At 68.1% G+C, this 55,836-nt stretch carries 54 protein-coding genes (1 of these 54 only partly in view); 27 read left to right on the plus strand and 27 right to left on the minus strand.

Going from position 1 to position 55,836, the window contains the following annotated elements:
- The 4 genes from AC099J_RS21715 to AC099J_RS21730 all read left to right on the plus strand — a co-directional run.
- The coding region (locus tag AC099J_RS21715) for an electron transfer flavoprotein subunit alpha/FixB family protein (RefSeq protein WP_479617373.1) at positions 1-296 on the plus strand (296 nt) is incomplete at its 5' end.
- 89 nt (positions 297-385) lie between these two features.
- Positions 386-2,173 (plus strand): acyl-CoA dehydrogenase, encoded by a 1,788-nt coding sequence (locus tag AC099J_RS21720; protein WP_479617374.1) that lies wholly within the window; start codon positions 386-388, stop codon positions 2,171-2,173.
- 25 nt (positions 2,174-2,198) lie between these two features.
- Positions 2,199-3,152: an NAD(P)H-dependent flavin oxidoreductase gene (locus tag AC099J_RS21725; RefSeq protein WP_479617375.1), complete on the plus strand. Its 954-nt coding sequence runs from the start codon at positions 2,199-2,201 to the stop codon at positions 3,150-3,152.
- Positions 3,153-3,157: 5 nt separating this feature from the next.
- Positions 3,158-4,225 (plus strand): acyltransferase family protein, encoded by a 1,068-nt coding sequence (locus AC099J_RS21730; RefSeq protein ID WP_479617376.1) that lies wholly within the window; start codon positions 3,158-3,160, stop codon positions 4,223-4,225.
- Between the two features lie 71 nt (positions 4,226-4,296).
- Here the strand turns inward: AC099J_RS21730 and AC099J_RS21735 are convergent, their stop codons facing one another.
- From AC099J_RS21735 to AC099J_RS21775, 9 genes are all read right to left on the minus strand, one after another.
- Positions 4,297-4,899, minus strand: coding sequence for a glutathione S-transferase (locus tag AC099J_RS21735; RefSeq protein ID WP_479617589.1), 603 nt, complete (start codon positions 4,897-4,899; stop codon positions 4,297-4,299).
- Positions 4,900-4,958: 59 nt separating this feature from the next.
- The gene (gene trhO / locus AC099J_RS21740; protein ID WP_479617377.1) at positions 4,959-5,996 is read right to left on the minus strand and encodes an oxygen-dependent tRNA uridine(34) hydroxylase TrhO; all 1,038 of its coding nucleotides are present in this window, start codon (positions 5,994-5,996) and stop codon (positions 4,959-4,961) included.
- Complete coding sequence (gene mnhG / locus AC099J_RS21745) at positions 5,993-6,355, minus strand: monovalent cation/H(+) antiporter subunit G (RefSeq protein WP_479617378.1); 363 nt, start codon at positions 6,353-6,355, stop codon at positions 5,993-5,995. Before mnhG ends, trhO begins: the two co-directional genes overlap by 4 nt.
- The gene (locus AC099J_RS21750) at positions 6,352-6,630 is read right to left on the minus strand and encodes a K+/H+ antiporter subunit F (RefSeq protein ID WP_479617379.1); all 279 of its coding nucleotides are present in this window, start codon (positions 6,628-6,630) and stop codon (positions 6,352-6,354) included. The genes mnhG and AC099J_RS21750 overlap by 4 nt, the downstream gene beginning before the upstream one ends.
- Positions 6,627-7,115, minus strand: a complete 489-nt coding sequence (locus AC099J_RS21755) for a Na+/H+ antiporter subunit E (protein WP_479617380.1) — start codon at positions 7,113-7,115, stop codon at positions 6,627-6,629. The genes AC099J_RS21750 and AC099J_RS21755 overlap by 4 nt, the downstream gene beginning before the upstream one ends.
- On the minus strand, positions 7,112-8,833 hold the full coding sequence (locus AC099J_RS21760) for a monovalent cation/H+ antiporter subunit D (RefSeq protein WP_479617590.1): 1,722 nt from the start codon (positions 8,831-8,833) through the stop codon (positions 7,112-7,114). The genes AC099J_RS21755 and AC099J_RS21760 overlap by 4 nt, the downstream gene beginning before the upstream one ends.
- A gap of 13 nt (positions 8,834-8,846) precedes the next feature.
- Positions 8,847-9,200, minus strand: a complete 354-nt coding sequence (locus tag AC099J_RS21765) for a Na+/H+ antiporter subunit C (protein ID WP_479617381.1) — start codon at positions 9,198-9,200, stop codon at positions 8,847-8,849.
- Positions 9,200-12,169, minus strand: a complete 2,970-nt coding sequence (locus tag AC099J_RS21770) for a monovalent cation/H+ antiporter subunit A (RefSeq protein WP_479617382.1) — start codon at positions 12,167-12,169, stop codon at positions 9,200-9,202. Before AC099J_RS21770 ends, AC099J_RS21765 begins: the two co-directional genes overlap by 1 nt.
- Positions 12,170-12,265: 96 nt before the next feature.
- On the minus strand, positions 12,266-12,703 hold the full coding sequence (locus AC099J_RS21775; RefSeq protein ID WP_479617383.1) for a VOC family protein: 438 nt from the start codon (positions 12,701-12,703) through the stop codon (positions 12,266-12,268).
- A 120-nt stretch (positions 12,704-12,823) separates the two neighbouring features.
- On the opposite strand from AC099J_RS21775, the gene AC099J_RS21780 reads away from it, so the two are divergent.
- Positions 12,824-13,915, plus strand: a complete 1,092-nt coding sequence (locus tag AC099J_RS21780; RefSeq protein ID WP_479617384.1) for a PA0069 family radical SAM protein — start codon at positions 12,824-12,826, stop codon at positions 13,913-13,915.
- Positions 13,916-13,989: 74 nt separating this feature from the next.
- Here the strand turns inward: AC099J_RS21780 and fghA are convergent, their stop codons facing one another.
- From fghA to AC099J_RS21825, 9 genes are all read right to left on the minus strand, one after another.
- The gene (gene fghA, locus AC099J_RS21785) at positions 13,990-14,847 is read right to left on the minus strand and encodes an S-formylglutathione hydrolase (RefSeq protein ID WP_479617385.1); all 858 of its coding nucleotides are present in this window, start codon (positions 14,845-14,847) and stop codon (positions 13,990-13,992) included.
- Positions 14,840-15,949 (minus strand): S-(hydroxymethyl)glutathione dehydrogenase/class III alcohol dehydrogenase, encoded by a 1,110-nt coding sequence (locus AC099J_RS21790; RefSeq protein WP_479617386.1) that lies wholly within the window; start codon positions 15,947-15,949, stop codon positions 14,840-14,842. Before AC099J_RS21790 ends, fghA begins: the two co-directional genes overlap by 8 nt.
- A gap of 4 nt (positions 15,950-15,953) precedes the next feature.
- Complete coding sequence (locus AC099J_RS21795; RefSeq protein WP_479617387.1) at positions 15,954-16,259, minus strand: YciI family protein; 306 nt, start codon at positions 16,257-16,259, stop codon at positions 15,954-15,956.
- Between the two features lie 141 nt (positions 16,260-16,400).
- The gene (gene dnaJ / locus AC099J_RS21800; protein WP_479617388.1) at positions 16,401-17,549 is read right to left on the minus strand and encodes a molecular chaperone DnaJ; all 1,149 of its coding nucleotides are present in this window, start codon (positions 17,547-17,549) and stop codon (positions 16,401-16,403) included.
- A gap of 86 nt (positions 17,550-17,635) precedes the next feature.
- Complete coding sequence (gene dnaK, locus AC099J_RS21805; protein ID WP_479617389.1) at positions 17,636-19,603, minus strand: molecular chaperone DnaK; 1,968 nt, start codon at positions 19,601-19,603, stop codon at positions 17,636-17,638.
- A gap of 123 nt (positions 19,604-19,726) precedes the next feature.
- The gene (gene grpE / locus AC099J_RS21810) at positions 19,727-20,299 is read right to left on the minus strand and encodes a nucleotide exchange factor GrpE (RefSeq protein WP_479617390.1); all 573 of its coding nucleotides are present in this window, start codon (positions 20,297-20,299) and stop codon (positions 19,727-19,729) included.
- Between the two features lie 120 nt (positions 20,300-20,419).
- Complete coding sequence (locus AC099J_RS21815; RefSeq protein WP_479617591.1) at positions 20,420-20,779, minus strand: FKBP-type peptidyl-prolyl cis-trans isomerase; 360 nt, start codon at positions 20,777-20,779, stop codon at positions 20,420-20,422.
- 77 nt (positions 20,780-20,856) lie between these two features.
- A complete protein-coding gene (locus tag AC099J_RS21820; protein ID WP_479617391.1) occupies positions 20,857-22,032 on the minus strand; it encodes a fumarylacetoacetate hydrolase family protein in 1,176 nt (391 codons plus the stop codon).
- Complete coding sequence (locus AC099J_RS21825; protein ID WP_479617392.1) at positions 22,010-22,369, minus strand: winged helix-turn-helix transcriptional regulator; 360 nt, start codon at positions 22,367-22,369, stop codon at positions 22,010-22,012. The genes AC099J_RS21820 and AC099J_RS21825 overlap by 23 nt, the downstream gene beginning before the upstream one ends.
- 191 nt (positions 22,370-22,560) lie before the next feature.
- Between AC099J_RS21825 and AC099J_RS21830 the strand changes: the two genes are divergently transcribed.
- The 6 genes from AC099J_RS21830 to AC099J_RS21855 all read left to right on the plus strand — a co-directional run bounded on the left by AC099J_RS21830 (position 22,561) and on the right by AC099J_RS21855 (position 32,208).
- Complete coding sequence (locus tag AC099J_RS21830) at positions 22,561-24,471, plus strand: propionate--CoA ligase (protein WP_479617393.1); 1,911 nt, start codon at positions 22,561-22,563, stop codon at positions 24,469-24,471.
- A 220-nt stretch (positions 24,472-24,691) separates the two neighbouring features.
- On the plus strand, positions 24,692-27,571 hold the full coding sequence (locus AC099J_RS21835; RefSeq protein WP_479617394.1) for a 2-oxoglutarate dehydrogenase E1 component: 2,880 nt from the start codon (positions 24,692-24,694) through the stop codon (positions 27,569-27,571).
- Positions 27,572-27,606: 35 nt separating this feature from the next.
- Entirely contained in the window at positions 27,607-28,869 is a 1,263-nt protein-coding gene (gene odhB, locus AC099J_RS21840) for a 2-oxoglutarate dehydrogenase complex dihydrolipoyllysine-residue succinyltransferase (RefSeq protein ID WP_479617395.1), read from the plus strand.
- Positions 28,870-28,932: 63 nt separating this feature from the next.
- Positions 28,933-30,372, plus strand: a complete 1,440-nt coding sequence (lpdA, locus tag AC099J_RS21845; protein WP_479617396.1) for a dihydrolipoyl dehydrogenase — start codon at positions 28,933-28,935, stop codon at positions 30,370-30,372.
- A gap of 13 nt (positions 30,373-30,385) precedes the next feature.
- Positions 30,386-31,495: a cell division protein ZapE gene (gene zapE / locus AC099J_RS21850; protein WP_479617397.1), complete on the plus strand. Its 1,110-nt coding sequence runs from the start codon at positions 30,386-30,388 to the stop codon at positions 31,493-31,495.
- Positions 31,492-32,208 carry a hypothetical protein gene (locus AC099J_RS21855; RefSeq protein ID WP_479617398.1) on the plus strand — a complete coding sequence of 239 codons (717 nt, stop codon included), beginning with the start codon at positions 31,492-31,494 and terminating at the stop codon, positions 32,206-32,208. The genes zapE and AC099J_RS21855 overlap by 4 nt, the downstream gene beginning before the upstream one ends.
- A gap of 16 nt (positions 32,209-32,224) precedes the next feature.
- Here the strand turns inward: AC099J_RS21855 and AC099J_RS21860 are convergent, their stop codons facing one another.
- From AC099J_RS21860 to AC099J_RS21870, 3 genes are all read right to left on the minus strand, one after another.
- Entirely contained in the window at positions 32,225-32,629 is a 405-nt protein-coding gene (locus AC099J_RS21860; RefSeq protein ID WP_479617399.1) for an RNA-binding protein, read from the minus strand.
- A gap of 106 nt (positions 32,630-32,735) precedes the next feature.
- Positions 32,736-34,601, minus strand: coding sequence for a M14 family metallopeptidase (locus AC099J_RS21865; protein WP_479617400.1), 1,866 nt, complete (start codon positions 34,599-34,601; stop codon positions 32,736-32,738).
- Positions 34,602-34,663: 62 nt separating this feature from the next.
- Positions 34,664-34,903 carry a hypothetical protein gene (locus AC099J_RS21870; protein WP_479617401.1) on the minus strand — a complete coding sequence of 80 codons (240 nt, stop codon included), beginning with the start codon at positions 34,901-34,903 and terminating at the stop codon, positions 34,664-34,666.
- A gap of 145 nt (positions 34,904-35,048) precedes the next feature.
- Here AC099J_RS21870 and AC099J_RS21875 point away from each other — a divergent pair, with 145 nt between their 5' ends.
- The 4 genes from AC099J_RS21875 (at position 35,049) to flhC (ending at position 37,640) form a co-directional block, all read left to right on the plus strand.
- Entirely contained in the window at positions 35,049-35,777 is a 729-nt protein-coding gene (locus AC099J_RS21875) for a hypothetical protein (protein WP_479617402.1), read from the plus strand.
- A 118-nt stretch (positions 35,778-35,895) separates the two neighbouring features.
- Complete coding sequence (locus tag AC099J_RS21880) at positions 35,896-36,504, plus strand: DUF2242 domain-containing protein (protein WP_479617403.1); 609 nt, start codon at positions 35,896-35,898, stop codon at positions 36,502-36,504.
- A gap of 195 nt (positions 36,505-36,699) precedes the next feature.
- Complete coding sequence (gene flhD / locus AC099J_RS21885; RefSeq protein ID WP_479617404.1) at positions 36,700-37,026, plus strand: flagellar transcriptional regulator FlhD; 327 nt, start codon at positions 36,700-36,702, stop codon at positions 37,024-37,026.
- 68 nt (positions 37,027-37,094) lie between these two features.
- Positions 37,095-37,640, plus strand: a complete 546-nt coding sequence (gene flhC / locus AC099J_RS21890; protein WP_479617405.1) for a flagellar transcriptional regulator FlhC — start codon at positions 37,095-37,097, stop codon at positions 37,638-37,640.
- A gap of 1,036 nt (positions 37,641-38,676) precedes the next feature.
- Here flhC and AC099J_RS21895 read toward each other — a convergent pair.
- Positions 38,677-39,372 (minus strand): CBS domain-containing protein, encoded by a 696-nt coding sequence (locus tag AC099J_RS21895; protein ID WP_479617406.1) that lies wholly within the window; start codon positions 39,370-39,372, stop codon positions 38,677-38,679.
- 87 nt (positions 39,373-39,459) lie between these two features.
- On the opposite strand from AC099J_RS21895, the gene AC099J_RS21900 reads away from it, so the two are divergent.
- The gene (locus AC099J_RS21900) at positions 39,460-41,853 is read left to right on the plus strand and encodes a UvrD-helicase domain-containing protein (RefSeq protein WP_479617407.1); all 2,394 of its coding nucleotides are present in this window, start codon (positions 39,460-39,462) and stop codon (positions 41,851-41,853) included.
- 58 nt (positions 41,854-41,911) lie between these two features.
- Here AC099J_RS21900 and AC099J_RS21905 read toward each other — a convergent pair whose 3' ends face one another.
- Positions 41,912-42,724, minus strand: coding sequence for a DNA-binding transcriptional regulator (locus AC099J_RS21905; protein WP_479617408.1), 813 nt, complete (start codon positions 42,722-42,724; stop codon positions 41,912-41,914).
- A gap of 135 nt (positions 42,725-42,859) precedes the next feature.
- On the opposite strand from AC099J_RS21905, the gene mhpA reads away from it, so the two are divergent.
- The 7 genes from mhpA to AC099J_RS21940 all read left to right on the plus strand — a co-directional run bounded on the left by mhpA (position 42,860) and on the right by AC099J_RS21940 (position 50,497).
- The gene (gene mhpA, locus AC099J_RS21910; RefSeq protein WP_479617409.1) at positions 42,860-44,617 is read left to right on the plus strand and encodes a bifunctional 3-(3-hydroxy-phenyl)propionate/3-hydroxycinnamic acid hydroxylase MhpA; all 1,758 of its coding nucleotides are present in this window, start codon (positions 42,860-42,862) and stop codon (positions 44,615-44,617) included.
- Positions 44,618-44,651: 34 nt separating this feature from the next.
- Positions 44,652-45,572: a 3-carboxyethylcatechol 2,3-dioxygenase gene (locus AC099J_RS21915; RefSeq protein WP_479617410.1), complete on the plus strand. Its 921-nt coding sequence runs from the start codon at positions 44,652-44,654 to the stop codon at positions 45,570-45,572.
- A gap of 12 nt (positions 45,573-45,584) precedes the next feature.
- Positions 45,585-46,367: a 2-keto-4-pentenoate hydratase gene (gene mhpD, locus AC099J_RS21920; protein WP_479617411.1), complete on the plus strand. Its 783-nt coding sequence runs from the start codon at positions 45,585-45,587 to the stop codon at positions 46,365-46,367.
- Positions 46,368-46,426: 59 nt separating this feature from the next.
- A complete protein-coding gene (locus AC099J_RS21925) occupies positions 46,427-47,422 on the plus strand; it encodes a Bug family tripartite tricarboxylate transporter substrate binding protein (protein WP_479617412.1) in 996 nt (331 codons plus the stop codon).
- A 23-nt stretch (positions 47,423-47,445) separates the two neighbouring features.
- Positions 47,446-48,399, plus strand: coding sequence for an acetaldehyde dehydrogenase (acetylating) (locus AC099J_RS21930; protein WP_479617413.1), 954 nt, complete (start codon positions 47,446-47,448; stop codon positions 48,397-48,399).
- 13 nt (positions 48,400-48,412) lie between these two features.
- Positions 48,413-49,471, plus strand: coding sequence for a 4-hydroxy-2-oxovalerate aldolase (dmpG, locus tag AC099J_RS21935; RefSeq protein WP_479617414.1), 1,059 nt, complete (start codon positions 48,413-48,415; stop codon positions 49,469-49,471).
- A gap of 156 nt (positions 49,472-49,627) precedes the next feature.
- Positions 49,628-50,497, plus strand: a complete 870-nt coding sequence (locus AC099J_RS21940; protein ID WP_479617415.1) for an alpha/beta fold hydrolase — start codon at positions 49,628-49,630, stop codon at positions 50,495-50,497.
- A gap of 57 nt (positions 50,498-50,554) precedes the next feature.
- Here the strand turns inward: AC099J_RS21940 and AC099J_RS21945 are convergent, their stop codons facing one another.
- Positions 50,555-51,277, minus strand: a complete 723-nt coding sequence (locus tag AC099J_RS21945) for a hypothetical protein (protein ID WP_479617416.1) — start codon at positions 51,275-51,277, stop codon at positions 50,555-50,557.
- Positions 51,278-51,484: 207 nt separating this feature from the next.
- Here AC099J_RS21945 and AC099J_RS21950 point away from each other — a divergent pair, with 207 nt between their 5' ends.
- From AC099J_RS21950 to AC099J_RS21965, 4 genes are all read left to right on the plus strand, one after another.
- Positions 51,485-51,829 (plus strand): ElaB/YgaM/YqjD family protein, encoded by a 345-nt coding sequence (locus tag AC099J_RS21950; protein ID WP_479617417.1) that lies wholly within the window; start codon positions 51,485-51,487, stop codon positions 51,827-51,829.
- A gap of 79 nt (positions 51,830-51,908) precedes the next feature.
- The gene (locus AC099J_RS21955) at positions 51,909-52,256 is read left to right on the plus strand and encodes a winged helix-turn-helix domain-containing protein (RefSeq protein WP_479617418.1); all 348 of its coding nucleotides are present in this window, start codon (positions 51,909-51,911) and stop codon (positions 52,254-52,256) included.
- Positions 52,257-52,316: 60 nt separating this feature from the next.
- Positions 52,317-53,000 (plus strand): molybdate ABC transporter permease subunit, encoded by a 684-nt coding sequence (modB, locus tag AC099J_RS21960; protein WP_479617419.1) that lies wholly within the window; start codon positions 52,317-52,319, stop codon positions 52,998-53,000.
- Between the two features lie 37 nt (positions 53,001-53,037).
- A complete protein-coding gene (locus AC099J_RS21965) occupies positions 53,038-53,832 on the plus strand; it encodes an ABC transporter ATP-binding protein (protein ID WP_479617420.1) in 795 nt (264 codons plus the stop codon).
- A gap of 122 nt (positions 53,833-53,954) precedes the next feature.
- On the opposite strand, the gene AC099J_RS21970 is transcribed toward AC099J_RS21965, so the two are convergent.
- The 3 genes in view from AC099J_RS21970 to AC099J_RS21980 are tightly spaced (at most 37 nt apart) and all read right to left on the minus strand, a layout consistent with a single transcriptional unit that may run on beyond the window.
- Entirely contained in the window at positions 53,955-54,731 is a 777-nt protein-coding gene (locus AC099J_RS21970) for a BPSS1780 family membrane protein (RefSeq protein WP_479617421.1), read from the minus strand.
- A gap of 37 nt (positions 54,732-54,768) precedes the next feature.
- Positions 54,769-55,740, minus strand: a complete 972-nt coding sequence (locus AC099J_RS21975; RefSeq protein ID WP_479617422.1) for a homoserine kinase — start codon at positions 55,738-55,740, stop codon at positions 54,769-54,771.
- 4 nt (positions 55,741-55,744) lie between these two features.
- Positions 55,745-55,836 carry the 3' end of a hypothetical protein gene (locus AC099J_RS21980; protein ID WP_479617423.1) on the minus strand. Its footprint extends 235 nt past the window's final position, so only the last 92 of its 327 coding nucleotides appear in the window; its start codon lies beyond the right edge, outside the window; its stop codon occupies positions 55,745-55,747.

The following is a 55,836-nucleotide window of genomic DNA, read 5'->3' on the forward strand; positions in this document are numbered from 1 at the left end:
TCATCACCCCGCTGGCCGACAAGCTGGGCGCGGCGATTGGCGCCAGCCGTGCGGCGGTCGATGCCGGCTACGCGCCCAATGATCTGCAGGTCGGCCAGACCGGCAAGATCGTGGCGCCGCAGCTCTACATCGCCGCCGGCATCTCGGGGGCGATCCAGCACCTGGCCGGCATGAAGGACAGCAAGGTCATCGTGGCGATCAACAAAGACCCGGAAGCGCCGATCTTCTCGGTGGCCGACTACGGCCTGGAGGCCGACCTGTTCGCTGCCGTGCCGGAGCTGGTCAAGGCGCTGTGAGGCCCTGAGCCCCGCTTCAGCGCACAAGGGCATCGCCATTCGCGATGCCCTTTTTTTCTGGGAACCAAGAATAGAACGAGGAGATTCGGATGGCTTACGTTGCCCCACTGAAAGACATGATGTTCAACATCCGCCATCTGGCGCGCATCGACGAGATCGCGCAGATGCCGGGCTTCGAGGATGCCGGCCTGGAGACGGCGCAAGCCGTGCTCGAAGAGTCCGCGCGGTTCAACCAGGACGTGGTGGCACCTCTGAACGAGGCGGGTGACCGCAACCCGTCGTCGTGGAAGGACGGCGTGGTCACCACCACGCCCGGCTTCAAGGACGCCTTTCGCCAGCTGGCCGCCGGCGGCTGGCAAGGCCTGCAGCACCCGACCGATTTCGGTGGCCAGGGTCTGCCCAAGACGATCGGCGCGGCCTGCATCGAGATGCTGAACTCGGCCAACGTCAGCTTTGCGCTGTGCCCGCTGCTGACCGACGGCGCCATCGAGGCACTGCTCACGGCCGGCAGCGATGCACTGAAAACGACCTACCTGGACAAGCTGGTCAGCGGCGAGTGGACCGGCACCATGAACCTGACCGAGCCCCAGGCCGGCAGCGACCTGGCCATGGTGCGCACACGCGCAGAGCCGCTGCCCGATGGGCGCTACAAAGTCTTCGGCACCAAGATCTTCATCACCTACGGTGAGCACGACATGGCGGACAACATCGTCCACCTGGTGCTGGCCCGTGTGCAGGGCGCGCCCGAGGGCGTCAAGGGCATCAGCCTGTTCGTCTGCCCCAAGTTCGTGGTCAATGCGGATGGCAGCCTGGGCGCGCGCAACGATGTGCGCTGCGTCAGCATCGAGCACAAGCTGGGCATCAAGGCCAGCCCCACCGCCGTGCTGCAGTTCGGTGACGCGGGCGAGGGCGCCATCGGCGAGCTGGTCGGGCAGGAAAACCGCGGCCTGGAATACATGTTCATCATGATGAACGCCGCCCGCTATGCGGTGGGCGTGCAAGGCATCGCCGTGGCCGAGGCCGCCTACCAGAAGGCCGCAGCGTTCGCCAAGGACCGCGTGCAGAGCCGCCCCGTGGACGGCAGCGTGGCCGCCAGTGCGCCCATCGTGCACCACCCCGACGTGCGCCGCATGTTGATGACCATGCGCGCATTGACCGAAGGTTGCCGGGCCATGGCCAGTGTGGCGGCTGCGGCCTATGACGCCGCGCACCACCACCCCGATCCCGAGACGCGCAAGCAGAACCAGGCCTTCTACGAATTCATGGTGCCTCTGGTCAAGGGTTACAGCACCGAGATGAGCCTGGAGGTCACATCGCTTGGCGTCCAGGTGCACGGGGGCATGGGCTTCATCGAGGAGACGGGCGCCGCGCAGTTCTACCGCGATGCGCGCATCCTGCCGATCTACGAAGGCACCACCGCCATCCAGGCCAACGACCTGGTGGGCCGCAAGACGGCCCGCGACGGTGGCCGTGGCGCCATGGCGATTGCCGCGCAGATCGAGCGCACCGAGGCAGCGCTGGCCAGCAGCGGAAGCGCCGATGCACAGGCCGTGGGGCGCCGTCTGAAGGCTGCGCGCCAGGCGTTCGTCGATGTGGTCGAGTTCATTGCCGGCTCCAGCAAGAGCGATCCGAACGCCGCGTACGCCGGCTCCGTGCCCTATCTGCTGCTGGCCGGCAACCTGGTGGCCGGCTGGCAGCTGGCCCGCGCGCTGCTGGCCGCGGAGCAGCACCGCGCCGAAGACCCGGGCTTCATGCAGGCCAAGACCATCACGGCGCGCTTCTATGCCGACCACATCCTGACGCGCATTGCCGGCCAGCGCGACGCCATCGTCGATGGCGCCGCCAGCGTGACAGCGCTGCCCATCGAAGCCTTCTGACAACCACAACATTCCGAGAAGACCTATGTCCAAACTTCCCCCACCACTGGACCGCCTGCCGCTGCCCATCATTGGCTCGCCGCTGTTCATCATCAGCAACCCCAAGCTGGTCATTGCCCAATGCACGGCCGGCGTGGTCGGCTCCATGCCCTCCCTGAACGCGCGGCCCGCCGAGATGCTGGAGGAGTGGCTGATCGAGATCACCGAAGGCCTGGCCGCCTGGAACCGTGACCACCCGGACCAACCCGCCGCGCCGTTTGCCATCAACCAGATCGTGCACAAGTCCAACGACCGGCTGGAGCACGACATGGCGCTGTGCGTGAAGTACAAGGTGCCCATCATCATCACGTCGCTGGGCGCGCGCGAGGACATCAACGCCGCAGCGCACAGCTACGGCGGCGTGGTGCTGCACGACATCATCAACGACCGTTTCGCGCGCAAGGCCATCGAGAAGGGCGCTGACGGCCTGGTCGCCGTGGCCGCCGGTGCCGGTGGCCATGCCGGCGTGAAGAGCCCTTTCGCGCTGGTGCAGGAGCTGCGCCGCTGGTTCGACGGGCCGATTGCGCTGTCGGGCAGCATCGCGACGGGCGGCGCCGTGCTGGCGGCCCAGGCCATGGGCGCTGATTTCGCCTACATCGGCTCGGCATTCATCGCCACCGAAGAGGCACGCGCCAGCGACGGCTACAAGCAGGCCATCGTGGACGGCACATCCGACGACATCGTCTACAGCAACCTGTTCACGGGCGTGCACGGCAACTACCTGGCGCCCTCCATCCGTGCGGCCGGCCTCGACCCGGACAACCTGCCCGAGAGCGACCCCAGCAAGATGAGCTTCGGCGGCGGCGAGAGCAAGAAGGCCTGGAAGGACATCTGGGGCTGCGGCCAGGGCATCGGCGCGGTCGACAAGGTGCGCCCGGCGGCCGAGTTCATCGCGCAGCTCAAGCGCGAGTACGCCGAGGCCCGCAGCCGGCTGATCTGACATCCGTGTCGGCTAGCCGGATGGGCGCACTGGACGCGCTCAAAGGTTTGGCGTGCGTGCTGATCGTGTGGCACCACCTGGCCTTCTACGGGCCGATGTCGGACGTGGCGAGGTCGCTGGCGCCCGCGCTGATCGACTGGCTGATCGTGCAGGGCCGCATGGCGGTGCAGGTGTTTCTGGTGGTGTCGGGGTTTCTGCTGGCCCGCGGCATGGGGCCGGGCGAGGCGCCGGCCGTGCCCTGGTTCGCGCTGGTCGGGCGGCGGTATGCGCGCCTGCTCGTGCCCTATGCAGCAGCGCTGGTGCTGACCATCCTGGTGGCCGAGGCCGTGCGCGCCAGCGGCGGCCATCCCGCTGCACCCGAAGATCCAACCTGGACGCAACTGCTCGCGCACCTGCTCATGCTGCAGGATCTGGTGGGCGAAGAGGCGCTGTCCGCGGGCGTCTGGTACGTGGCCATCGACCTGCAGCTGTTCGCATTGGCCACGGGCCTGTGTGCCTTGGCGGGCGGGCGCCGCCCCCGTCTGCTGGTGGCGGCCGTCGCGGTGTTGACCGGTGCCTCGTTGCTGGTCTGCAACCGCGATACACGGCTGGACGTGACGGCGCTGTACTTCTTCGGCGCCTATGGCATGGGCATGCTGGCAGCCTGGGCCGCGCGCAGCGAACGGCCCTGGCCGTGGCTGACCGCCGTTGCGGTGCTGGGGCTGGTGGCATTGGCGGTCGATTGGCGCGGCCGCATCGCCGTCGCCTGGGTAACCGCCCTGGGTCTTGGCGTCCTGCAGGTGACCGGCGCCATCGCCTGGCAGCCACCGCGCTGGCTGACCTGGTTGGCGCGCATCTCCTACCCGGTGTTCCTGGTGCATTTTTGCGTGCTGCTGGCGGTGGGCGCGCTGTGGGCGCGCTGGTTCCCTGCCGGGCCTTGGGCCAACGTGCTGGGCATGGTGCTGGCGTTTGGCCTGTCGCTGTGGTTTGGCGCGGCGTTGCACCGGCTGGAGCAGCGCGCCGTGCGGCTGCGCGACACGCTGGGATGGCAGGTGGCGGTCCTGGCGGCAGGGCTGGTGGCGATCGGCCTCTGAGGCCTGTTGCCGACGATCGGTCGCGAGCACCCCCTCACGGGCTATCGGTCGCGCGCGGGCGCTGCCAACACTCAACCGCCCCACGTCGGGCCGGGCGCGTCTGGCCGCCACGGCGGGATTTTCCGCATTGCCTGCGCCATCAGCGCAGTGGCCTCCCACGCATGCAGCCAGCCTCGCAGAGCGCGCCAGGGCGCCCCATCGAACCATGCCGGATCGACCCCGGCAAACTGCCGCACGAAGGGCGCGATCGCCATATCGGCCAGCGTGGCATGGCTGCCGAACAGGTGCGGTGCGGCGGTGAGTCGCTGCTGCAGGGAGTCGAGAAACGGACCTGCCGCGTTGCGCGCCGCCATGCCATCCCTTTGGCCGGAACGTTGCGGGTACTTGTAGCCGTCCAGCAGGGGCTTGAAGTGCTCGTCACACCGCCGGACCAGTGCCAGCATGGCCGCCAGGTCACCGTGCGACGGCGTGAGCCAGTGCGCCGGATCGTGCCGGTGCAGCGCCCACAACATGATGTCCAGACTCTCGTCGATGACCTGGCCATCGGCCAACACCAGCACCGGCACCGTGGCTTTGGACGAGGCATCGCGCAGCGCCTGCGGCTTGTCGCGCAGCACCACCTCGCGCAGTTCGACGCGCAGCCCGCTGGCCAGCAGCGCCAGACGGGCGCGCATGGCGTAGGGACAGCGGCGGAACGAGTACAGCACCGGCAGCGCTGGTGCGCCGTCGGTCTTCACGGGTCACTGTGCGGCAGCTGCGGGCTGCCGATATGCGTGTGCCCACGCTCTGCCGCCAACGCCATCTGCCGCTGCCGTTCGCGGTAGCCCGCCTGCTGGGCCGCGCCGCGCTCGTCGGCGCAGTGGGCGCACTGCACGCCGTCGACGAACAGCGGCGACGCCACATCCGCCGCATTCAGCGGACGGCGGCACGAGCGGCACAGCACATGGTGGCCCGGCGCCAGGCCGTGGCCCACGGCCACACGTTCGTCGAACACGAAGCACTCACCGCGCCACAGGCTCTGCTGCGGCGGTGTCTGCTCCAGATAGGCCAGGATGCCACCGTGCAGGTGGTGCACCTGCGCAAAGCCCTGTGCGCGCAGCAGCGCCGAGGCTTTCTCGCAGCGGATGCCGCCCGTGCAGAACATCGCCACCTCGGGCCGGCCGGCCAGCACGCCGCCCGGCGCCGACTGGGCCTCGACCCAGGCTGGCCATTCGGTGAACGAGCGCGTGCCGGGGTCGATGGCGCCGGCGAAGCTGCCAATGCCGACCTCGTAACCGTTGCGCACATCCAGCAGCACCACGCCGGGCCGGCGGACCAGGGCGTTCCAGTCATGCGGGTCGACGTGCTGGCCGGCCTGGCGTGCGGCGTCGATGCCGGGCACCCCCAGCGTCACGATCTCGGCCTTGCGGCGCACCTTGAGCCGGTGGAAGGGCATGGCTGGGGCGGGCGCCAGGCGCACCGCGAGGCGGGCCAGCAGCGGGTCGGCGCGCAGACTGTGCAGTACCGCGTGCACGGCCTCGGGCCTGCCGGCGATGCTGCCGTTGATGCCCTCGGTGGCCACCAGCACGTTGCCGCGCACGCCGTGCGCCGTGCACGTCGCGTGCAGCAACGCCACGCGGGCGTCGCAATCGGCCAGGTCGGCGAAGCAGTAAAACGACGCGGTGAGCCAGGGCGTCGCCACAGGTGCGGCCGCGACGCCGGCTGCGGCCTCGACTCCGCTTTCGGCTGGCGCCGCCATGTGCACCGCTGCGGGCGGCCGTGCGTGGCTCACGGCACGTCGCCGGTGTCAAACGATGGGGGTGGCGCGTGCGGCCCGGTCATCCCGCGCTGGCGGTCACGGAACAGCGCGGCCCGCATCAGGAAGATGGTGGTCACCGGCGCCGTCAACCCGACGAACAGCGCGATCAGCACGGCATGCAGGAAGAGGTTGCTGCCCTGCACCGAGAAATAGATGACGGTGGCGAACATCACGCACCAGGCGCCGGCCGTGGCGCCCAGCGTAGGCGCGTGGATGCGGTGGTAGAAGCTGGGCAGGCGCACCAGGCCGAACGAGCCGATGGCGGCCAGCGCCGCGCCCAGCACGGCGAAGACGGCGGTCACGATCTCCACCCACAGCGGCAGCGCGGTCATTCGATCACCTCGCCGCGCAGCAGAAACTTGGCGACGGCTGTCGAGCCGACGAAGCCGAACAGCGCAATCAGCATGGCGGCCTCGAAGTACACGTTGCTGGCGTAGACGATGCCCAGCACCAGCATCGTCAGCATGCCGTTGATGTAGAGGCAGTCCAGCGCCATCACGCGGTCCTGCGCCGCCGGGCCGACCAGCAGGCGAAACAGCGCACACAGCATGGCCACGGCCAGCAGGAACAGCGCAATCTTCAGGCCCCAGAACAGGATCGGTGTCATTCGAAGATCTCCAGCAGGGGGCGTTCGTAGCGCAGCTTCACGCGGGCCACGAAGTCGGCCTCGTCGATGAGGTCGAACACATGGATCAGCAGGGTCGAGCGGTCGAGCGACAGTTCGCCCCACGCTGTGCCGGGTGTCAGGCACATGATCATGGCCAGCACGGCCAGCGCGTTGGGGTCGCGCAGCTCCAGCGGCACCTGCACGAAGTAGCCGTTCAGATTCGTGTTGCGCCGCGCCAGCACGATGTGCGCGACGTGCACCGCAGACACCAGCATGTCGTAGATGGCGTGGCCGGTCAGCCGCAGCGCCACCATGGGTTTGCGCATCCGCACGGTGGCCGGGCGCAGGCCCTGGGTCAGCAGTGGCACGACGATGGCGAGCACCGCGCCCGACAGCAGCGTGGTCGCCTCCAGCGACTGGTGCAGCAGCAACCACACCACGAACAGCGTGGCCGACAGCGGCGGTGAGGGCACCAGGCGTTTCATGGGGCAGTGCCCGTCGTGGCGGGCATGGGCGTGGGTGTGGGTGTGGGCGAAGGCACCTGGCGCGCGCCAGCGACGGCGCGGCGGTAGGCCTGTGCGGTGCTGAGGCTATCGGCCGTGGCGCGGGCATGCTGCATCACCGGCCCGGCGCCCACGGTCAACGCCACACTGGCCAGCAGGAGGGCAGCAACGGGCAGCACCTCCAGCGCGGGCAGGGCGGGCAGATGGGCATGGGGCTGGTTCCAGAAATGCCGGATGCCGGTGCGGCATAGCGCCACCAGTGTCAGGAAGCCGGCCACGATCAGCAGTGCCATGAACAGCGTGGCGGCGGTGCCGGGCGTGGCCCCCTGCAGCAGGCCCGAGAGCATGGCGAACTTGCCGACGAAGCCCGACAGCGGTGGCAGCCCGGCCAGCAGCAGCGTGCAGACGATGAAGCCGATGCCCAGGAAGGCGACGCCGGCCGGGATGGCGCGGCCATACAGCGCCTGGGCGTCGTCGTCCAGATTGACGTCGGAGATCAGGCGCAGGTCTTCGCTGAGGAAAGGCGCATTGCCGGCGGCCTCGTGCGGCGCCACGCTCATGCCGGCGTTGCGCCAGCGCTCGATCATGTCGATCAGCAGGAACAGCGCCGCCACCGCCAGCGTGGAGCTGAGCAGGTAGTACAGCGCCCCGGCCCACACCACGCTCTGCCCCAGGCCGATGGCCGACAGCAGGGTGCCCGCCGAGATGAGCACGCTGTAGCCGGCCAGGTTGGACAGCCGCTGCGTGCCGACGATGCCCAGCGCGCCCACGAGCAGCGTGGCCAGCCCGATGCCCATCAGCGCCGACTGGCCGAACGCGGCCGAGGCCCCGGTGTCCGGCGCGAACAGCACCGTCCACAGCCGCAGCAGTGTGTAGACGCCCAGCTTGGTCAGCAGCGCGAACACGGCACCCACGGGCGCCACGGCCGCGCTGTAGGCCGGCACCAGCCAGAAGTTCAGCGGCCAGGCGCCGGCCTTGGCAAAGAAGGCTGTCGCGAGGATGGCGGCGGCCGCGTGCACCAGGCCGCGGTCGGCGTTGTCCAGTGCGGCGATGCGCTGGCCGAGGTCGGCCATGTTCAGCGTGCCGGTCACGCCATACAGCAGCGCAGCGCCGATCAGGAACAGAAACGACGCCGCCAGATTGATGGCGATGTAGCGCAGCCCGGCCTGCACCCGCAGCCGGCCCGAGCCGTGCAGCAGCAGGCCGTAGGACGCGGCCAGCATCACCTCGAAGAACACGAACAGGTTGAACAGGTCGCCCGTCAGGAAGGCGCCGTTCAGCCCCATCAGCTGCAGCTGCAGCATGGGGTGAAAGTGCACACCCGCCCGGTCCCAGCGCGAGGTGGAGTAGATGGACGCGGCGAACGCGATGACGCCGGTCAGCGCCACCATCATGGTGGACAGACGGTCGGCCACCAGCACGATGCCGAAGGGCGCGACCCAGTTGCCCGGCAGGTAGACGCCGATGGAGCCCGGGCCGTCGCCGGTCTGCGGCGCGTTGACCCAGCGCAGCAGCGCCAGCGCCACCAGCAGGCCGATGAGCCCGGAGATCACCGTCAGCGTGGCCTTGGTGCGACGCTGCCCCTCGTTGAGCATCAGCATCAGCGCCGCCGTCAGCATCGGCACCAGGACGGGGGCCGCCACCAGGTGCGGCATGCTGAGTTCGAGCAGCCGGTCGAGCAGGCGGATCAGGTCGTTCATGAGGTCGGCCACGCTATTCCCCTGCCTCCTGGCGCTCGGCGCCGTCCACGTGGTCGGTGCCGGTAAGGCCGCGCGAGGCCAGCAGCACCACCAGGAACAGCGCGGTCATGGCAAAGCCGATGACGATGGCGGTCAGCACGAGGGCCTGGGGCATGGGGTCTGCGGTGTTGGCCAGCGTGGCGACTACGCCGGGCAGCAGCACCGGTTCGCTGTCGACCTTGAGCCGGCCCATGCTGAAGATGAACAGGTTGACCGCGTAGGAGATCAGCGTCAGCCCCATGATGACCTGGAAGGTGCGTGGGCGCAGCAGCAGGTAGACCCCCGAGCCGGTCAACACGCCGATGGCGATGGCGAGCACGGCTTCCATCAGGCGGGCTGCGGCACGTTGGCGGCCGCGCTGGCGGCGTGGGCTTCAGCGGCGCGGGCCTCGGCCGCGCGCTCGGCCTGTTCCTCGGACCAGCGGTGGCTGCGCACCGATTGGTGGGCCAGGCCGGTCAGGATCAGCATGGTGGAGCCCAGGACCAGCGCGAACACGCCCATGTCGAAGAACAGTGCGCTGGGCACATGCAGCTCGCCCAACACCGGCACGAGGATGTGGGCGGTGTGCGTGGTCATGAACGGGTAGCCCAGCACCACGGCACCACCACCGGTGGCCAGCGCCAGCAGCAGGCCGGTGCCGATCCAGCGGCGCGGGTAGATGCGCAAGTGCTCTTCCACCCACTCGGTGCCCGAGACGATGTACTGCAGCAGCAGCGCCACCGACATCACCAGCCCGGCGACGAAGCCGCCACCCGGTGCGTTGTGCCCGCGCATGAAGAAGTAGACCGCCACCAGCACGGCCAGCGGCAGCAGCAGGCGCACCAGCACGGCGGGCACCATCAGGTAGCCGACGGCAGTGTCTTTGGCCAGGCGCGGGTTGAACACGTCGCTGCTGCCATCGTCGGATTGGGCGCGTTGTTGCGGCGGCAGTGCCATCGATTCAGGCGCCGGCCGAAAGCGCCGCAGCAGCGCGTAGACCGTCAGCGCGACGACGCCAAGCACGGTGATTTCACCGAAGGTGTCGAAGCTGCGGAAATCCACCAGCATCACGTTGACCACATTGGTGCCGCCGCCCTCAGTCAGCGCGCGTTCCAGGAAGAAGGGCGAAATGCTCTGCGGGAAGCGCCGCGTCATGACCAGCCAGGCCAGCGCCGCCATGCCGCAGCCGGCGGCGCTGGCCACCAGCAGGTCGCGCCCGCGCCGGCCCCAGGGCAGGATGCGGTCGCGCGCTGACTGCACGACGAACTTGCTGCGCATCGGCAGCCAGCGCAGGCCCAGCAGGATCAGCACGGTGGTGACGACCTCCACCACCAGCTGCGTCAGTGCCAGGTCGGGCGCGGAGAACCAGATGAAGGTCACGCAACAGATCAGGCCGGCGCCAGCCGACAGCATCAGCGAGGCCAGGCGGTGGAACTTGGCCTGCCAGGCGGCACCCACTGCGCAGATGCAGCCGATGACCCAGGTCATCGCGAACATCGGCGAGAACGACAGCGGCGGCCGTTCGCCCGGCGCGGCGGGCTCGAACCAGAGCGCCGTGCCGGCCCCGGCCACAGCCACGCAGACCAGCGCCAGCAGCTGTGTCTGCAGCCGGCGCGTGGACAGCACGCGCCGGCTGCGCCGGCCCAGCTCGCTCAGGCGCGCAAGCAGATTCTCAAAAATGCGCTGGCCGTTGAGGTGGTGCAGCAGCGGCGTTCTGTCCAGGCCACCGGTGGTGCGCTGGCGACGCTGCACCAGGTACAGCGCCGCGCCGCCGGCCAGGGCCACCAGGCTCATCATCAGCGGCAGGTTGAAGCCGTGCCACACCGCCAGGCTGTACGCGGGCAGCACGCCGCCGACCACCGGCACGGCGGCGGCGGCCAGCAGCGGGCCGACCGACCACTCCGGCGCCACGCCCACCACCAGGCAGGCCAGCACCAGCAGCTCGACCGGCACACGCATCCAGTGCGGCGGCTCGTGCGGCGGCTTGGGCACGGCGCCGATGCACGAGGGGCCGAAGAACACATCGAACACGAAGCGGGCCGAGTAGGCCACGCTGAACAGGCCAGCCACTGTGGCGAGCACGGGCAGGCCGACGTCGACCCACGACGAGGATGCCAGGAACACGGTTTCGGCGAAGAACATCTCCTTGGACAAGAAGCCGTTGACCAGCGGCACCCCAGCCATGGCCGCGCTGGCAATGATGGCCAGGAGCCCGGTGATGGGCATCAGCTTGAGCAAGCCGGACAGCTTGCGGATGTCGCGCGTGCCCGATTCGTGGTCGATGATGCCAGCCGCCATGAACAGCGACGCCTTGAAGGTCGCGTGGTTCATGATGTGGAAGACGGCCGCGACTGCGGCCATCGGGCTGTTCAGGCCCAGCAGCAGCGTGATGAGACCCAGGTGCGAGATCGTGGAGTAGGCCAGCAGCGCCTTCAGGTCGCGCTGGAACATGGCCACATAGGCGCCCATCAGCAGCGTGATGGCGCCGGCCCCGCCCACCAGCCAGAACCACTGCTCGGTGCCGGACAGCGTGGGCCACAGGCGGGCCAGCAGGAACACGCCGAGCTTGACCATGGTGGCGGAGTGCAGGTAGGCCGAGATCGGCGTGGGCGCGGCCATGGCGCGCGGCAGCCAGAAGTGGAACGGGAACTGCGCGCTTTTGGTGAAGGCGCCCAGCAGCACCAGCACCAGCGCCGTGGCGTACATCGGGTGCGCCTTCACGACAGGGCCTGAGGCCAGCACCACGTCCAGGTCGTAGCTGCCGGCCATGCGGCCGATCAACAGCACACCGGCGAACAGGCACAGCCCGCCGGCGCCAGTCACCGTCAGCGCCATGCGGGCGCCGCGCCGGGCGTCCTGCCGGTGGTGCCAGTAGCCGATCAAGAGGAACGAGAACAGACTGGTCAGTTCCCAGAACAGCACCATCTGCACGAGGTTGCCTGACAACGCCACACCCATCATCGCGCCCATGAAGGCGAGGAAGAAGGCGAAGAAGCGGGGCGCCGGGTCGGAGCTTGAGAGGTAGTAGCGCGCATACAGCACGACGAGCGCACCGATGCCGCTGACCAGCATGCAGAACAGCCAGGCGAACCCGTCCAGGCGGAACACCAGGTTCACGCCGAGCGAGGGCAGCCAGATGAATGCCTCGCGCAACACCTGGCCGCCGCTGATCTGGGGGAACAGAAACGCCGTCTGCAGCGCGCAGCCCAGCGCAATCAGACCTGCCAGCAGCGCCTCCCGGTTCCGGGCATTGGACGGCATGAACATCGCGAGGACGCTGCCGACGAAGGGGGCGATGACAAGCAGGACCAGGGACATTGCGATCAATTTTATCGATCGATCCGGGTAACCCCTTTGAGGTGTCCCGGATGGGGCGGGTCTATTGACCGCGCGTGGCGTACCGCAAGCGGCCGATCAGGCTTTCGCGGAGCAGTTGACCATCCAGCAGGTGCCGAACCGGTCGCACAGGCTGCCGAAATAGTCGCCCCAGAACATGTCCTGCAAGGGCATTTCGACCTTGCCGCCGGCGGCCAATGCGTTGAAAAGCCGGTCAGCCTCTGCGCGCGTGTCCGGGTGCAGGCTGACGTAGACGTTGTTGCCCTGGTTCAGCTTGAAGCCCATGGATTCGGGCGCGTCCGTGCCCATGAGCACGTGGCCACCGAGGATCGGCAGGGCCACGTGCATGACGAGTTGCCTGTCGGCATCGGCCAATGGGGGCTGGCCGGGCATGGCAGGCGCGTCGCCCATGCGGTGGATGCCGCCTTCGAAGCTGCCGCCGAAGACCGATCGGTAGAACTCGAACGCCTCTTCGGTAGTGCGGTTGAAGTTGAGGTAGGTGCTGACGCTGGCCATGGTGGGCTCCTGGTGGTGGGGATGAGCGGTCGACGAAGCAGCGGGCCGGACTTCGACAGCCCGCGGTTGCCGCCGGCCCGGGTCGCCAATATACTGATTTAATAAACAGTATTCAAGACCATGCCCACCGAGACATCCATCCCGCTTGCGGCACTCAAGGGCCGTGGCGCCGCCACGCGCATGGCGCACCGGTTTGCCAAAGACGCGCGCAATGCGTTCGACGACGGCTGGGGCACGTTGGAGGAGGGTGCGGCGCAGGCGGGCGCGCCGGTGCCGACCGAGATCATCTGGGAAGACGCACGCAGCGTGATCAGCCGCAACCAGTCGCCCGACATTCCTTTCGACCAGTCGATCAACCCCTACCGCGGGTGCGAGCATGGCTGCATCTACTGCTTTGCGCGGCCCACGCACAGCTACCTGAACCTGTCGCCCGGGCTGGATTTCGAGACCAAGATCATCGCCAAGCGCAACGTTGCCGCGGTGCTGCGCGCCGAGATCGGCCGGCGCGCATACGTGCCGGCACCGCTGGTGATCGGCACCGCGACCGACTGCTACCAGCCGGTGGAGCGCGAGCTGCGCTTGACGCGCGCCGTGATTGAGACGCTGGCCGAGGCACGGCACCCGCTGTCGCTGATCACCAAGTCCAGCGGCGTCGAACGCGACCTCGACCTGCTCGCGCCACTGGCCGCGCAGCGCCTGGCCGCCGTCTACGTCACCGTGACCACGCTGGACGGCCACCTGTCCCGCACGCTGGAGCCGCGGGCCGCCGCCCCGCAACGCCGGCTGCGCACCATCCGCGCGCTGGCCGAGGCCGGCATTCCCGTCGGCGTGAGCGTGGCGCCGCAGATCCCGTTCCTCAACGAAGACATGGAGCAGGTGCTGGCCGCCGCCTGGGAGGCCGGCGCGCGCAGCGCCTTCTACACCGTGTTGCGCCTGCCCTGGGAGGTGGCGCCGCTGTTTCGCGACTGGCTGGCGCTGCATGTGCCTGAGCGGGCCGAACGCATCATGGCGCGGGTGCAGGACATGCGGGGCGGGCGCGACTACGACAGTGATTTCTCCACGCGCATGAAGGGCAGCGGCATCTGGGCCGAGTTGATCCGCCAACGCTTCGAGAAGGCCTGCGCGCGGCTGGGGTTCAACCGCGAGCGGCACCCGCTGGATGCGTCGCAGTTCCGTCGGCCGGCGCTGGACGGGCAGGGCGCGTTGTTCTGAGCGTTGCGCGGTCAATGGGCGCCAGGTCGATCGGCGCCAGGTCGATGGCCGCCTGGTCGACCGGCTCAGAGGCGCTACAACTGCGCCGCGTGGTGGCGCAGGTGATCGGCCACGAAGCTTTGGATGAAGTAGTAGCCATGGTCGTAGCCGGCGTGCCGGCGCAACGTCAACGGCTGGCCCACAGCCCGGCACGCGGCTTCGAGCAGATGCGGGTGCAACTGCTCGGCCAGGAATTTGTCGGACAGGCCCTGGTCGACCAGCATGCCGGCCGGGTAGGGCGCGCCGCCCTGCGCCTGCATCAGCGCGCTGGCATCGTGCGCCGCCCAGGCCGCGCGGTCCGCGCCAAGGTATCCGCTGAACGCTTTCTCGCCCCAGGGGCACTGCGTGGGCGCGCAGATCGGCGCGAAGGCCGACAGTGATTTGAAGCGGCCTGGGTATTTGAGTGCCAACGTCAGCGCGCCATGCCCGCCCATCGAATGGCCGAACAGGCCCATGCGCTCGCCATCGATTGCGAAGTGCTGCGCCACCTGCGGCAGCAGTTCGCGCAGAAGCCAGCTTTCGGTGCGCCAGTGCTTGGCCCAGGGCGATGCGGTCGCGTCGAGATAAAAGCCGGCACCGACGCCGAAGTCCCAGCTGTCCGATTCACCCGGCACCTGGGCGCCGCGCGGGCTGGTGTCAGGCGTGATGATCGAAAGACCCAGCTCGGCGGCCAGCCGCTGTGCACCGGCCTTGACCGCAAACGTCTCTTCGTTGCAGGTCAGGCCCGCCAGGTAGAGCAGGGCCGGCACGGGGCCCTGTGCGGCCTGCGGCGGCAGGTAGACGCCGAAGCGCATCGGCAGGCCGATCTCATGCGAAGCGTGTTCGTAGAAGCCTTGCACGCCGCCGAAGGCGCGGTGCTCGGACAGGGTCTTCACGGCAGAGGCTTCAGTCATACAGCACCACGCCGCGAATCGACTCGCCGCGCTTCATGAGGTCGAAGCCCTTGTTGATGTCGGCCAAAGGCATGGTGTGCGTGATCAGGTCGTCGATGTTGATCTTGCCATCCATGTACCAGTCGACGATCTTCGGCACGTCGGTGCGGCCGCGTGCGCCGCCAAACGCCGAGCCTTCCCACTTGCGACCGGTCACCAACTGGAACGGGCGGGTCGAGATCTCGGCGCCCGCCTCGGCCACGCCGATGATGATGCTGCGGCCCCAGCCCTTGTGTGTGCACTCCAGCGCGTCGCGCATGACCTTGGTGTTGCCGATGCACTCGAAGCTGTAGTCGGCGCCGCCGTCGGTCAGCTGCACGATGGCATCCACCACGTTGGCGTGTTCCTTGGGGTTGATGAAGTGCGTCATGCCGAACTGGCGCGCCATGGCTTCGCGCGCGGGGTTCAGGTCCACGCCGATGATCTTGTCGGCGCCCACCATCCTGGCTCCCTGGATCACGTTCAGCCCGATGCCGCCCAGGCCGAACACCACCACGTTGGCGCCGGCCTCCACCTTGGCCGTGAAGATCACCGCGCCGATGCCGGTGGTCACGCCGCAGCCGATGTAGCAGACCTTGTCGAACGGCGCGTCCTTGCGGATTTTGGCCAGCGAGATCTCTGGCGCCACCGTGTAGTTGCTGAACGTGCTGGTGCCCATGTAGTGGAAGATGGGTTGGCCGTCCAGGCTGAAGCGGCTGGTGGCGTCGGGCATCAGGCCCTTGCCCTGGGTGCCGCGGATCAGCTGGCACAGGTTGGTCTTGCGCGACAGGCAGAACTTGCACTGGCGGCATTCCGGCGTGTACAGCGGAATGACGTGGTCACCCTTTTGCAAGGTGGTCACGCCAGGGCCGACGTCGACCACGATGCCTGCGCCTTCATGGCCCAGGATCGCCGGGAAGATGCCTTCCGGGTCGGCGCCCGAGAGCGTGTAGTAGTCGGTGTGGCAGATGCCCGTGGCCTTGATCTCCACCAGCACCTCGCCGAATTTGGGGCCTTCCAGATCGACCGTCTCGATGGTCAGCGGGGCACCGGCTTTCCAGGCGACTGCAGCTTTGGTTTTCATGGTGTCAGACGAAGGATTTGCCGTCGACGAAGGCCTTGCGCCAGCGCGTCACAGTGATGGACTGGAACAGGCCGGCCTTGGCGTACGGGTCGTCGTTGGCAAAGCGCTCGGCATCGGCCCGGTCGGCCGCCTCGATCAGCAGAATGCCGCCGCCGGCGGTCGATGCGCCGTCGTCTTCCAGCAGAGCGCCCGCTGCCACCAGGCGGTGCATGTGCGCTTTCAGGTAGACAAGGTGTTCGGCGCGCACGTCGGCACGCGTCTGTGTGTGGCCGGGCTTGTCGAGGGTCTGGATCGCGAAGTAGGTGGACATGACATCTCCTGAAATGGACCCGCGACTCTAACCGCGACATGGAGCGCACGACGCGGGCCACTGGCCCGCGCCATGGTCACTGGGGTGCCTGCGCGCTGCGCACTGCGGAGCGAGCTTGCTTGGGGCGGCCCGGCGCTGCGCTCACGCGCTGAAGAACTTCTTCAGGCGATCCGTCCAGCTGTCGCCGCTGGGCGAGTGCTTGCCACCGCCCTTTTTCAGCGACTCTTCCAACTCGCGCATCAGCTTGCGCTGGTGCTCGGTCAGCTTGACGGGCGTCTCCACCGTGATGTGGCAGTACAGGTCGCCCGGGTAGCTGTCGCGCACGCCCTTGATGCCCTTGCCGCGCAGGCGGAACTGCTTGCCGGCCTGCGTGCCTTCGGGGATGTCGATGGCGGCCTTGCCGGCCAGTGTCGGCACCTCGATCTCGCCACCCAGCGCCGCCGTGATGAAGCTCACCGGCACCGAGCAATGCAGGTCGCCGCCATCGCGCTCGAAGATGTCGTGCTTCTTGATCCGCATCTCGATGTACAGATCGCCCGGGGGCCCACCGTTGGAACCCGGCTCGCCATTGCCCACGCTGCGGATGCGCATGCCATCGTCGATGCCGGCGGGGATCTTCACCTCCAACGTCTTCTGCTTCTTCAGCTTGCCCTGACCCTGGCAGGCCGTGCACGGCTCCGGAATGATCTTGCCCGTGCCGCGGCAGGTGGGGCAGGTCTGTTGCACGCTGAAGAAGCCCTGACGCATTTGCACGGCGCCCTGGCCGTTGCAGGTGGTGCAGGTCTTGGGCTGGGTGCCCGGCTTGGCCCCGTTGCCGTGGCAGGTCTCGCAGGCTTCCCAGCTGGGAATGCGGATCTGCGCGTCCTTGCCGCGGGCCGCCTCTTCCAGCGTGATCTCCATGGCATAGGACAGGTCGCTGCCGCGAAACACCTGGCGACCACCGCCGGCACCGGGGCGGCCGCGCTGCTGGCCGAACATGTCGCCGAAGATGTCGCCGAAGGCCTCGGCAAAGCCGCCAAACCCCTCGGTGCCAGGCCCGCCGGGGCCGCGCATGTTGGGGTCGACGCCGGCATGGCCGTACTGGTCGTAGGCCGCGCGCTTTTGCGCGTCCGACAGCATCTCGTAGGCCTCTTTGGCCTCCTTGAATTTCTCTTCCGCAGTCTTGGCGGCATCCCCCTGGTTGCGATCCGGGTGGTACTTCATCGCCAGCTTGCGGTAGGCCTTCTTGACCTCTTCCTCGGAGGCGTTCTTGGGCACTCCGAGGGTTTCGTAATAGTCGCGTTTGGACATGGTGGAACTGCGGCTGGATGGAACACGAACGCCGCGTCGGCCCGGGTTGGGGGCGACGCGGCGCGCTGCGGATCAGGCCGGCAGGATCAGCCTTTCTTCACTTCCTTGACTTCGGCGTCGACCACGTTGTCGTCGGCGGCCGGCTTGGCCGATGCGGACTCCGCGCCCTGCGCGGCCTCGGGGCCGGCCCCTGCCGCACCCATGCCCGCGCCTTCTGCGGCTTGCTTGGCCTGCATGTCGGCGTAGACCTTCTCGCCGAGCTTGGCGGACGCCGTCATCAGCGCTGCGGTCTTCTCGTCGATGGCAGCCTTGTCTTCACCCTTGAGCGCTTCGTCCAGCGACTTGAGGGCCGCTTCGATGGCATCCTTCTCGCTGGCTTCCAGCTTGTCGCCGTGTTCGGCCAGGCTCTTCTTCACGCTGTGCGCGGAAGCCTCGCCCTGGTTGCGGGCCTGGATCAGCTCGAGCTTCTTCTTGTCGTCGGCCGCGTTCAGCTCGGCGTCTTTCACCATCTGCTGGATCTCGGCTTCCGTCAGGCCCGAGTTCGCCTTGATGGTGATCTTGTTTTCCTTGCCCGTGCCCTTGTCCTTGGCGCCCACGTGCAGGATGCCGTTGGCGTCGATGTCGAACGACACTTCGATCTGCGGCGTGCCACGTGCGGCTGGGGGGATGCCTTCGAGGTTGAACTCGCCGAGCAGCTTGTTGCCGGTGGCCATCTCACGCTCGCCCTGGAACACCTTGATCGTCACGGCCGGCTGGTTGTCGTCGGCGGTCGAGAAGGTCTGCGCGAACTTGGTCGGAATCGTCGTGTTCTTGGTGATCATCTTGGTCATCACGCCACCCAGCGTCTCGATGCCCAGCGACAACGGCGTCACGTCCAGCAGCAGCACGTCCTTGCGATCGCCACTCAACACCTGGCCCTGGATGGCAGCGCCCACGGCGACAGCTTCATCGGGGTTCACGTCCTTGCGCGGCTCGCGGCCGAAGAACTCCTTGACCTTCTCCTGCACCTTGGGCATGCGGGTCATGCCGCCGACCAGGATCACGTCATGGATGTCGGCCACTGACACGCCGGCGTCCTTGATGGCGGTGCGGCAGGGCGCAATGGTGCGCTCGACCAGCTCTTCCACCAGGGCTTCGAGCTTGGCGCGCGACAGCTTGATGTTCAGGTGCTTGGGGCCCGAAGCGTCGGCTGTCACGTAGGGCAGGTTGATGTCGGTCGCGGCCCCATTGGACAGTTCGATCTTGGCCTTCTCGGCGGCTTCCTTCAGGCGCTGCAGGGCCAGCACGTCCTTGGACAGATCGACGCCCTGGTCCTTTTTGAACTCGGCGATGATGTAGTCGATGATGCGCTGGTCGAAGTCTTCGCCGCCCAGGAAGGTGTCGCCGTTGGTCGACAGCACTTCGAACTGCTTCTCGCCATCGACGTCGGCGATCTCGATGATGGACACGTCGAACGTGCCGCCACCCAGGTCATACACGGCGATCTTGCGGTCGCCCTTGTCCTGCTTGTCCAGGCCGAAGGCCAGGGCCGCAGCGGTGGGCTCGTTGATGATGCGCTTGACGTCCAGTCCAGCGATGCGACCGGCGTCCTTGGTGGCCTGGCGCTGGGCGTCGTTGAAGTAGGCCGGCACCGTGATGACCGCTTCGGTCACGGTCTCGCCCAGGTAGTCCTCGGCGGTCTTCTTCATCTTGCGCAGGATGTCTGCGGAGACCTGCTGCGCCGAGATCTTGTTGCCGCGCACTTCGACCCAGGCGTCGCCGTTGTCGGCCGCCACGATCTTGTAGGGCATCAGGTCGATGTCCTTCTGCACTTCCTTCTCGGCGAACTTGCGTCCGATCAGGCGTTTGACCGCGTACAGCGTGTTGCGCGGGTTGGTCACAGCCTGGCGCTTGGCCGAGGCGCCGACCAGCACTTCACCGTCTTCCTGGTAGGCCACGATGGACGGCGTGGTGCGCGCGCCTTCCGAGTTTTCGATGACCTTGGGCGTGTTGCCCTCCATCACGGAGACGCAGCTGTTGGTGGTGCCCAGATCGATGCCGATGATTCTTGCCATGTTTGATTTCTCCTGCGATGTCTAAAGGGGGTTGGTGCCGGTTGGCGCCATCTGTTGCTAACTTGTGGATAACCCTGTGGGATTCAAGGGGTCAAGCCGTGAATAGGATCTGGCCCGCAGCCCTCACTGCGGCGCGGCCACAGTGACCAGTGCGGGGCGCAGCACGCGCTCGGCAATCAGGTAACCCTTCTGCAGCACGCTGACGACGCTGTTGGGTTCTTGCTGCACACCGGGCGCCAGCGGCACGACGCTGATGGCCTGGTGCTGGTGCGGATCGAACTTGGCGCCGGGCGCCGGGTCGATGGCGATCACCTTGTTGCGCTCCAGCGCCGATTTGAGCTGGCGCAGCGTGGCCTCGGCGCCTTCTCGCACCTGCGCGATGGTGGCGTCCTTCAAGGCCAGCCCGGTCTCCAGGCTGTCGACCACCGGCAGCAGGCTTTCGGCAAAGCCTTCGACCGCGAACCTGCGCGACTTGGAGATTTCCTCTTCGGCGCGGCGGCGGGCGTTTTCCGATTCGGCCTTGGCGCGCAGAAACTGGTCGGCCAGCTCGGCGCTCTTGGCCTTCAGCGTGGCCAGCTCGGCCTGCGCCTGGGCCAGCGCGTCGGCTTCATTGGCGAACATGGCGGCCTCGCGTTCCTCGGGGCTGGGCGCCGCCTCGAAGGCGGGCTTGTCTTGGGGTGGGGTCGGTTCGGTCATGCGGTTGGAGATCAATAAATGGTCACGACTGGCGCTAGCTTGGGATTGACCCTGCCGAATCAAGGGTCGATGCGCGAAAAAAAGCCGGCGGCTGCCGGCTTGGTGGAGTTCGGGTGGAGATCAGGCCGAGACGCCCAACAACTCCACGTCGAACTTCAGCGTCGCATTCGGCGGAATCACACCGCCGGCGCCGCGTGCGCCATAGCCCAGCTCGGCTGGGATGATCAGCGTGCGCGCACCGCCCACCTTCATGCCGGCCACGCCTTCGTCCCAACCGCGGATCACCATGCCAGCGCCCAGCGAGAACACGAAGGGGTCGTTGCGATCTTTGCTGGAATCGAACTTGGCGCCTTGCTGGCCGTCGTTGTAGAGCCAGCCGGTGTAGTGCACGGTGACGCTCTTGCCTTTGACGGCCAGTGCGCCGTCGCCCACGGTGGTGTCTTCGTACTGCAGGCCGGAAGGGGTGGTGGTCATGCGGATTCCTTGGGTTGGTCGCTACCAAACTTGTAGCTAACTGAGCGCGCCCCGTATGGGATGTGCGCGCGCGGAGCCGGCGATTATGCCAGCAGGCCCCGCCGCCCCAGGTCGCGCATGAGTGCAGTCACGCCGTAGGTCCAGGGCGCGACCTTGTCGCTGTGGTTCACACGGTTGGCCAGCCGGCCCAGGCGTGGCGTGGCCACGGTGACCACGTCGCCCACCACGTGCGTGAAGCCCTGGCCTGGGCCCAGGCGGTCCTGCGTGGGCGCGAACATCGTGCCCAGGAACAGCACCAGCCCATCGGGGTACTGGTGGTTCTTGCCGATCGCCTGGCCGGTGAGGTCCAGTGGGTCGCGGCTGATCTTGGAAAGGCTGCTGGCGCCTTCCATCGTGAAGCCTTCCGCGCCCGTCACGCGCATGGACAGGTCGCACTGGCGCACGTCGTCGATGCCGAATTTGTCGTCGAACAGGCGGATGAACGGGCCGATCGCGCAGGAGGCGTTGTTGTCCTTGGCCTTGCCCAGCAGCAGTGCGCTGCGGCCCTCGAAATCGCGCAGGTTGACGTCGTTGCCCAGCGCCGCGCCCTTGACGCGGCCGCTGCTGTCGATGGCCAGCACGACCTCGGGCTCGGGGTTGTTCCACGCGCTGCCCGGGTGGATGCCGACCTCGGCGCCCGTGCCGACCGCGCTCAGCGGTTGCGACTTGGTGAAGATCTCGGCGTCCGGCCCGATGCCCACTTCCAGGTACTGCGACCAGGCGCCCTGTGCGATCAGCACCTCTTTGAGCCGGTCGGCCTCGGCCGAGCCGGGGCGGATGCTGGCCAGGTTGTCGCCGATCACGCCGACCACGGCTGCGCGCACCGCCTCGGCCCGCGCCGCATCGCCGCGCGCCTGCTCTTCGATCACGCGCTCCAGCATCGAGGCGACGAAGGTCACACCGGCCGCCTTGATGGCCTGCAGATCACAGGGCGCCAGCAACCAGGGCAGGGCAGGGTCGCGGGCATCCCAGGCCGAGTTGGCCAGCACAGCGGCGGTGTCGGCAATGCGTTGGCCCACATGCGCGCGCACGGCGGCGGCCGGGTCATCGTGCTCCAGCAGCTCGCTGCAGGTCGCGTCCAGCCGCGACAGGTCGTACACGCCATCGGCGCGCACCTGCACCAGCACGGCGCCCAGGCCCTCTTGCCACACGCGGCCGATCAGCACGGCGTCGGCGTGGTCCTGGGGCAGCAAGGCGTCAGCCTGCAGGTGTTCTTGCATGGGGTTCTCCGGGAGGGTGCGGTTCGGGGTGGGTCTTCTTTGCCTGGCCGGCAGCCCACTTGTGGGCAAAGGCCGGCAACTCGTTCAGTCGCTTGACCAGGTCGGCACCGGCGGCGGTGATCACGTAGCCGTCCGAGCCATGGGTCATGAGTTCAGCGGCGCGCAGTTCCTTGATGCGGGTGTTCAAGGTGTTCGGCGTGACGCCGCCAACGCTGTCCTGCAGCAGGCGAAACGTCTGGGCGTGCCCGTCGCGCAAGGCCCACAGCACACGCATGGCATAGCGGGCTTCGAGCAGCGCCAGCAACTGGTAGACGGCCAGCCTGTCGCGCGCAGTCACAGCGAATGGCCTCGAGGGCGGCGGGCTGCGGGCGACGTGGCGGCGGCGGGCATTCGAGGAATTGTGCCAGTGGTGTGTCGGACTTTGCCAGCGTTGTATCCGAGTGCAACACCTACTTGCAGCCGGTGCAGAGGGGCGGGCATGCTGCGCCGGCTTGCATGTGCGCCACCCTGCCAACAGAAGGAAAACCGATGTCCGACTACGCCCAATTCCACCGCCGCTCCATCGAGGACCGCGACGCCTTCTGGGCCGAGCAAGCCGGCTGGATCGACTGGCAGACGCAGCCCACCACGATCTGCGACAACAGCAACCCGCCATTTACACGCTGGTTCGCCGGCGGCACCACGAACCTGTGCCACAACGCGGTGGACCGCCACCTGGCCGCGCGCGCTGACCAGGCCGCGCTGGTGTTCGTGTCGACCGAGGTCGGCATCGAGACCACCTACAGCTTTGCCGAGCTGCATGCCGAGGTGCAGCGCATGGCCGCCATCCTGCAGTCGCTGGGCGTGGCCAAGGGCGACCGCGTGCAGATCTACATGCCCATGGTGCCGCAGGCCGTGTTCGCCATGCTGGCCTGCACGCGCATCGGCGCCATTCATTCCGTGGTGTTCGGTGGCTTCGCTTCGGGCTCGCTGGCCTCGCGCATCGAAGACGCCGAGCCCAAGGTGATCGTCAGCGCCGACGCCGGCTCGCGCGGCGGCAAGGTCATCCCCTACAAGCCGCTGCTGGACGAGGCGATCCGCCTCTCAAGCCACAAGCCTGCCGCCGTGCTGATGGTGGACCGGGGCCTCGCGCCCATGGTGCTGGTGGAAGGGCGCGACCACGACTACGCCGCGCTGCGCACGCAGCACCTGGGCACTGTCGTGCCCTGCGAATGGGTCGACGCCACACACACCAGCTACACGCTGTACACCAGCGGCACCACCGGCAAGCCCAAGGGCGTGCAGCGCGACACCGGCGGCTATGCAGTGGCGCTGGCGGCCAGCCTGCCGCACATCTTCATGGGCAAGCCCGGCGAGACCTTCTTTTGCACCAGCGACATCGGCTGGGTCGTGGGCCACAGCTACATCGTCTACGGCCCCCTGATCGGCGGCATGGCGACCATCCTGTATGAGGGCCTGCCCACTCGCGGGCTGGACGGCGAGGCCAACCCGGCGATCTGGTGGTCGTTGGTGGAGAAGTACAAGGTCTCGGTGATGTTCAGCGCGCCCACCGCCGTGCGCGTGCTCAAGAAGCAGGACCCGGCCGCGCTCAAGCAGCACGATGTCTCCAGCCTCAAGGCCTTGTTCCTGGCCGGCGAGCCGCTGGACGAGCCCACGGGCCGCTGGATCAGCGATGCGCTGGGCGTGCCCATCATCGACAACTACTGGCAGACCGAGACCGGCTGGCCGCTCATGACGGTGGCCAATGGCGTGGAGAAGAAGGCCAGCAAGTTCGGCAGCCCCGGCGTGCCCATGTACGGCTTCGACGTGCGGCTGCTCGACGAGGCCACGGGCCAGGAGCTGACCGAGCCCGGCCAGAAGGGCGTGGTCGTGGTGCAGGGGCCCACGCCGCCCGGCTTCATGCAGACCGTGTGGCGCGACGATGCGCGCTTCGTCAAGACCTACTGGCAGAGCATCCCCGGCCGCGAGGTCTACAGCACCTTCGACTGGGGCGTGCGCGATGCCGACGGCTACTTCTTCATCCTGGGGCGCACCGACGACGTGATCAACGTGGCCGGCCACCGGCTGGGCACGCGCGAGATCGAAGAGAGTATCTCCAGCCACCCCAACGTGGCCGAAGTCGCCGTGGTCGGCGTGGCCGATCAGCTCAAGGGCCAGGTCGCCATGGCCTTCGTGGTCGCCAAGGACACGAGCGGCCTGGCCGACGACGCGGCGCGGCTGCGTTTCGAGGGCGAGGTCATGAAGGTGGTCGACGGCCAGCTCGGCGCGCTGGCACGGCCCGCGCGGGTGCTGGTGGTCAATACGCTGCCCAAGACGCGCAGCGGCAAGCTGCTGCGCCGCGCGATCCAGGCTGTCTGCGAGCAGCGCGACACGGGCGACCTCACCACCATGGAAGACCCCGCCGCACTGCAGCAGATCCGTGAGCTGATGGCGCGCTGAACCGCCAGCGGTGAGATGCAGTCCGAGTCAACGCTCGGCACTGCGCCGCCAAATAACCCACACTTGCGCGGGTTTTCGATGTGATAATCCGCGCCGAACTCGGCCCTTCCCCAGCCACAGTCGCATCCGCCAACCGGTTCAGCCGTGTCGCGGAAGGTTAATCAAAACACCAGCCTTAACCAGCTAATGTTCCCTGCAGGGGAACGGAGGTCAGCGGAATATGAGTGACTCGACGTCGTCGGTCTACAGCGCCTATCTGGGCAACACTTATCTCTTCGGGGGCAACGCTCCCTATGTCGAAGAGCTCTACGAAAACTACCTGAGCAATCCGGGCAGCGTGCCCGACAACTGGCGCGAGTACTTCGACGCGCTGCAGCATGTGCCTGCCGTAGACGGCACCAACATGCGCGACGTGCCCCACCTGCCGGTGGTCAACGCCTTCGCCGAGCGCGCCAAGCAGGGCCAGACCAAGGTCGTGGTGGCCAGCGCCGATTCCGAGATGGGCCGCAAGCGCACGGCCGTGCAGCAGCTGATCGCCGCCTACCGCAATGTGGGCGCACGCTGGGCCGACCTGGACCCGCTCAAGCGCGACGTGCGCGACGACATCCCCGAGCTGGAACTGTCCTTCTACGGCTTCAGCGATTCGGACCAGGAAACCATCTTCAACACCAGCAACACGTTCTTCGGCAAGAACACCATGTCGCTGCGTGACCTGACCAACGCACTGCGCGAGACCTACTGCGGCACCATCGGCGCCGAGTACATGTACGCGACCGACCAGACCGAGAAGCGTTGGTGGCAGCAGCGTCTGGAGACCATCCGCAGCAAGCCGAATTTCGACGCACAGAAGAAGAAGGACATCCTCGACCGCCTGACCGCTGCCGAGGGCCTGGAGCGCTTCCTGCACACCAAGTACGTGGGCCAGAAGCGCTTCTCGCTGGAAGGCGGCGAAAGCTTCATCGCCTCCATGGACGAGCTGGTGCAACTGGCCGGCACGCGCGGCGTGCAAGAGGTCGTGATCGGCATGGCCCACCGCGGCCGCCTGAACGTGCTGGTCAACATCCTGGGCAAGATGCCCGCCGACCTGTTCGCCGAGTTCGACCACACCGCCCCCGAAGAGCTGACCTCTGGCGACGTGAAGTACCACCAGGGCTTCTCCAGTGACGTGGCGACCCCCGGCGGCCCGGTGCACCTGTCGCTGGCGTTCAACCCCTCGCACCTGGAGATCGTGAACCCGGTGGTCGAAGGCTCCGTCAAGGCCCGCCTGGACCGCCGTGGCGATACCGATGGCGACAGCGTGTTGCCCGTGCTGGTGCACGGTGACGCGGCCTTTGCCGGCCAGGGCGTCATCATGGAGACGCTGGCGCTGGCGCAAACGCGCGGCTACTACACCGGCGGCACGGTGCACATCGTCATCAACAACCAGATCGGCTTTACCACCAGCGACCCGCGCGACAGCCGCTCGACGCTGTACTGCACCGACGTCGTCAAGATGATCGAAGCGCCGGTGCTGCACGTGAACGGCGACGACCCGGAGGCCGTGGTGCTGTGCACGCAGCTGGCACTCGACTACCGCCAGGAGTTCAACAAGGACGTGGTGGTCGACATCGTCTGCTTCCGCAAGCTCGGCCACAACGAGCAGGACACGCCCAGCCTGACGCAGCCGCTCATGTACAAGAAGATCGCCCAGCACCCCGGCACGCGCAAGCTGTACGCCGACAAGCTGGCGACGCAGGGCTTGGGTGACACGCTGGGCGACGACATGGCCCGGGCCTTCCGCGCCGCCATGGACGCCGGCAAGCACACCGAAGAGATCACGATCAGCAACTTCAAGAGCAAGTACGCGGTCGATTGGGCGCCCTACCTGAACAAGCGCTGGACGGACGCAGCCGACACCGCGATTCCGCTGACCGAGTGGAAGCGTCTGTCCGAGCGCATCACCACGATCCCGGCCAGCGTCACCCCGCACCCGCTGGTCAAGAAGGTCTACGACGACCGCGCCGCCATGGGCCGTGGCGAGGTCAATGTCGATTGGGGCATGGGCGAGCACATGGCCTTCGCCTCGCTGGTGGCCAGCGGCTACCCGGTGCGTCTGTCCGGTGAAGATTGCGGCCGTGGCACGTTCAGCCACCGCCATTCGGTGATCCATGACCAGAACCGCGAGAAGTGGGACACCGGCACCTACACGCCGCTGCACCACGCGGCCGATGGCCAGGCACCCTTTGTCGTGATCGACTCCATCCTGTCCGAAGAGGCGGTGCTGGGTTTCGAATACGGCTACGCCTCCAACGACCCCAACACGCTGGTGATCTGGGAAGCCCAGTTCGGCGATTTCGTGAACGGCGCGCAGGTCGTGATCGACCAGTTCATCGCCTCGGGCGAAGTGAAATGGGGCCGCGTCAACGGCATCACGTTGATGCTGCCGCACGGCTACGAAGGCCAGGGCCCCGAGCACAGTTCGGCACGCCTGGAGCGCTTCATGCAGTTGTCGGCCGACACCAACATGCAGGTGGTGCAGCCCACCACGGCCAGCCAGATCTTCCACGTGCTGCGGCGCCAGCAGGTCCGCAACCTGCGCAAGCCGTTGATCATCATGACGCCGAAGTCGCTGCTGCGGAACAAGGACGCGACCTCGCCGCTGACCGAGTTCACCAAGGGCACGTTCCAGACGGTGATCCCGGACCAGAGCGAAGCGATCGCCAAGAACGCGGCCAAGGTGAAGCGCGTGATCGCCTGCTCCGGCAAGGTCTACTACGACCTGGCCAAGAAGCGCGAGGAGCGCGGCACGGACGACGTGGCCATCATCCGCGTCGAGCAGCTCTACCCGTTCCCGCACAAGGCGTTTGCCGCCGAGCTCAAGAAGTACCCGAGCCTGGTGGATGTGGTGTGGTGCCAAGACGAGCCGCAGAACCAGGGCGCCTGGTTCTTCGTGCAGCACTACATCCACGAGAACATGAGCGAAGGCCAGAAGCTGGGCTATTCCGGCCGCGCCGCTTCGGCCTCGCCAGCGGTGGGCTACGCCCATCTGCACCAGGAGCAGCAGAAGGCGCTGGTGGACGGCGCGTTCGCCAAGCTCAAGGGCTTCGTGCTGACCAAGTAATTCGTTGACTGAACAAAAAAACCGGAAGCAGAAAAATGGCGATCGTTGAAGTGAAGGTTCCGCAGCTGTCGGAATCGGTGGCAGAAGCCACCATGTTGCAGTGGAAGAAGAAGGCTGGTGATTCCGTGGCCATCGATGAGATCCTCATCGAGATCGAGACCGACAAGGTCGTGCTGGAAGTGCCGGCGCCCGCCGCCGGTGTGCTGGCCGAGATCGTGCAGGGCGACGGTGCCACCGTGATCGCCGAGCAGTTGATCGCCCGGATCGACACCGAAGGCAAGGCCGGTGCGGCAGCGCCTGCCGCTGCTCCGGCGGCCGCTGCCCCGGCACCGGCTGCCAGTGCACCGGCTCCCGCAGCCGGCGGCAGCAAGGGCGACGTGGCCATGCCGGCCGCGGCCAAGCTGCTGGCCGAGAACAACCTGACGGCCAGCGCCGTCGCCGGCACCGGCAAGGACGGTCGCGTGACCAAGGGCGACGCCCTGTCGGCAGTGGCGGCAGGCGCAGCCAAGCCCGCGCCCGCGCCCGTCGCCATACCGACCGGCGCACCCAAGAGCCTGCTGCCGCAGGTGGCCGCTCCCATGGCCCCCGATCTGGGCGACCGCCCCGAGCAGCGTGTGCCCATGAGCCGCCTGCGCGCCCGCGTGGCCGAGCGCCTCTTGCAGTCGCAGTCGACCAACGCCATCCTCACGACCTTCAACGAAGTGAACATGGCCCCGGTCATGGACATGCGCAAGAAGTTCCAGGATGTCTTCACCAAGGAACACGGCGTCAAGATCGGCTTCATGAGCTTCTTCGTGAAAGCGGCCGTCCATGCGCTCAAGAAGTACCCGGTGCTCAACGCCAGCGTGGACGGCAACGACATCGTCTACCACGGCTACTTCGACATCGGCATCGCGGTCGGTTCGCCGCGCGGCCTGGTGGTGCCCATCCTGCGCAATGCCGACCAGATGAGCTTTGCCGACATCGAGAAGAAGATTGCCGAGTATGGCAAGAAGGCCGGTGAGGGCAAGCTGGGCATCGAAGAGATGACCGGTGGCACCTTCTCGATCTCCAATGGCGGCACCTTCGGTTCGATGCTGTCCACGCCCATCATCAACCCGCCGCAGTCGGCCATCCTGGGCGTGCACGCCACCAAGGACCGCGCCGTCGTCGAGAACGGCCAGATCGTCATCCGCCCGATGAACTACCTGGCGATGAGCTATGACCACCGCATCATCGACGGCCGCGAAGCCGTGCTGGGCCTGGTGGCGATGAAGGAAGCGCTGGAAGATCCGTCGCGCCTTTTGTTCGACATCTGACCTTCGCCTTTCACGTCAACGCCCCGCAAGGGGCGTTGCACCATTGACTTCAGGAATTCCAACATGTCCCAACAATTCGACGTCATCGTGATCGGTGGCGGCCCCGGCGGCTACATCGCCGCCATCCGCGCGGCGCAACTCGGCTTCAACGTGGCCTGCATCGACGAGTGGAAGAACGGCAAGGGCGGCCCGGCGCCCGGCGGCACCTGCACCAACGTGGGCTGCATCCCGTCCAAGGCGCTGCTGCAGTCGTCCGAGCATTTCGAGCATGCCGGCAAGCACTTCGCCGACCACGGCATCGAGGTCAAGGGCCTGGGCCTGGACCTGGCCAAGATGGTGGCGCGCAAGGACAACGTCGTGAAGCAGAACAACGACGGCATCCTGTACCTGTTCAAGAAGAACAAGATCACCTTCTTCCACGGCCGCGGCTCGTTCGTGAAGGCCGCAGAAGGCGCCTATGAGATCAAGGTCGCCGGCGAGAAGGAAGAGTCCCTCACCGGCAAGCACATCATCGTGGCGACCGGTTCCAACGCGCGCGCACTGCCAGGCACGCCGTTCGATGAAGAGCTGGTGCTGTCCAACGACGGTGCGCTGCGCATGGGCGCCGTGCCCAAGAAGCTGGCTCTGATCGGCTCGGGCGTCATCGGCCTGGAAATGGGCTCCGTGTGGCGCCGCCTGGGGGCCGAGGTGACCATCCTCGAAGGCCTGCCGACCTTCCTGGGCGCGGTCGACGAGCAGATCGCCAAGGAAGCCAAGAAGGCCTTCGACAAGCAGGGCCTGAAGATCGAGCTGGGCGTGAAGGTCGGCGAGATCACGACCGGCAAGAAGGGCAAAGACGCGCAGGTCAGCATCGCCTACACCAACGCCAAGGGTGAAGCGCAGACGCTGGTCGCCGACAAGCTGATCGTCTCCATCGGCCGCGTGGCCAACACCATCGGCCTGAATGCCGAAGCCGTGGGCCTGAAGCTGGACGAGCGCGGCACCATCGTGGTGGATGACGACTGCAAGACCAGCCTGCCCAATGTCTGGGCGGTCGGTGACGTAGTGCGCGGCCCGATGCTGGCGCACAAGGCCGAGGAGGAAGGCGTGGCCGTGGCCGAGCGCATCGCTGGCCAGCATGGGCATGTGAACTTCAACACCATCCCCTGGGTGATCTACACCAGCCCCGAGATCGCGTGGGTCGGCCGCACCGAGCAGCAGTTGAAAGCCGATGGCGTGGCCTACAAGGCCGGCACCTTCCCGTTCCTCGCGAATGGCCGCGCGCGTGCACTGGGCGACACGACCGGCATGGTCAAGTTCCTGGCCGACGTCAAGACCGACGAGATTTTGGGCGTGCACATCGTGGGCCCCATGGCCAGCGAGCTGATCTCCGAGGCCGTGGTGGCCATGGAGTTCAAGGCCAGCGCCGAAGACATCGCCCGTATCTGCCACGCGCATCCGTCGCTGTCCGAGGCGACCAAGGAAGCCGCGCTGGCGGTGGACAAGCGCACGCTGAATTTCTGATGCCGGCCGCGCGATGACGGAGCACGGCCCGGTCCGTGCCGCCTACGAGGTGGAACTGGTGGCGCGCGGCTACCAGAGCGATCCCGCGCAACTGCGCGCGGTGGTCGCGCTGGAGCGCTGCGCCGCCGAGTGGGCGGCCTACAAGAGCAAGCGCTCCAACGCACTGAAGAAGCTGATCAACCGCATGCCCGTGCCCAAGGGCGTGTACATGTACGGCGGGGTGGGGCGCGGCAAGAGCTTCCTGATGGATTGCTTCTACAACGCCGTGCCGATCAAGCGCAAGACGCGGCTGCACTTCCACGAGTTCATGCGCGAAGTGCACCGCGAGCTGGTCGACCTGCAGGGCACGGTGAACCCGCTGGACGAATTGGGCCGGCGCATGTCCAAGCGCTACAAGCTGATCTGCTTCGACGAGTTCCACGTGGCCGACATCACGGACGCGATGATCCTGCACCGGCTGCTGCAGGCGCTGTTCGACAACGACGTCGGCTTCGTGACGACCTCCAACTTCATGCCCGACGGCCTGTACCCCGACGGGCTGCACCGTGACCGCATCCTGCCGGCCATCGCGTTGCTCAATGCCGGCATGGAGGTGGTCAACGTGGACAACGGCACCGACTACCGGCGCCGCACGATGGAGCAGGTCAAGCTCTACCACACGCCCCTGGGACCCGAGGCCGACGCGCTGATGACCGAGGCCTTCAATCGCCTGGCCGAGACCGCCGACGAAGACCCGGTGTTGCACATCGAGTCGCGCGAGATCCGCGCGCGGCGCAAGGCTGGCGGCGTGGTGTGGTTCGACTTCCGCACCCTATGCGGCGGCCCGCGTTCGCAGAACGATTACCTGGAGCTGGCCACGCAGTTCCACACGGTGCTGCTGTCCGATGTGCCGGCCATGCCGGTGCGCATGGCCTCCGAGGCGCGGCGCTTCACCTGGCTGATCGATGTGCTGTACGACCGGCGCGTCAAGCTGATCATGTCGGCCGCCGCGTTGCCCGAAGATCTGTACACCGAAGGCCCTTTGGCGCACGAGTTTCCGCGGACGGCGTCACGCTTGAACGAAATGCAATCGGCCGAATTCATGGCGCTGGAGCGCCGCACCGTGGACACGGGTCTCACATGAGCGACGCGCCGGGCCGCCATAGACCAGCGCGCACCGCAGGTGCAGCCGCAGCTGCGGCAGGGGGGCTTCGCCCGCTGCTCTGCTGCGCGCCGCTGCTGCTGGCCTGCATCGGCGCTTGGGCGCAAACGCAAGGCGCAGCGCCTAGCACGTTGGATGCTGAGCGTGCGCGCATCACCACGGAGCGCGCACGCGCCGACCAGCGCTATGCCGCCGAGGAAATCGCCTGCCAGAAGCGCTTCGCGGTGACCGATTGCGTGGAGAAGGCACGCGCAGCGCAGCGTGCGGTGCACGCCGACCTGCAGCGCCAGGAGGTGTTGCTGAACGACGCGGAGCGCCGCCGCAAGGCAGGTGAGCAGCAGAAGCGGCTGGACGAGAAGCAACGCGAACGCGCGGCCGACGCGGCAAGCCGTACCACGCGCGCGCCTCAGGCCCCCGGCTCCGCGCCGTCGCCCAGTGGTCGCTTGCCCAGTGCGCCCAAGCCAGCCGCGTCCCACGCACAGCAGATCGCCGAGCACGAAGCCAGGATGCGCGGCAAACGTGCGGCGCATCAAGAGGAAGAAGCGAAGCGCGCCGAGATGGCCGCGCAGGCAGCAGGGGAAGAACGCCGCTACACCGAGCGGCAACGTGACGCGGCCGAATACAAGGCCCGTGTCCTGCAGCGCAACGCCGATAAGGGCGCAAAAAAGGCTGCACCACTGCCCACGCCGCCCTGAACGGCGGCAACTGGCGTCAGACGAGGTCTTCGATCACCAGCATGCGGTACTTTTCCGCAAACGCGATCGACGAGCCGCGCGCGATCTTCATGACCGCCTCGGTGTCGTCGGCACTCGGCGCATGCACCAACAGCGCCCAGTGGCCCTTGGCTGCCAGATCGGCGTACTTGCGGACGGTGTCGGCCTCGGTGCCGGCAGAGGGCAGCGGGATATCTGCGCTGCCCACGGTGCGCACCACCTTCTGCAGCGTGGTCTGAGGGTCGAGGAGGAACACCGGCTTCTCGCTCAGTGACGCCTGTTCAATGGCTCCGCCGACGCGCCGGGCGTCGGCCTCCTGCGCGAACATCGCGAACACATAGCCGGTCGGATAAAAGACGCCGGCCATGGTCAGCATGTCAGGGTCGAGTTCGAAGGCTTGCATGGGAAACTCCTTGTTGTTTCCTGCATTGCAATCCAACGGTGCGCGCGGCGCTGTCGGTGCCCGGGGCCGCGCGGCGTAGGACAGCTGTCGTTCCTACGCGGCGCGCTCAAAGACCGGCCGGCGCGGGCAGCGGTTCCATTCGCATGGTGGGCTCTCCCATCACGCGGGCCTGGCTCTGCAGCACGTCCTGTACGCGGTTGGCGAAGAAGCTGTTCTGCGTGTCCGGCTCCAAAGCAGCGACGACCAGGTTGGCCAAGGGCTGACCCAGCGGCACGTAGAAGCTGCCCATCGGCGTGTCCAGCACGCCACGCACCGTGTCCACCTGCACGCGCACGACGGAGGTGGCGTCGGCAATGCTGCCGCGCACATCGGCTCGGGCGCCGCTGCTGCGTGCCGTCTCGCGGTAGGACTCGCCCAGCACGGCGCCGGGCTCGGCCACGCGCAGCACTTGTACGCCCAACAGTTGCAGCCGGTCCACCGCCATCGTCGAGGCGGCCGACAGCCAGTAGCCGCATGGCCGCGCACGCGCCTTGACGGTGCGCAGCTGCAGCGCGGAATTCCAGTCCACGTCGACGTCGCGGTCCTGGCCCGTGGTGGGGTCGAGCATGGTCAACGCGCGGCGCTGCGGCGTCGGCCCGGCCTCGGTCACCACCTCGCCACGGCAGGCGTTGCCGGCGGCTTCGCGGTCCATGTAGGAGCGCAGCTTGATCAGGTCGTCCGCGCGTTGCGAGGTGCTTTGCAGCACGCTGGTGACCGCCGCCACCTGGGTGTGCACGCGGCGCTGAATGTGCAGCCGGCCGATGCCCACGCCGCGTGTCTCGATCAGCAGGCTGACGGCATTGCGCAAGCCGTTCACGTTGCGGCCGGTGTCGGGCTGGGTGCCACCCATCGAGACGCGCAGGTCCTGCGGATCGGTGGAGGTGGTGTAGTACCACTCACTCGTCAGCTGCTGGCGTTGCAAGGCCGTGACCAGGGGCTTGCGGAACCATTCCTCCGAGGCGCGCGGCATGAACTCGGACAGGTTGGCCGTCGTCGCGTACTGCAGCAGCGCGTCGAACTTCTGGATGGCGCCGAACTTCTCGAGGAAGCGGCCGACCACCGTGTACTCGTGCGCATCGACCGCCACGATCGGCTGGTAGTCACGGTGCAGCCGCGCCAGCGCCCGGGCTTCCGGCGTGCGCAGCAGCAGGTGGTCACGGTTCATGTCGATGCCGCCTGCGGTCACGCGCTTGCCGGTGGCGGCGCCGTCGGGGTTGGCGCGCGGCAGCACGATCACGTTCATGCGGTCCAGCAGCGGCTCCAGCAGGCCCTGGGCCAGCTCGCGTGCGACGACCAGCAGCGCCTCGGCCGGGGCCGGTTCGTCGCCGTGTTGCTGGCCCACCAGCAGCACCGTGGGCCGGTTGGACGCCAGCAGGCTGGCCGGGTCAGTGCCTTGCGCGCGCGTGAGCACCAGCGCCTCCAGCGGCACACCGCTCTGTGACTGTCCCAGGTTCAGCACGCTGGCCCGCGTTGCCTTGCCGCCGCCTGCAGTCGCCGCCAGGTCACGCAGCCAGCGGGAGATCTCGGCGTCGCTGCTGAAGGTGTCGCGCCCTGGGGCCAGCCCAGGCGTGCTGTAGGCGATGGCGGGGTCGGGGAAGCGCGCCGCCACCTCGGGGCCGTAAGGCGGTGCCACGGCGGCCGGGGCCGATGCGGCCTCGGCCGGGGCTGGCGCTCCGGCGCCCTGTGGCGGGACCGGCATGACCACCACCGGTGACGATGGCGTTCCAGCGGGCGGCGGCGCTGTCTGCGCCGCCGTGCCCAGGTCGACCACGGGGGGCGCCGTGGACGTGGCCACCGGTGCACCGCCCGTGCTGGGCCATGGGGGCAGGGGGGTGGAACTGCAGGCGGCGAGCAGGGCCAGCGCCAATGGCGCCAGCAGGTGCGGCCAGCGCGCGCGCCGGGTGGTGTGGAGAGGGTGAGGGCGAGAGTCCATCGGTGGAGGCGGCGCAGGGCCGGAAGTCGTGGAGGCAGCGGGGCGGCGGCGGCGCGCCGCGTTCAGTACTGGCTTTGGCTGGGGGGATTGAGCACGGCCATCAGCGTCTCCGCGGTGACCTCGAACGAGAGCATCTTGCGTTCGGTGCCCTCGACGGAAGCCAGCAGATCACGTGTGGAGTCCAGTTCATGCCGCAGCCCCTTGATCGCATCCAGGTCACCCCGGTGGGGCGCCAGCAGCAGTTTCACGGCGGCCAACAGGGCCAGCTGTGAGCCCGCAGAGTCGTCTTCGGTGTGTGGCATGTTCCGCTCCGTGCGCAGCTTGTGGAAGTGCGCAGTATGCACGCACGGGTGACCTGGGCAGGTCGGCCATGGCGCCGATTGCACGGCACCCGTGCGGGCACAATGCGCCGTCCTGCGCGGTCGGCTCCGCGCACCCCGCACGCCCATGTCCACCACCTCCATCACGCGCCTGCACACCCGTCGCCTGCGCGCGGTCTACCGCTCGGCCGGCTGGCCCTGGCAGGACATGGTGGAGATCGAGCTGCTGGCCTGCGGCCTGCTCGAACGGGTGGCCGATGGGAGTGCTCAGGGCACCGTGCGGCTGACGCAGGCCGGCATCGACGCGCTGGCGCAGAACTTCATGCAGAACCAGCGCGCCCGCTCGGCCCACGAGTCGCTGGTCGACCTGGTCGCCCGCGAGATGGGCCGCTGCGGTCGTCTGGTCTGGCGCGGCCTGGCGTTGCGCGCACCGCTGGCGCCGCTCCAGCCTGGTGGCGCAGCCCGCTGGTGCATGGCCCGCCCCGATGTTTTTTCCATCCGCAACACCTCGGTGGCCCGCTACGTGGAACCGGTGGTGCACGAGATCAAGGTCAGCCGGGCCGACCTGCTGGGCGACCTGCGCCTGCCCGACAAGCGCGCCGCCTACCTCGCGCTGGGTGGCCTGTGCTGGTACGTGCTGGGCACGGACGCCCGTGGCCGCGCCATTGGCGACGCCGACGACGTGCCGCCGCAGTGCGGCGTGATGGCCGTGCAGGCCGGCGCGCTGGTGGTGCTGCGCCACGCGCCCAGCCGCGAGATGGCAGAGCTGCCGTTCCACGTGTGGATGGCGTTGGCGCGCGCCACCCCCTGCGCCGGGCTGGACGACGACGCCCAGCAGGCCCTGCAGGCTGGTTGATGGCGCTGCGCCCTTTCCGGCCCCTGGTCGTGGCATGACCTTGCATCTGCGCCAGGAATCGTCCAGAGGGCCGCGCAGGCTTGGCCTAAACTTCGCCGCTTGCCCGCTGCCGTACGGTATGAACTGGACCCTTCCCCTCACCACCCCCGGTCTGCTGGCAGCCACGATGCTGCTGGCGGGCTGCCAGATGCCGCGCGCGCCGCTGGCACCGCAGGAGCAGTTCGCCTCCAGCACCACCTATTCGCGCACCTTCGGCGCGGCCCCGGCCGAGACCTGCGAGGCCGCGCGCCGCGCACTGCTGAGCCAGGGCTACGTGATCAACACCGCGACGAAGGATCTGGTCCACGGCCGCAAGAACTTCCAGCCCGGGCCCGAGACGCACGTGGAAATGGAAATCCGCGTCGTCTGCGCACCCGAAACGCGCAGCGGCAAGAGCACGCTGGGCTTCGTCACGGCGCAGCAGGACCGCTTCGCGCTGAAGAAGAGCAACACTGCGGCCAGCCTGGGCGTGGGCGCTGTCGGCACGCTGTCGCTGCCCTTCAGCGCCAGTGACGACTCGTTGGTCCGCGTGGGCAGCGAGACCATTGCGTCGGAAGACTTCTACGAGCGGCTGTTCATCCTGATCCACCGCTTCCTGCTGGACGAGGACGAAGAGGAGAACCAGCAGGACGGCGGTGGCCGTGCGCTGGAGCCCACGCACGGCGTGCCGCCCGTGGCACCGGCCTGAAACGCAGGCCGAGACGCCGTCGGCGTGTAGGGCAAATGCCTACACAGCCGGCGCGCGAAAGAGACGCGGCGTCCATCCGTCCCCCGACTCAACGCCGATTGGGCGGCAATCACAATTCATTTCAACGGATCAGGGCGGAGTGCAGCGGTTAACGCAGCAACCGACGAACCGGGGAAGTGATGAAGGAGAGCAGCCATGAACACCGAACAGATGATCGCGGAGATTCGCGAAGCCAACTTGACCTACCTGATGCTGGCCCAGGGCCTGATCCGTCAGGACAAGGCTGCGGCCTTGTTCCGGCTGGGTATCCACGAGGAAGCAGCCGACATCCTCGGCGCGCTCTCGGCAGCGCAGATCTTGAAGCTGGCCTCCAGCAGCATGCTGCTGTGCCACTTCCGCGTGGACGACAACCTGGTCTGGAACCTGTTGACCAACCATGACGTGAAGAAGGTCGGCAACGGGGCCACCAACAAGCTGCACGCCAACATCCTGATGGCCGGCCGCGTGGCTGAAGTGATCTAGAAGAACAAGCCCCCGGCTGCGCGCCGCGCAGCCCAGTGTCCAGACGAGACGAGATCCAGGAGAGAAACATGGCCGCCGCTTCCACCAAGAGTGTTCTGAACGATTCGCGCCAGATCGAGCGCGCTGCGATGCTGATCCAGATGGGCGCACGCATGCAGGTGCTGGAGGCCGAGACCGAGCTCTCCTATGAGCGGCTGCTGCGCCTGTACAAGGAAGTGGCGGGCAAGTCGCCCTCCAAGGGCCAGCTGCCGTTCTCCACCGACTGGTTCCTGTCCTGGCAGGAGAACATCCACTCCTCGCTGTTCCTGAACATCTACGAGTATTTGTCCAAGAGCGTCGACATGGACCCGATCGACACGCTGACCAAGGCCTTCAGGCTGTACCTGGAGCAGGTGGAGGCGGCAGAGATCGACCCCCTGCTGTCGTTCACGCGGGCCTGGCGCCTGGTGAAGTTCGTCGACGCCAACATGCTCAACATGACCGCCTGCAGCAACTGCGGCGGCAAGTTCGTCTCCGAGCTGTACGAGAACCCGCGCACCTATGTATGCGGCCTGTGCAACCCGCCGGCACGCGCGGGCAAATGCAAGGGCGAGCGCTCGCTGATGCTGCAGTAGGCGCAGGCCGTCGGCCTTGCGCTTTCAGGGCCGGGCTTTCAAGGTCTCGGCGCTGGTGCTTCGCGGAGTGCTGGGATCGCCGCTTGTGCCGCTTGTGCCGTTTGTGCCGGGTGGTCCGGGTGGTCCGGGTTTGCCGGTTGTGCTCGGGGGCCGCCCGGCATGGGGCACCCCCAGGGCCGGCCCGGCTCAGCGCCCCTCGCCCAGGGGCTCGGGGTCCCCTGCGGTGCTCGCGGCATGGGCGCATTGCACAACTCGCACCACTCACTGCGTTCGTTCACCTCGAACAGGTGCAATGAGTCAGTTCACGAAGCGTGCTTCGCCGCCGCCCATGCCACTGCGCTCCTCGGCGCATCTGCAGGGCCGGCCCTGGGGGCACCCCATGCCGGGCTCGGTGCGGCTGACTCCGATGCGCGGTGCTCGCTCATAGTCCCGAGAGAGAGGCCCCTGGTAACTGGGGAGGTAGTCCCGAGAGAGAGAGGCCGCTGGTGACTGGAGAGAGAGGCCGGCAGTAGTCCGGAGAACGCGCCCGCGTCACGCGAGCCTGTCCCCCGGGCAGCGCTTCAGCCACCAACCACGTAGCCCGGCCTGGGGTGGCCGCCGTGGCCAACCTGTGGCCGCGCCGAGGAGCGCAGGACTGCGGGCGGCGGCGAAGCACGCTTCAATGACTGACTCATTGCACCTGTTCGAGGTGAACGAACGAAGTGAGTGGTGCGAGTTGTGCAATGCGCCCGCAGGCCGAGCACCGCAGGCTGCCCGAGCCCCTGGGCGAGGGACGCGTCCACCGGGCGGCCACGGCGGGCACCCCAGGCCGGGCGGCCCGACACACGCCGAGCGGCCCGACCCAGCCCGGGCGCCCCGACCCACGCCGGGCGGCCCGACCCAGGCCGAGCGGCCCGACCCAGGCCGAGCGGCCCGACCAAGCCGGGCGGCCCTACCCAGGCTGAGCGCCCCGACTAGGCCGAGCGGCCCCACCCAGGCCGATCACCACGCCACGGACAGCACCCTTCGATCGCCGAACCCTCGACAGCCCTGGCTTTCAGGACCACAGATCCAGCGGCGGGTCGTGCGCCACGGCGCGCACGATGTCGCCGCGCGAGACGAAGCCCGTCACCAGCCCGCCCTCGTCGACCACCGGCAGGCCCGGCAGACCGCTGTCGGTCAGCACCGCGGCGACGCGGCGGATGTCGGTGTCCGGCGTGGCGCTGGGCACGGGCGTCCACATCAGATCGCCGATCGGCTGCGCCATCAGTGCGCGCCAGGCCTCGGCGTCCGGCTCTGCCGTGGGCAGGCGATCGGGCCGCAGCAACTCGCTTTGCAACAGCAGCCCCACCAACATGCCCGACGCGCTGACCACCGGCACCTGACCATAGCCGTGGTAGGCCAGCAGCCGCCAGGCCTCGCGCATGGGGGTGTCGTGCGTCAGCGTCAGCGCGGGCTGCGTCATGATTTCTTCTACACGGGTCAGCGGCGGGCGCTGGGTTTCGCGCGGCTGGCTTTGCGCGTAAGCGGCCAGCGCGTTGCGCCGGGCCACCGGGCTGCCGACGGCCGCGCCCGCAACCGCCATGGGGGCCGGGCCTGGCAGCAGCGGATCGGCCGAGACGCGTTCTGGCAGCGTGCTTTCGTTCGCATCGAGCCGGCGCACGCGTGAGGCGGCGTTGACGCGTTCGATCTGGCGCAGTTGTTCGGCCGATCCGACGAACTGGCGTCCGCTGACGCCGTAGACAGAAAACATGGGGGCCTCCAGGCTGGGGCGTTGCTGCGCAAAGTACCACAGCGCGCCTTGCCCCGCGCGGGCCGGGGCCGCTTCCTACAATGGCGAATGCCTTCTCTCTTTCCCCCGGCCGACGGCGCTTCGCCGCTGCTGCGCCAGCTCAACCCCGAACAACTGGCCGCCGTCACGCTGCCCGACGCGCACGCGCTGATCCTGGCCGGCGCAGGTTCGGGCAAGACGCGCGTGCTGACCACCCGCATCGCCTGGCTGCTGTCCACCGGGCAGGTGGCGCCCGGCGGCATCCTGGCCGTGACCTTCACCAACAAGGCCGCCAAGGAGATGATGACCCGGCTGTCCGCCATGCTGCCGGTCAATGTGCGCGGCATGTGGATCGGCACCTTCCATGGCCTGTGCAACCGCTTCCTGCGCGCGCACTACAAGCTGGCCAACCTGCCGCAGAGCTTTCAGATCCTGGACACGCAGGACCAGCTCTCGGCCATCAAGCGGCTGATGAAGCAGTTCAACGTGGACGACGAGCGCTTTCCCGCCAAGCAGACCCAGTGGTACATCAGCGGCAACAAGGAAGAGGGCCTGCGCCCGCACAATCTCAGCGCGCGCGATGAAGAAACCCGCAAGAAGATCGAGCTCTACCAGCTCTACGAAGAGCAGTGCCAGCGCGAGGGCGTGGTCGACTTCGGCGAGCTGATGCTGCGCAGCTATGAGCTGCTGCGTGACAACGATCCGGTGCGCGAGCACTACCAGCGGCGCTTTCGCCACCTGATGATCGACGAGTTCCAGGACACCAACACGCTGCAGTACGCGTGGATCAAGATGCTGGCCGGCAAGAGCGAAGTGGATGCCGGCCGCGAGCCCCATGCCGGCAGCGTGCTGGCCGTGGGCGACGACGACCAGAGCATCTACGCCTTTCGCGGCGCGCGCGTGGGCAACATGGCCGACTTCGTGCGCGAGTTCGGCGTCGAGCACCAGATCAAGCTGGAGCAGAACTACCGCAGCTTCAGCAACATCCTCGATTCGGCCAACGCGCTGATCGGGCACAACAGCAAGCGCCTGGGCAAGAACCTGCGCACGGACCAGGGCCCGGGCGAGCCAGTGCGCGTGGTCGAGCAGACCAGCGACTTCGCCGAGGCGCAGTGGATGGTGGAGGAGATCCGCCAGCTGGTGCGCGACGACACCGAGAGGAAAGAGATCGCCGTGCTCTACCGCAGCAATGCGCAGAGCCGCGTGATCGAGACCGCGCTGTTCAATGCCGGCGTGCCCTACCGCGTCTATGGCGGGCTGCGCTTCTTCGAGCGGGCCGAGGTCAAGCATGCGCTGTCGTACCTGCGGCTGCTGGAGAACCCGAACGACGACACCAGCTTCCTGCGCGTGGTGAACTTCCCGCCGCGCGGCATTGGCGCGCGCAGCATCGAGCAGCTGCAGGATGCAGCGCGCAGCGCCGGCTGTTCGCTGCACGACGCCGTCAGCGCCATGACCGGCAAGGCCGGCAGCAACCTGGGCGCCTTCGTCGCCCGCATCGACGTGCTGCGCGAGCAGACCCAGGGCCTCACCCTGCGCGAGATCATCGAACAGATGCTGGAGGCCAGCGGCCTCATCGCGCACTACAAGGCCGACCGCGAAGGCGAAGACCGTGTGGAAAACCTGGAGGAGCTGGTCAACGCGGCGGAGAGCTTCGTCACGCAGGAGGGCTTCGGCCGCGATGCCGTGGCGCTGCCCATCGATGAGCACGGCGCGGGCCTGTCGCAGTCGCCGGCCAGCCAGGGCCTGGACCCGTCACGGCCGGCCGCAGAGACCGGCGAGACCATCGGCGGCATCGTGGCCGACACCGGCGAGACGCTGTCGCCACTGGCCGCATTCCTGACCCACGCCGCGCTGGAGGCGGGCGACAACCAGGCCAAGGCCGGGCAGGACGCCGTGCAGCTGATGACCGTGCACTCGGCCAAGGGGCTGGAGTTCGACTGCGTGTTCATCGGCGGCATGGAGGAGGGCCTGTTCCCGCACGAGAACAGCATGACCGACCGCGACGGCCTGGAGGAAGAGCGCCGGCTGATGTATGTGGCGATCACCCGCGCGCGCAAGCGGCTGTACCTGAGCTTTTCGCAGACGCGCATGCTGCACGGGCAGACGCGCTTCAACGTGCGCAGCCGGTTTTTCGAAGAGCTGCCGGAGGGCGCGCTCAAATGGATCACGCCACGCCAGGGCGGCTTCGGTTCGGGCTGGAACGCGCAGCGTGGCGCCGGGCGGCCCGGGCCGTTCGGCATCGAGGCCGGCAACTTCCCCACGGCCGCGCCGCTGCCCCCGCGCAAGGCCGAGCCGGCGCATGGGGTGCGCGTCGGCATGAAGGTGTTCCACACGAAGTTCGGCGAGGGCACGGTCAGGCTGCTGGAAGGCGCGGGCGCCGATGCGCGTGCGCAGATCGACTTTCCGCGCCACGGCGTCAAGTGGCTGGCGCTGGCGGTGGCCAAGCTGACGCCGGTACCCTGATTCACCCGCCCGGCCGCCGGCCCAGGCACCGGGCGCAACGGGGGGCCGGGAACCCGACCTACGCTTCGACCCAGCGCCGGCTTTCCTTTCCGATGGTCTCGGCCAGCCGCTGCAGGGCGGGCAGGTAGCGCTCGCGCAGTTCGCGCGGCCGGATCGCCGACTTGGGGAACACCATGTTCAGCGCCGCCAGCAGGCGCGGGCCGGCGAACACCGGCACCGCAATGGCGGCAAAGTCGGCCTCGCGTCGCCACTCGCCCTCGTTCAGCGAATAGCCGCGCCGCTGCGTCTCGCGCAGCAGCCGGTCGACCATGGCCTGGTCGCGCGCCTGCTCGCCGATCCAGTCGGTCCGCAGGCGCATCAGCTCCAGCAACCCTTCGCGCTCGACTTCATCGCAGGCACCCAGGTAGGCGCGGCCGATCGCGGTGACCAGCATCGGCAGCCGCTCGCCGATCATGGCGCGGTGCTGTGACAGCGCGCTCCAGCGGTGCGTGGACTCGCGCACCACCATGAACCCGGCCTCGGCTGTCGCCAGGTCGCAGGGCCACATCAGTTCGCGCGCGGCCGCCTGCATGGTCGGCGTGGCGACCTTGCCGACCCAGGCTTCGTCCTCGAAGCCCTCGCTCAGGCTGCGCACCTCGAAGGTCAGGTTGTACTGGCCATCGCGGTCGCCGGGCCGCACCAGGCCCTGATGGCGCAGCGTCTCCAGCAGGCGCTTGGTGGTGGTGCGGTCGAGCGCGCACAGCCGCGCCAGCTCACTGGTCGAGCCGATGCCGCCGGGCAGCCGGTTCAGCGCGCGCAGCACATCCAGCCCGCGCGTCAGGCCGCGCACCTCCTTGTAGGGCGGGGATTCCGATAGGTCGCGGGAGTGCATGGGCGCTCGCTTCACTGGGGTTAACCCTGGGGCGTCCGTGCACCAGGTGCACAGTGTTTACCACATGGAGCAGCGTCAACAGAATTCGTCCCTGTCAGAGCGCTGACGCCCCACCACAGACCCAACGGAGACAACATGGCTTCCACAACACAGCAACACACAGGCCACGACGCGGACGTCGTCATCATCGGCGCCGGCCCCGTCGGGCTGACCATCGCCAACACCCTCGGCCTGGCCGGCGTCAAGGCGCTGGTGGTCGAGCGGCTGCCGCAGATCATCGACTACCCGCGCGCCATCGGCATCGACGACGAATCGCTGCGCACGCTGCAGGCCATCGGCCTCACGGACCTGGTGCAGGCCCACATCACGCCCGACCACTGGATGCGCTTCCTCACGGCCGACGGGCGCTGCTTTGCCAGCATCGAGCCGCGCACCGACGAGTTCGGCTGGTCGCGCCGCAATGCCTTCATCCAGCCGCAGGTCGACGCCATCCTGTACGAGGGGCTGCAGCGCTTCCCGCATGTCGAGGCCCGGCTCGGCCAGGAGCTGACCGCCATTGCGCAGGATGCGGGCGGTGTCTCCATGACGTTCAAGACCGAAGCCGGTGCCGAGAGCCAGGTGCGCGCCCGCTACGTGGTGGCGGCAGATGGTGGCAACAGCTTTGTGCGGCGCGCGATGGGTGTGGCCTTCGAGGGCCGCACCAAGCCCAACCAGTGGATCGTGGTGGACGTGCGCAACGACCCGCTCGGCACGCCGCACATCGACATGTGCTGCGACCCCGCTCGCCCCTATGTGTCCGGCGCGCTGCCGCACGGCATCCGCCGCTTCGAGTTCATGGTGATGCCGGGCGAGACCGAGGAAGAACTGTCCAAGCCCGAAAACATGGCCAAGCTGATGGCCAAGGTGGTGCCGCACCCCGACAAGCTGGACTACATCCGCAAGCGCGTCTACACCCACAACGCGCGCCTGGCCAGCACCTTCCGCGTGGGCCGCGTGCTGCTGGCTGGCGACGCCGCGCACATCATGCCGGTGTGGCAGGGCCAGGGCTACAACAGCGGCATGCGCGACGCCAGCAACCTGGCCTGGAAGCTGGCCCTGGTGGCGCAAGGCAAGTGCGGCGACGCGATGCTGGACAGCTACACCGACGAGCGCCGCGCCCATGCGCGTTCGATGATCCACCTGTCCGAAGTGGCCGGCGACATCTTCGCGCCCGAGAGCGTCACCGCCGCCAAGATCCGCGACCGGCTGATGCTGGCGCTGAACGCGGTGCCTCCCGTCAAGGCCTACTTCACCGAGATGCGCTTCAAGCCCATGCCGCGCTACGAGAAGGGCGTGGTGGTGCTGCCCGATCGGTCGGAGGCGCGCACGGCCTTCGGCGGCCTGCTCGACCGCTCCGGCGACACCCCGCTGGGCCGCCTGGTCGGCCTGATGGCCGAGAAGAAAGAGTCGCTCTTCGGCCGCTTGATCAACGGCCTGGAGGCACCGCTCAAGACGCCGGTCGGCCGCATGTTCATCCAGCCGCGCGTGACGCAGGCCGACGGCAACGCCGTGCGCCTGGACGAGACCATCGGCTTCAACTTCGCCGTCATCGCCTGGGGCACCGACCCCACCTATGGCATGAGCCCGGCCGTGCGCGCTTTCTGGGAACGCATGGGCACGCGCTTCATCAAGGTCAAGCCGCTGGTGCAGATGGCGCATCCGGACGAAGCCGGCCCCGGTGTCACCACGCTGGGCGACACGCAGGGCCGCATCAAGGACTGGTTCACCGGCCAGAACGGCTCGATCGTGATCGTGCGGCCCGACCGCTTCGTCGCCGCGATGACTTCGCCGCACGAGATCGATGCGACCACGGCCAAGCTGGCGGCACTGCTCGCCGCCCCGCTGGAGGCATGACGTGGGCCAGACGCCGACCCGAGCCTTCCTGGGCATGTCCCACTCACCGCTGCTGGGCCTGAACCCGCTGGATGCGGCGGTCGAAGCCGAGCTGCAGCAGGGCATCGCCCGCGCCCGCGACGAGGTGCTGAAGTTCGACCCCGAGCTGATCGTGCTGGTCGGCCCGGACCACTACAACGGCTTCTTCAACGAGCTGATGCCGCCGTTCTGCATCGGCAGCCAGTGCACGGCCGTGGGGGACTACCTCACGCCGGCCGGCGCGCTGAACGTGGACGAGGCCGCCGCGCTGGGCCTGGCCGCCTGGCTGATGGACCACGACTTCGACGTGGCGCTGTCGCGCCGCATGGAGGTGGACCACGGCTTTGCCCAGGCGCTGCAGTTCATCTGGGGCGGCCTCGACACACCGCCGGTGCTGCCGATCTTCCTGAACGCCGTGGCGCAACCGGGCATCCCCCGGCTGCGGCGCTGCCGGCACCTCGGCCGCGAGCTGGGCCGCTTTCTGGACACGCTGCCCCAGCGCACGCTGGTGATCGGTTCGGGCGGCCTGTCGCACGAGCCACCGGTGCCCACCATGGCCCACCCGGATGCGGCCGTGCGCGAGCGCATCACCGTCAAGAAGACGCCGACGCAGGACGAACGCGACGCCAAGACCGAGCGCGTCAAGGCCGCCGGCATGGCGCTGGCGCGCGGCGACGCCAGCATGAAGCCGCTGAACCCGGACTGGGACCGGCGCTGGATGGACGCGCTGGCGCACGGCGAACTGGACGCGCTGGTGCAGGGCAGCGAGGACTCCATCGAGCACGCCGCCGGCCTGTCGGCCCACGAGTCCAAGACCTGGCTGGTGGCGCGCGCCGCGCTGCCCGAAGGCAGCGCGCTGCCGTGCCCGCTGTACCACTACCAGACCATTCCGGCGCTGATCGCCGGCTACGGAGTCCTGTTTTTGCACACCACCTGAGGAGACGACGACATGAGTACCGAACAACACATCGAGCAGTGGGCCACCCGCCTGCGCGAAGCCGAGCACAGCGGAACCCCCATCGCCCCGCTGCGCGACGAGATCCCCGATGGCGAGACAGCCTACCGCGTGCAACTGGCCAACGTGCGCCACGCCCTGACCCAGGGCCGGCGCATCGTCGGCCGCAAGATCGGGCTGACCTCGCTGTCCGTGCAGCAACAGCTGGGCGTGGACCAGCCGGACTTCGGCACGCTGTTCGCCGACATGGTCTACGGCGACGACGAGCCGTTGCCCTGGTCGCGCACGCTGCAGCCCAAGGTCGAGGCCGAGGTGGCGCTGGTGCTGGCGCATGACCTGGACCGCGTCGACACCACGCTGGTCGACGTCATCAACGCCACCGCCTACGCGCTGCCAGCCGTCGAGATCGTCGGCAGCCGCATCGCCAACTGGAACATCCGCTTCATCGACACCGTGGCCGACAACGCTTCCAGCGGCCTGGTGGTGGTGGGCGGCGTACCCGTCAAGCTCGACGGCCTGGACCTCAAGACCTGCTCGATGCGCATGGAGCGCCGTGGCGAGGTCGTCTCGCAAGGCAATGGCGCGGCCTGCCTGGGCCACCCGCTGAACGCTGCCGTCTGGCTGGCCCGCAAGCTGGCCAGCCTGGGCCAGCCGCTCAAGGCCGGCGACCTGGTGCTGACCGGCGCTTTGGGGCCGATGGTCGCAGCCGAGCCCGGCGACCGCTTCGAGGCCCACATCGGCGGCCTCGGCAGTGTCCACGTCCAGTTCGGTCGCTGACCGGCTCCCTGCATTTCCTTCCCATCCCCTTTTTCGCACCGCTTCCTGGAGACCTAAAAATGATCAATCGCCGCTTCACCCTCGCCACGCTGGCCCTGGCCGCACTGCCCACCCTGGCCCTGGCCCAGGACTTCCCGCAACGCACCGTCACCCTCGTCGTGCCCTTCCCAGCTGGTGGCATCACCGACCAGATCTCGCGCGTGATGGCGCAGAAGATGGCCGACACGCTGGGCAAGCCCGTCATCGTCGACAACAAACCCGGCGGTGGCGGCCAGATCGCCGCGGCCGCCGTCAGGAACGCTCCGGCCGACGGCCACGCGGTCTTCATCGCCGCCACCGAGATGTTCGCCATCAACCAGAACCTGTACCGCAAGTTCTCCTACGACCCGATCAAGGACTTCACGCCCGTGTCCTCGCTGATCGCCTCGCCGCTGGTGCTGGTGGTGCCGTCCAACAGCCCGATCAACAGCGTGCAGGAGCTGGTGCAACAGGCCAAGACGCGCAAGGGCGGCCTCAGCTTCGCGTCGCAGGGCATCGGCTCCATCGGCCACCTGCTGGGCGAGCTGTTCCGCAGCAAGGCGGGCGGCGAATACGCCCACATCGGCTACAAGGGCTCGGCCCCGGCGCTGCAGGACGTGATGTCGGGCCAGGTCGACATGATGTTCGACCCGGTCATCACCACCGCGCCGCTGATCGCGGGCAAGAAGCTCAAGCCCCTGGCGATCGCCGCCGCGAAGCGCTCGCCGCAGCTGCCCGACGTGCCCACGCTGGACGAACTGGGCATCAAGGGCGTGGACGCCGGCGTGTGGTTCGGCGCAGTGGCCAAGGCCGGCACGCCCGCGCCCGTGGTGGCCAAGCTGAACGAGGCGTTCCTGAAGGCGCTGGGCGATGCCGAAGTGCTCAAGCGCTTTGCCGACCAGGGCATGCAGCCCTTCCCGTCCAGCCCCGAGGCTTCGGCCGTTTCCTGCAGTCCGAAGTGGCTCGCTGGACACCGCTGGTCAAGTCCAGCGGCGCCACCGTCGATTGACATGAAACCCCCGTTGGGCGGCACATGACGCCCAACTTCTGGAGCACTGATATGACCCGCAAACTCAAGGCTGCCATCATCGGCAGCGGCAACATCGGCACGGACTTGATGATCAAGATCCTGCGCCACGGCCAGCACATCGAGATGGGCGCCATGGTCGGCATCGACCCGGCCTCCGACGGCCTGGCCCGCGCCGCCCGCATGGGCGTGGCCACGACGCACGAGGGCGTCCTGGGGCTGACCCGGTTGCCCGTGTTCGACGACATCGACTTCGTGTTCGACGCCACCAGCGCATCGGCCCACGTGCAGAACGATGCCTTCCTGCGCAGCCTGAAGCCCGGCATCCGCATGGTCGACCTGACGCCGGCGGCCATCGGCCCCTATTGCATCCCGGTGGTCAACGGCGATGCGCACCTGGACGCGCTGAACGTGAACATGGTCACCTGCGGCGGCCAGGCCACCATCCCCATGGTGGCAGCCGTCTCGCGCGTGGCCAAAGTGCTGTACGGCGAGATCGTGGCCTCGATCTCCAGCAAGAGCGCCGGCCCCGGCACGCGCGCCAACATCGACGAGTTCACCGAGACGACGTCCAAGGCCATCGAGGTGGTGGGCCGTGCGGCCAAGGGCAAGGCCATCATCGTGCTGAACCCGGCCGAGCCGCCGCTGATCATGCGCGACACGGTCTACACGCTGTCCGAGTTCGTCGACCCTTTGAGGATCGAGGAATCGGTGGCGCGCATGGCGGCCGACGTGCAGTCCTATGTGCCGGGCTACCGGCTCAAGCAGCGCGTGCAGTTCGACCGCATCGAGGCCGACCGGCCGATCCGCATCCCCGGCGTGGGCGATCGCTTGAGCGGGCTCAAGACCTCCATCTTTCTGGAGGTCGAGGGCGCAGCCCACTACCTGCCGGCCTATGCCGGCAACCTGGACATCATGACCAGCGCCGGCCTGCGCACGGCCGAGCGCATGGCCGCGCGCATGCTGCAAGCGGCCGTGGCCGCCTGAAGGAGAACACACCATGAATGGCAAGAAGATCTACATCTCCGACGTGACGCTGCGTGATGGCAGCCACGCGATTCGCCACCAGTACAGCGTGGCGCAAGCGAAACAGATCGCCAAGGCCCTGGACGACGCCAAGGTCGATTCCATCGAGGTCGCCCATGGCGACGGCCTGCAGGGCGGCAGCTTCAACTATGGCTTCGGCGCGCACACCGATGTGGAGTGGATCGAGGCGGTGGCCAGCGTGGTCAAGCACGCCAAGATCGCCACGCTGCTGCTGCCCGGCATCGGCACCGTGCACGACCTGAAGGCCGCGTATGACGCCGGCGCCCGCATCGTGCGCGTGGCCACGCACTGCACCGAGGCCGACGTCGCACGCCAGCACATCGAATACGCGCGGCACCTGGGCATGGAGGCCGTGGGCTTTCTAATGATGAGCCACATGCAGACGCCGCAGGGCCTGGCCCAGCAGGCCAAGCTGATGGAAAGCTACGGCGCCACCGTGTGCTATGTGGTGGACTCCGGCGGCGCGCTGAGCATGAACGACGTGCGCGACCGCTTCCGCGCGTTCAAGGATGTGCTCAAGCCCGAGACGCTGACCGGCATGCACGCCCACCACAACCTGAGCCTGGGCGTGGCCAACTCCCTCGTCGCGGTGGAAGAGGGTTGCGACCGCATCGACGCCAGCCTGGCCGGCATGGGCGCGGGGGCCGGCAATGCGCCGCTGGAGGTGTTCATCGCCGCAGCCGAGCGCATGGGCTGGAACCATGGCACCGATCTGTACAAGCTGATGGACGCGGCCGACGACATCGTGCGGCCCCTGCAAGACCGCCCGGTGCGCGTGGACCGCGAGACCCTGGCGCTGGGTTATGCGGGCGTGTATTCCAGCTTCCTGCGGCACTCGGAAGTGGCCGCCAAGAAGTACGGGCTCAAGGCCGTGGACATCCTGGTCGAGCTGGGCAAGCGCCGCATGGTTGGCGGCCAGGAAGACATGATTGTCGATGTGGCGCTGGACCTGTTGAAGGCCCAAGAACACGCACGCGCTCCCGCCATCCCCACCATGAGCGAAGCCGCGTAACCTGAACCACCCCGTTTGAATGGCGCACTGCGTGTAGCCATTCCATTCCCCTCCAGGGACGCCGCCCGCGGCCTAGCAGAGCCAGTTCCGCGGCGTCCGCTGGCACCCTGGGTCCGGATGTGACCGACACGCCACACTGCAACACAGAGAGACATCATGAACACCACCACCGCCCTCACCGAGGAATCCACCAGCCACTTCGCCAACCTGCAGGTCGGCGAGCTGAAGCTGCGCATCCACTACAACGACGCGGGCCAGGGGGCCGAGACCGTCGTCATGCTGCACGGCTCGGGCCCCGGCGCCAGCGGCTGGGCCAACTTCAACCGCAATGTGGAGCCGCTGGTCGATGCCGGCTACCGCGTGGTGCTGATGGACTGCCCGGGCTGGAGCAAGAGCGACACGATCGTCAACACCGGCTCGCGTTCGGACCTCAACGCCGACACGCTGGCCGCGCTGCTGGACCATCTGAAGATCGAGCGCGCGCACCTGATCGGCAACTCCATGGGCGGCCACAGCGCCGTGGCTTTTGCGCTGAAGAACCCCCAGCGCGTCGGCAAGTTGGTGCTGATGGGCGGCGGCACGGGTGGCCCCAGCCAGTTCGTGCCCATGCCGACCGAGGGCATCAAGCTGATCGGCGCGCTGTACCGCGACCCGACCATCGAGAACCTCAAGCGCATGATGGCCGTGTTCGTCTATGACACCAGCAGCCTGACCGACGCGCTGTACCAGGCACGCCTGGACAACATGCTGAACCAGCGCGCGCACCTGGACAACTTCGTCAAGAGCAGCGCGGCCAACCCCAAGCAGTTCCCCGACTACGGCCACCGCCTGGGCGAGATCGCCGCGCCCACGCTGGTGATCTGGGGCCGCGACGACCGCTTCGTGCCGATGGACGTGGGCCTGCGCCTGGTCTGGGGCCTGCAGGACGCGCAGATGCATGTGTTCAGCCGCTGCGGCCACTGGGCGCAGTGGGAGCATGCGGAGCGCTTCAACCGGATGGTGAAGGACTTTTTGGCAGAGCGTTGAGCGCCAACGCAGGCCCTGGTCACGCCCGCAGGTGCCGACGCCTGGGATGCCCCCGCTTCAGTAGGCCCTGTGCCCGGTCATCCCGCCACGCCATCGCGCCACAAGCGCCGTGGCTTGGGCGCCCCACGCGCCGTAGCCCGGCGGCCCATTGCGGTGGACCAGCGCCACGCAGTAGGCCACGATGGCACTGGCCACCAGCAGTTCGCCGCCGTCCTCGACCACGGCCAGCGCCTCCCTGGGGCCGGGCAGGTGCATCACGGCCACGTGCAGCATGTCCACGCCGATGCCGAACGCCACGAGCAGCAACAGCAGGCTGACCATGTCGGCGCAAGTCTGGCGGAATGCCGGTGTGCCGCGCCACCAGCCCAGTGCGATGCCAGGCAGCAGCGCAGCCGCCGCACCTGCGGAGACCAGCAACTCGCCCAGATCCGCTGCACGAATGAACGGCGGCGTCGGCAAGGTCCAGGCGCGCGACAGCGCCAGGCCCCAGCGCTCGTGCACGCTGCGCCAGTCGTCGATCAGCAGATAGGCGAACAGCAGCGCCCACGCGGCATAGCCCCAATACCGCATGCGCACGCCGCTGACCAGCAGGAGGGCGCAGATCGACGCCCACTTCAGTGCCTGAAACACTTCACTGAAGCCGCGGTCGGTCTCGATGGAAAAGCGCCGATCGGCCTGCAGGGCGGCTACCCAGGGCATGGCAATGTGCAAGCCGATCAAGATCAGATCGACGGCGATCAAGACGGTCAAAGTGCCACGGTATGGGGGATGGGCTGTCATGGTTTTGTCGTATTGCGCAGGATGCTAGAACGTGCAAGAGCCCGATTCTTGAACCCGGGTGCTTGGCTGATACGACATGCAGTCCGTGTCCTACAAACATGCGGCTGCGTTCCGACATCGCGTCCGAGGGCCGGTGCTTAAGCTCCAAGCAACGGCGCTTTCATGATCTGGCGCCGGGCCTCGAATCACACACTCAGGAGCAGACCCATGTACGACGCAGCCTCAAACCCATCCACGAGTCCACGTCCGGACGGCAGCGTGTCGCGCGGTGTCCACCAGGTCGGCGACACCCTGCATAGCACCGTCGACCGGGTGACCGATCCGGTGAAGGGTGCAGTTGAGCGTGCATCCGCCACGGCCCACGAGACGATCGATCGCGTGGCCAGTGGCGTGCACAGCGCCGCCGCACGGGTCGATGCGCAGACCCGCCGGGCGCGTGAGCTGCCCCACGACGCGATGGAAAGCGTACGCGAGCATGTGCGTGCCCAGCCGTTGCAAGCCGTGGCACTGGCGTTGGCCGTCGGCTGGCTGTTCGGCCGCCTGGGCCGCTGACGCACAGGCCCCGTACCGGGGCCCCGGCATGTGGTGAGGGCGGGCTGCGCACCGCTGAGGCCAGCGGCACAATTGCCGCATGAAGTCCAAAGTGCAGTTCCGCATGCGCATCTACCGGGATGACAGCATCGCCATCGGCCCCGGCAAGGTGGCATTGCTGGAGGCGGTGGCAGAGACGGGTTCGATCTCGGCGGCGGCGCGCCAGATGGGCATGTCTTACCGGCGTGCCTGGGTGCTGATCGACGAGATGAACCGTGGACTCGCGGCTCCCGCCGTCAACACGGCAGCAGGCGGCGCCCATGGCGGCGGCACGGCCCTGACGGCCGTGGGCCGGGAATTGATCACGCGCTACCGGTCGGTGGAAAACGCCGCGCGTGTGGCGGCTGCGGATGATCTGGCCGCGCTGCACCGCCTGCTGGCGCACTGAACAGCGAACCTAGGCGCAGCGCCGCACGGCGCCTGTGCCAGAATCCCGCGCTGTATTCGCATGGACACTGCGCACCCCTTGCTCACCTCGATGGACTGGTCGCCGTTGGCGCTGTCTTTGAAGGTTGCGGCGTGGGCCACACTGGCGGCATTGACCATCGGTGTCGCGCTCGGCTGGCTGTTCGCGCGCAAGCGCTTTCCCGGCCGTTCTGTGTGGGAGGCGGCGCTGATGTTGCCGATGGTGCTGCCGCCCACCGTGGTCGGCTACGGCATCCTCGTGCTGGCCGGGCGGCGCAGCCCGCTGGGCGCCTGGCTGCGCGAGCACTTCGACTACACCATCATCTTCAGTTGGCACGGTGCCGTCGTGGCATCGGCCGTGGTGGCGTTTCCGCTGGTGTTCAAGTCGGCCACGGCGGCGTTTGCGCAGGTCGATCGGTCATTGGAGGCCGCCGCCAGCACGCTGCGCCAGTCGCCGCTGTCGGTGTTCCTGCGCGTGACGCTGCCGTTGGCCTGGCCGGGCATCCTGGCCGGCAGCTTGCTCGCGTTCGCGCGGGCGATGGGCGAGTTTGGCGCGTCGCTGATGGTGGCCGGCTCCATCCCGCAGCAGACGCAGACGCTGTCGATGGCCATCTACGACGCCAGCCAGGCCGGTCAGGACGACCTGGCCCTGCTGCTGGTGCTGGTCACCAGCGCGATGTCGATCACCGTGCTGGTGCTGTCCAACCGCGTGCTGGCATGGCGGTGAGGGCGCGTCACTGTGCGGCTCACCAGGGCGCGCAGCCGTGACGGCGGCCCGCATCGATGTGGCGGTGCGCCTGTCGGTCAGCGACGGCCCGCGCCGCTTCGATCTGGCAGCCGAGTTCGCAACCGATGCAGCCTTCGTTGCGCTGTATGGCCCTTCTGGCTCGGGCAAGTCGTTGACGCTGCAGGCCATGGCGGGGTTGTTGCACCCCGACGCGGGCCATGTTCGCGTCGGTGGTCGCACGCTGTTCGACGCCGCTGCGCGCGTGCAGGTGCCACCCGCAGCACGGCGGGTCGGCTATCTGTTCCAGCACTACGCGCTGTTCCCGCATCTGTCGGTGCGCGAGAACGTGGGCTTCGGGCTGACGTCATGGTGGCAGCGCCGGCTCTCGGCGGCGCAAGGCGCGCAGGTCGATGCGCTGCTCGAAAGCTTCGGCCTGTCGGCCATGGCGCACAGCCGGCCGGCCAACCTGTCGGGCGGCCAGCAGCAGCGTGTGGCGCTTGCACGTGCGATGGCCTGCCAACCGCAACTGCTGCTGCTGGACGAACCCTTCGCTGCACTGAATCCGATGCTGCGCGAGGAGTTGCGCGGTGAACTGGGGCGTGTGTGCCGCCAGGCCGGCATTCCGGTGGTGATGATCACGCACGATGTGGACGATGTGCTGGCGCTGGCGCAGACCTGTTTTCTCTATGAGGAGGGTCGCGTGGTGCGCCAGATCGACCTGCAGGAGGGCACGCAGCGCGCGCTGGCGGCCAGCGCCATCACCGGCCGTGCGCCGGCGGCGCCGTCGCCGCTGCGTGAGCGGCTGCAGCGGCTGCTGGGGCAGTCTGGCTGAGCGCCTGAGCGCCTGAGCGCCTGAGCGCCTGAGCGCCTGAGCGGCGGGTGGCGGGCGCCACGACTGCGCCCTTGGTCGCGCGGTGCAGGCCAAGCCCAAGGCCAAGGCCGACCGCTGGTCGGTCAGGGCAGGGCAGGTGGCGCCGTTGGCGCGTCCTCGGCAGGCGTGTCGGCGACGAAGCTGTCGCGGAAGGTGAAGTAGACCGAGGTGGACATCATCGCGGCCATCAAAAAGGCGAACGGCATCATGATCACGCTGGCCATCTGCGCGCTGCCCGCCACCGAGGCGAACACCGCCACCACCATGGCCAGCGCCGTCACCAGCGCGGCCCAGGCCAGGCCGTAGACGATGAACGCGCCGGCGTTGCGCATGCAGGCCACGACGCTGAAGAACAGGCTTTTGACCGGCGGCACGCCATGCCAGTGCACCAGCGCCGGCGCATGCCAGAACATCAGGAACAGCGGCAGGTGCAACAGCAGCGTCAGCGCCAGCGCGCTGCTCAGCTGCGGGGCGTCTCCGGCAGCCGGTGGTGGCGGTGCGGGCACCAGCGCGGAGACGACGGTGGAGGCCAGCAGGGACAGCACGGTGTAGATCACGCCCAGCACCAGCATCGCGTTCAGGCGCTGGCGGCCGGCGCGAAAGGCGCTGATCAGCACCGTCGGCATGGGGAACTTGCCGCTGCTGGCCTCTTGCGTGGCCGCCATCAGGCCGAGCGTGGTGGCTGGCACCAGCACGCCGGCCAGCAGCACGCCGATCACCGGGATCTGCGAGGCGACGAGCATCAGCGCCATGTACATGAAGAACAGGCCGATCAGCGCGAGCGGCTGGCGAAAGAACGTCTTCACGCCGTCGCGCACCCATTGGATGCCGGTGCGGGCGGGAACGATGTTGAGCTTCATGTCGGTGGTGCGCGCAATGCGCGGGCGGGCAGGGGTTTCAGGCGAACGCGGGCACGGCGGGGCAGGCGCGCGCGCGCAGCACCCGTTCGAAGTGGCCGGGGTCGTGGGGAGTCAGCATGGCGGCCTCGCGCGGCAGGTGGTAGTCCCACAGCCGCGAGATCCAAAAGCGCAGCGCGCCGGCACGCAGCATGGCGGGCAACAGCTGGCGTTCCTGCGCGATCAGCGGGCGCACCGCCACGTAGGCATCGACGAAGGCGGCCGTGCGCTCGGCGTCGGGCCGGCCGGTGGGCAGATCGATGCACCAGTCGTTCAGGCAGACGGCGAGGTCGAACAGCCAGGTGTCCACGCCCGCGAAGTAGAAGTCGAAGAAGCCCGTCAGCTCGGGCGCGCCCGGCCGGCTCTGCTCGAACATTACGTTGTCGCGGAACAGATCGGCGTGCACCGGGCCGCGCGGCAGCGCCGCATAGGCCGACGATGTGGCCACGTGGTTCTGCAAGGCCAGCTCGCCTTGCAGCAGCACCGCCTGCTCTGGTTCCAGGTAGGGCAGCACCACCGGCACCGTTTCGTTCCACCAGCGCAGGCCGCGCAGGTTGGGCTGGCGCCGCGGGTAGTCGCGCCCGGCCAGGTGCATGCGGGCCAGCATGGCGCCCACGGCCGCGCAGTGGGCCGCGCCTGGGGCCAGCTCGCTGCGGCCGCGCAGGCGGTTCACCAGCGCCGCGGGCTTGCCGTTGACTTTGTGCAGGATTTCGCCCTTCGCGTCGGGCGCGGGGTCGGGCACGGGGATGCCGTGGTGCGCCAGGTGCTGCATCAGGTGCAGGTAGAAGGGCAGTTGCTCGAAGCTCAGGCGTTCGAACAGCGTCAGCACGTGCTGGCCGCTGTCGCTGTCGACGAAGTAGTTGGTGTTCTCGATGCCGCCCTCGATGCCGCGCAGCGATTGCAGCGCGCCCAGGCCCAGGTGGGTCAGCAGGGCTTGGGCGTCGTCGTTCGAGACTTCGGTGAAGACGGCCATGCGCCTAGAAACCGAGCAGTTTCCAGACGCGCTGGCCGGCGTTGCCCGAAGCGCTGTCGCGCTCGCCCTGGGGCCGGGCGCGGGCGCCGTTCTGCG

It is taken from the genome of Rhodoferax sp. RT4P68, assembly GCF_056521305.1.

Excerpts from the sequence above, each read along its gene's own strand:
- AC099J_RS21765 (WP_479617381.1), bottom strand. The coding sequence starts at position 9,200 with ATGGAAGCCGTGCTCGCCATCGCCATCGGCGTGTTGACCGGCTCGGGG.
- AC099J_RS21915 (WP_479617410.1), top strand. The coding sequence starts at position 44,652 with ATGTCCCACTCACCGCTGCTGGGCCTGAACCCGCTGGATGCGGCGGTC.
- AC099J_RS21930 (WP_479617413.1), top strand. The coding sequence starts at position 47,446 with ATGACCCGCAAACTCAAGGCTGCCATCATCGGCAGCGGCAACATCGGC.
- zapE (WP_479617397.1), top strand. The coding sequence starts at position 30,386 with ATGACGGAGCACGGCCCGGTCCGTGCCGCCTACGAGGTGGAACTGGTG.
- fghA (WP_479617385.1), bottom strand. The coding sequence starts at position 14,847 with ATGACTGAAGCCTCTGCCGTGAAGACCCTGTCCGAGCACCGCGCCTTC.
- AC099J_RS21895 (WP_479617406.1), bottom strand. The coding sequence starts at position 39,372 with ATGTTTTCTGTCTACGGCGTCAGCGGACGCCAGTTCGTCGGATCGGCC.
- dnaK (WP_479617389.1), bottom strand. The coding sequence starts at position 19,603 with ATGGCAAGAATCATCGGCATCGATCTGGGCACCACCAACAGCTGCGTC.
- AC099J_RS21975 (WP_479617422.1), bottom strand. The coding sequence starts at position 55,740 with ATGGCCGTCTTCACCGAAGTCTCGAACGACGACGCCCAAGCCCTGCTG.
- AC099J_RS21870 (WP_479617401.1), bottom strand. The coding sequence starts at position 34,903 with ATGCCACACACCGAAGACGACTCTGCGGGCTCACAGCTGGCCCTGTTG.
- AC099J_RS21905 (WP_479617408.1), bottom strand. The coding sequence starts at position 42,724 with ATGCACTCCCGCGACCTATCGGAATCCCCGCCCTACAAGGAGGTGCGC.
- AC099J_RS21755 (WP_479617380.1), bottom strand. The coding sequence starts at position 7,115 with ATGAAACGCCTGGTGCCCTCACCGCCGCTGTCGGCCACGCTGTTCGTG.
- AC099J_RS21735 (WP_479617589.1), bottom strand. The coding sequence starts at position 4,899 with ATGCGCGCCCGTCTGGCGCTGCTGGCCAGCGGGCTGCGCGTCGAACTG.
- modB (WP_479617419.1), top strand. The coding sequence starts at position 52,317 with ATGGACACTGCGCACCCCTTGCTCACCTCGATGGACTGGTCGCCGTTG.
- AC099J_RS21950 (WP_479617417.1), top strand. The coding sequence starts at position 51,485 with ATGTACGACGCAGCCTCAAACCCATCCACGAGTCCACGTCCGGACGGC.
- dmpG (WP_479617414.1), top strand. The coding sequence starts at position 48,413 with ATGAATGGCAAGAAGATCTACATCTCCGACGTGACGCTGCGTGATGGC.
- mhpA (WP_479617409.1), top strand. The coding sequence starts at position 42,860 with ATGGCTTCCACAACACAGCAACACACAGGCCACGACGCGGACGTCGTC.
- flhC (WP_479617405.1), top strand. The coding sequence starts at position 37,095 with ATGGCCGCCGCTTCCACCAAGAGTGTTCTGAACGATTCGCGCCAGATC.
- AC099J_RS21820 (WP_479617391.1), bottom strand. The coding sequence starts at position 22,032 with ATGCAAGAACACCTGCAGGCTGACGCCTTGCTGCCCCAGGACCACGCC.
- AC099J_RS21775 (WP_479617383.1), bottom strand. The coding sequence starts at position 12,703 with ATGGCCAGCGTCAGCACCTACCTCAACTTCAACCGCACTACCGAAGAG.
- dnaJ (WP_479617388.1), bottom strand. The coding sequence starts at position 17,549 with ATGTCCAAACGCGACTATTACGAAACCCTCGGAGTGCCCAAGAACGCC.
- AC099J_RS21720 (WP_479617374.1), top strand. The coding sequence starts at position 386 with ATGGCTTACGTTGCCCCACTGAAAGACATGATGTTCAACATCCGCCAT.
- grpE (WP_479617390.1), bottom strand. The coding sequence starts at position 20,299 with ATGACCGAACCGACCCCACCCCAAGACAAGCCCGCCTTCGAGGCGGCG.
- lpdA (WP_479617396.1), top strand. The coding sequence starts at position 28,933 with ATGTCCCAACAATTCGACGTCATCGTGATCGGTGGCGGCCCCGGCGGC.
- AC099J_RS21770 (WP_479617382.1), bottom strand. The coding sequence starts at position 12,169 with ATGTCCCTGGTCCTGCTTGTCATCGCCCCCTTCGTCGGCAGCGTCCTC.
- AC099J_RS21865 (WP_479617400.1), bottom strand. The coding sequence starts at position 34,601 with ATGGACTCTCGCCCTCACCCTCTCCACACCACCCGGCGCGCGCGCTGG.
- mnhG (WP_479617378.1), bottom strand. The coding sequence starts at position 6,355 with ATGACCGCGCTGCCGCTGTGGGTGGAGATCGTGACCGCCGTCTTCGCC.
- AC099J_RS21855 (WP_479617398.1), top strand. The coding sequence starts at position 31,492 with ATGAGCGACGCGCCGGGCCGCCATAGACCAGCGCGCACCGCAGGTGCA.
- odhB (WP_479617395.1), top strand. The coding sequence starts at position 27,607 with ATGGCGATCGTTGAAGTGAAGGTTCCGCAGCTGTCGGAATCGGTGGCA.
- mhpD (WP_479617411.1), top strand. The coding sequence starts at position 45,585 with ATGAGTACCGAACAACACATCGAGCAGTGGGCCACCCGCCTGCGCGAA.
- AC099J_RS21760 (WP_479617590.1), bottom strand. The coding sequence starts at position 8,833 with ATGAACGACCTGATCCGCCTGCTCGACCGGCTGCTCGAACTCAGCATG.
- AC099J_RS21940 (WP_479617415.1), top strand. The coding sequence starts at position 49,628 with ATGAACACCACCACCGCCCTCACCGAGGAATCCACCAGCCACTTCGCC.
- AC099J_RS21945 (WP_479617416.1), bottom strand. The coding sequence starts at position 51,277 with ATGACAGCCCATCCCCCATACCGTGGCACTTTGACCGTCTTGATCGCC.
- AC099J_RS21830 (WP_479617393.1), top strand. The coding sequence starts at position 22,561 with ATGTCCGACTACGCCCAATTCCACCGCCGCTCCATCGAGGACCGCGAC.
- AC099J_RS21725 (WP_479617375.1), top strand. The coding sequence starts at position 2,199 with ATGTCCAAACTTCCCCCACCACTGGACCGCCTGCCGCTGCCCATCATT.
- flhD (WP_479617404.1), top strand. The coding sequence starts at position 36,700 with ATGAACACCGAACAGATGATCGCGGAGATTCGCGAAGCCAACTTGACC.
- AC099J_RS21790 (WP_479617386.1), bottom strand. The coding sequence starts at position 15,949 with ATGAAAACCAAAGCTGCAGTCGCCTGGAAAGCCGGTGCCCCGCTGACC.
- AC099J_RS21875 (WP_479617402.1), top strand. The coding sequence starts at position 35,049 with ATGTCCACCACCTCCATCACGCGCCTGCACACCCGTCGCCTGCGCGCG.
- AC099J_RS21860 (WP_479617399.1), bottom strand. The coding sequence starts at position 32,629 with ATGCAAGCCTTCGAACTCGACCCTGACATGCTGACCATGGCCGGCGTC.
- AC099J_RS21970 (WP_479617421.1), bottom strand. The coding sequence starts at position 54,731 with ATGAAGCTCAACATCGTTCCCGCCCGCACCGGCATCCAATGGGTGCGC.
- AC099J_RS21900 (WP_479617407.1), top strand. The coding sequence starts at position 39,460 with ATGCCTTCTCTCTTTCCCCCGGCCGACGGCGCTTCGCCGCTGCTGCGC.
- AC099J_RS21795 (WP_479617387.1), bottom strand. The coding sequence starts at position 16,259 with ATGTCCACCTACTTCGCGATCCAGACCCTCGACAAGCCCGGCCACACA.
- AC099J_RS21955 (WP_479617418.1), top strand. The coding sequence starts at position 51,909 with ATGAAGTCCAAAGTGCAGTTCCGCATGCGCATCTACCGGGATGACAGC.
- AC099J_RS21750 (WP_479617379.1), bottom strand. The coding sequence starts at position 6,630 with ATGACACCGATCCTGTTCTGGGGCCTGAAGATTGCGCTGTTCCTGCTG.
- AC099J_RS21925 (WP_479617412.1), top strand. The coding sequence starts at position 46,427 with ATGATCAATCGCCGCTTCACCCTCGCCACGCTGGCCCTGGCCGCACTG.
- AC099J_RS21880 (WP_479617403.1), top strand. The coding sequence starts at position 35,896 with ATGAACTGGACCCTTCCCCTCACCACCCCCGGTCTGCTGGCAGCCACG.
- AC099J_RS21835 (WP_479617394.1), top strand. The coding sequence starts at position 24,692 with ATGAGTGACTCGACGTCGTCGGTCTACAGCGCCTATCTGGGCAACACT.
- AC099J_RS21780 (WP_479617384.1), top strand. The coding sequence starts at position 12,824 with ATGCCCACCGAGACATCCATCCCGCTTGCGGCACTCAAGGGCCGTGGC.